59 protein-coding genes (1 of these 59 only partly in view) are annotated in these 56,700 nt (G+C 56.3%); 28 read left to right on the top strand and 31 right to left on the bottom strand.

Going from position 1 to position 56,700, the window contains the following annotated elements; translation table 11 throughout:
- On the top strand, nt 1–223 hold a 223-nt coding region (locus SLH47_RS22695), incomplete at its 5' end, for a hypothetical protein (RefSeq protein ID WP_320242940.1).
- 5 nt (nt 224–228) lie between these two features.
- On the top strand, nt 229–864 hold the full coding sequence (locus SLH47_RS22700) for a hypothetical protein (protein ID WP_320242942.1): 636 nt from the start codon (nt 229–231) through the stop codon (nt 862–864).
- Between the two features lie 1,430 nt (nt 865–2,294).
- Here the strand turns inward: SLH47_RS22700 and SLH47_RS22705 are convergent.
- The 6 genes from SLH47_RS22705 to SLH47_RS22730 all read right to left on the bottom strand — a co-directional run bounded on the left by SLH47_RS22705 (nt 2,295) and on the right by SLH47_RS22730 (nt 8,194).
- Nucleotides 2,295–3,545 (bottom strand): hypothetical protein, encoded by a 1,251-nt coding sequence (locus SLH47_RS22705; RefSeq protein WP_320242943.1) that lies wholly within the window; start codon nt 3,543–3,545, stop codon nt 2,295–2,297.
- A gap of 831 nt (nt 3,546–4,376) precedes the next feature.
- Nucleotides 4,377–4,844, bottom strand: a complete 468-nt coding sequence (locus SLH47_RS22710; protein ID WP_320242945.1) for a hypothetical protein — start codon at nt 4,842–4,844, stop codon at nt 4,377–4,379.
- Nucleotides 4,845–5,021: 177 nt separating this feature from the next.
- Nucleotides 5,022–6,077, bottom strand: coding sequence for a helix-turn-helix domain-containing protein (locus tag SLH47_RS22715; protein WP_320242947.1), 1,056 nt, complete (start codon nt 6,075–6,077; stop codon nt 5,022–5,024).
- Between the two features lie 469 nt (nt 6,078–6,546).
- Nucleotides 6,547–6,798 carry a hypothetical protein gene (locus tag SLH47_RS22720; RefSeq protein WP_320242951.1) on the bottom strand — a complete coding sequence of 84 codons (252 nt, stop codon included), beginning with the start codon at nt 6,796–6,798 and terminating at the stop codon, nt 6,547–6,549.
- Entirely contained in the window at nt 6,786–7,391 is a 606-nt protein-coding gene (locus tag SLH47_RS22725) for a hypothetical protein (RefSeq protein ID WP_320242953.1), read from the bottom strand. The genes SLH47_RS22720 and SLH47_RS22725 overlap by 13 nt, the downstream gene beginning before the upstream one ends.
- On the bottom strand, nt 7,388–8,194 hold the full coding sequence (locus SLH47_RS22730; protein WP_320242955.1) for a site-specific DNA-methyltransferase: 807 nt from the start codon (nt 8,192–8,194) through the stop codon (nt 7,388–7,390). Before SLH47_RS22730 ends, SLH47_RS22725 begins: the two co-directional genes overlap by 4 nt.
- A 266-nt stretch (nt 8,195–8,460) precedes the next feature.
- Between SLH47_RS22730 and SLH47_RS22735 the strand changes: the two genes are divergently transcribed.
- Entirely contained in the window at nt 8,461–8,880 is a 420-nt protein-coding gene (locus tag SLH47_RS22735; protein WP_320242957.1) for a hypothetical protein, read from the top strand.
- A 297-nt stretch (nt 8,881–9,177) separates the two neighbouring features.
- Nucleotides 9,178–9,426 carry a hypothetical protein gene (locus SLH47_RS22740; protein ID WP_320242959.1) on the top strand — a complete coding sequence of 83 codons (249 nt, stop codon included), beginning with the start codon at nt 9,178–9,180 and terminating at the stop codon, nt 9,424–9,426.
- A gap of 569 nt (nt 9,427–9,995) precedes the next feature.
- Here SLH47_RS22740 and SLH47_RS22745 read toward each other — a convergent pair.
- The 6 genes from SLH47_RS22745 to SLH47_RS22770 all read right to left on the bottom strand — a co-directional run bounded on the left by SLH47_RS22745 (nt 9,996) and on the right by SLH47_RS22770 (nt 16,017).
- Entirely contained in the window at nt 9,996–11,534 is a 1,539-nt protein-coding gene (locus tag SLH47_RS22745; RefSeq protein ID WP_320242961.1) for a methyl-accepting chemotaxis protein, read from the bottom strand.
- A 377-nt stretch (nt 11,535–11,911) separates the two neighbouring features.
- Entirely contained in the window at nt 11,912–12,079 is a 168-nt protein-coding gene (locus tag SLH47_RS22750; protein ID WP_320242963.1) for a hypothetical protein, read from the bottom strand.
- A 739-nt stretch (nt 12,080–12,818) separates the two neighbouring features.
- Complete coding sequence (locus SLH47_RS22755) at nt 12,819–13,709, bottom strand: AraC family transcriptional regulator (protein WP_320242965.1); 891 nt, start codon at nt 13,707–13,709, stop codon at nt 12,819–12,821.
- 13 nt (nt 13,710–13,722) lie between these two features.
- The gene (locus tag SLH47_RS22760) at nt 13,723–14,613 is read right to left on the bottom strand and encodes an AraC family transcriptional regulator (RefSeq protein WP_320242967.1); all 891 of its coding nucleotides are present in this window, start codon (nt 14,611–14,613) and stop codon (nt 13,723–13,725) included.
- Between the two features lie 14 nt (nt 14,614–14,627).
- Nucleotides 14,628–14,978 carry a hypothetical protein gene (locus tag SLH47_RS22765; RefSeq protein WP_320242969.1) on the bottom strand — a complete coding sequence of 117 codons (351 nt, stop codon included), beginning with the start codon at nt 14,976–14,978 and terminating at the stop codon, nt 14,628–14,630.
- 118 nt (nt 14,979–15,096) lie between these two features.
- Complete coding sequence (locus tag SLH47_RS22770; protein WP_320242971.1) at nt 15,097–16,017, bottom strand: LysR substrate-binding domain-containing protein; 921 nt, start codon at nt 16,015–16,017, stop codon at nt 15,097–15,099.
- 124 nt (nt 16,018–16,141) lie between these two features.
- Here SLH47_RS22770 and SLH47_RS22775 point away from each other — a divergent pair, with 124 nt between their 5' ends.
- From SLH47_RS22775 to SLH47_RS22805, 7 genes are all read left to right on the top strand, one after another.
- Entirely contained in the window at nt 16,142–16,519 is a 378-nt protein-coding gene (locus SLH47_RS22775; RefSeq protein WP_320242973.1) for a DUF2852 domain-containing protein, read from the top strand.
- A 154-nt stretch (nt 16,520–16,673) separates the two neighbouring features.
- Nucleotides 16,674–17,357: an isochorismatase family protein gene (locus SLH47_RS22780; RefSeq protein WP_320242975.1), complete on the top strand. Its 684-nt coding sequence runs from the start codon at nt 16,674–16,676 to the stop codon at nt 17,355–17,357.
- 61 nt (nt 17,358–17,418) lie between these two features.
- On the top strand, nt 17,419–17,922 hold the full coding sequence (gene dps / locus SLH47_RS22785; RefSeq protein WP_320242977.1) for a DNA starvation/stationary phase protection protein Dps: 504 nt from the start codon (nt 17,419–17,421) through the stop codon (nt 17,920–17,922).
- Nucleotides 17,919–18,452 (top strand): hypothetical protein, encoded by a 534-nt coding sequence (locus SLH47_RS22790; protein ID WP_320242979.1) that lies wholly within the window; start codon nt 17,919–17,921, stop codon nt 18,450–18,452. Before dps ends, SLH47_RS22790 begins: the two co-directional genes overlap by 4 nt.
- A 91-nt stretch (nt 18,453–18,543) precedes the next feature.
- Nucleotides 18,544–19,206, top strand: a complete 663-nt coding sequence (locus tag SLH47_RS22795; RefSeq protein ID WP_320242981.1) for an NAD(P)-binding oxidoreductase — start codon at nt 18,544–18,546, stop codon at nt 19,204–19,206.
- An 83-nt stretch (nt 19,207–19,289) separates the two neighbouring features.
- On the top strand, nt 19,290–19,592 hold the full coding sequence (locus SLH47_RS22800) for a glutathione S-transferase N-terminal domain-containing protein (RefSeq protein WP_320242983.1): 303 nt from the start codon (nt 19,290–19,292) through the stop codon (nt 19,590–19,592).
- A gap of 81 nt (nt 19,593–19,673) precedes the next feature.
- On the top strand, nt 19,674–19,922 hold the full coding sequence (locus SLH47_RS22805; RefSeq protein WP_320242985.1) for a hypothetical protein: 249 nt from the start codon (nt 19,674–19,676) through the stop codon (nt 19,920–19,922).
- Between the two features lie 262 nt (nt 19,923–20,184).
- On the opposite strand, the gene SLH47_RS22810 is transcribed toward SLH47_RS22805, so the two are convergent.
- The 6 genes from SLH47_RS22810 to SLH47_RS22835 form a co-directional block, all read right to left on the bottom strand.
- A complete protein-coding gene (locus tag SLH47_RS22810; RefSeq protein ID WP_320242986.1) occupies nt 20,185–20,859 on the bottom strand; it encodes a class II aldolase/adducin family protein in 675 nt (224 codons plus the stop codon).
- On the bottom strand, nt 20,852–21,982 hold the full coding sequence (locus SLH47_RS22815; protein WP_320242987.1) for a Tm-1-like ATP-binding domain-containing protein: 1,131 nt from the start codon (nt 21,980–21,982) through the stop codon (nt 20,852–20,854). The genes SLH47_RS22810 and SLH47_RS22815 overlap by 8 nt, the downstream gene beginning before the upstream one ends.
- Nucleotides 21,983–21,985: 3 nt before the next feature.
- Nucleotides 21,986–22,921, bottom strand: a complete 936-nt coding sequence (locus tag SLH47_RS22820) for a carbohydrate ABC transporter permease (protein ID WP_320242988.1) — start codon at nt 22,919–22,921, stop codon at nt 21,986–21,988.
- Nucleotides 22,922–22,925: 4 nt separating this feature from the next.
- Entirely contained in the window at nt 22,926–23,837 is a 912-nt protein-coding gene (locus tag SLH47_RS22825) for a sugar ABC transporter permease (protein WP_320242990.1), read from the bottom strand.
- Nucleotides 23,838–23,950: 113 nt separating this feature from the next.
- Nucleotides 23,951–25,288, bottom strand: coding sequence for an extracellular solute-binding protein (locus SLH47_RS22830; RefSeq protein WP_320242991.1), 1,338 nt, complete (start codon nt 25,286–25,288; stop codon nt 23,951–23,953).
- 27 nt (nt 25,289–25,315) lie between these two features.
- Nucleotides 25,316–26,404 (bottom strand): sn-glycerol-3-phosphate ABC transporter ATP-binding protein UgpC, encoded by a 1,089-nt coding sequence (locus SLH47_RS22835; protein WP_320242993.1) that lies wholly within the window; start codon nt 26,402–26,404, stop codon nt 25,316–25,318.
- A 128-nt stretch (nt 26,405–26,532) separates the two neighbouring features.
- Between SLH47_RS22835 and SLH47_RS22840 the strand changes: the two genes are divergently transcribed.
- From SLH47_RS22840 to SLH47_RS22870, 7 genes are all read left to right on the top strand, one after another.
- Nucleotides 26,533–27,189: a GntR family transcriptional regulator gene (locus tag SLH47_RS22840; RefSeq protein ID WP_320242995.1), complete on the top strand. Its 657-nt coding sequence runs from the start codon at nt 26,533–26,535 to the stop codon at nt 27,187–27,189.
- Between the two features lie 83 nt (nt 27,190–27,272).
- A complete protein-coding gene (locus tag SLH47_RS22845) occupies nt 27,273–28,208 on the top strand; it encodes an N-acyl homoserine lactonase family protein (protein WP_320242996.1) in 936 nt (311 codons plus the stop codon).
- Nucleotides 28,209–28,211: 3 nt separating this feature from the next.
- Entirely contained in the window at nt 28,212–29,048 is an 837-nt protein-coding gene (locus SLH47_RS22850) for a TIGR01459 family HAD-type hydrolase (RefSeq protein ID WP_320242997.1), read from the top strand.
- Complete coding sequence (locus tag SLH47_RS22855; RefSeq protein ID WP_320242999.1) at nt 29,045–30,019, top strand: class II aldolase/adducin family protein; 975 nt, start codon at nt 29,045–29,047, stop codon at nt 30,017–30,019. Before SLH47_RS22850 ends, SLH47_RS22855 begins: the two co-directional genes overlap by 4 nt.
- Nucleotides 30,016–31,287 carry an FGGY-family carbohydrate kinase gene (locus SLH47_RS22860; protein ID WP_320243001.1) on the top strand — a complete coding sequence of 424 codons (1,272 nt, stop codon included), beginning with the start codon at nt 30,016–30,018 and terminating at the stop codon, nt 31,285–31,287. The genes SLH47_RS22855 and SLH47_RS22860 overlap by 4 nt, the downstream gene beginning before the upstream one ends.
- Before the next feature lie 212 nt (nt 31,288–31,499).
- Nucleotides 31,500–32,006: a type IV toxin-antitoxin system AbiEi family antitoxin domain-containing protein gene (locus tag SLH47_RS22865; RefSeq protein WP_320243003.1), complete on the top strand. Its 507-nt coding sequence runs from the start codon at nt 31,500–31,502 to the stop codon at nt 32,004–32,006.
- A 99-nt stretch (nt 32,007–32,105) separates the two neighbouring features.
- A complete protein-coding gene (locus tag SLH47_RS22870) occupies nt 32,106–32,288 on the top strand; it encodes a hypothetical protein (RefSeq protein ID WP_320243006.1) in 183 nt (60 codons plus the stop codon).
- A gap of 132 nt (nt 32,289–32,420) precedes the next feature.
- On the opposite strand, the gene SLH47_RS22875 is transcribed toward SLH47_RS22870, so the two are convergent.
- The 7 genes from SLH47_RS22875 to SLH47_RS22905 all read right to left on the bottom strand — a co-directional run bounded on the left by SLH47_RS22875 (nt 32,421) and on the right by SLH47_RS22905 (nt 38,356).
- Nucleotides 32,421–33,218 (bottom strand): alpha/beta hydrolase, encoded by a 798-nt coding sequence (locus SLH47_RS22875; protein WP_320243008.1) that lies wholly within the window; start codon nt 33,216–33,218, stop codon nt 32,421–32,423.
- Nucleotides 33,219–33,812: 594 nt separating this feature from the next.
- Nucleotides 33,813–34,307 (bottom strand): (4Fe-4S)-binding protein, encoded by a 495-nt coding sequence (locus SLH47_RS22880; protein WP_320243057.1) that lies wholly within the window; start codon nt 34,305–34,307, stop codon nt 33,813–33,815.
- On the bottom strand, nt 34,303–34,866 hold the full coding sequence (locus SLH47_RS22885; RefSeq protein ID WP_320243010.1) for an NAD(P)H-dependent oxidoreductase: 564 nt from the start codon (nt 34,864–34,866) through the stop codon (nt 34,303–34,305). Before SLH47_RS22885 ends, SLH47_RS22880 begins: the two co-directional genes overlap by 5 nt.
- A 30-nt stretch (nt 34,867–34,896) precedes the next feature.
- Complete coding sequence (locus SLH47_RS22890) at nt 34,897–35,742, bottom strand: hypothetical protein (RefSeq protein WP_320243011.1); 846 nt, start codon at nt 35,740–35,742, stop codon at nt 34,897–34,899.
- Nucleotides 35,739–36,272: a cytochrome b gene (locus SLH47_RS22895; RefSeq protein WP_320243012.1), complete on the bottom strand. Its 534-nt coding sequence runs from the start codon at nt 36,270–36,272 to the stop codon at nt 35,739–35,741. The genes SLH47_RS22890 and SLH47_RS22895 overlap by 4 nt, the downstream gene beginning before the upstream one ends.
- A gap of 45 nt (nt 36,273–36,317) precedes the next feature.
- Complete coding sequence (locus tag SLH47_RS22900) at nt 36,318–37,121, bottom strand: hypothetical protein (RefSeq protein WP_320243014.1); 804 nt, start codon at nt 37,119–37,121, stop codon at nt 36,318–36,320.
- Nucleotides 37,121–38,356, bottom strand: coding sequence for a hypothetical protein (locus SLH47_RS22905; protein WP_320243015.1), 1,236 nt, complete (start codon nt 38,354–38,356; stop codon nt 37,121–37,123). The genes SLH47_RS22900 and SLH47_RS22905 overlap by 1 nt, the downstream gene beginning before the upstream one ends.
- A 259-nt stretch (nt 38,357–38,615) precedes the next feature.
- Here SLH47_RS22905 and SLH47_RS26425 point away from each other — a divergent pair, with 259 nt between their 5' ends.
- On the top strand, nt 38,616–38,912 hold the full coding sequence (locus SLH47_RS26425) for a MarR family winged helix-turn-helix transcriptional regulator (RefSeq protein WP_413785668.1): 297 nt from the start codon (nt 38,616–38,618) through the stop codon (nt 38,910–38,912).
- 100 nt (nt 38,913–39,012) lie between these two features.
- Here the strand turns inward: SLH47_RS26425 and SLH47_RS22910 are convergent, their stop codons facing one another.
- Both SLH47_RS22910 and SLH47_RS22915 read right to left on the bottom strand, forming a co-directional pair.
- The gene (locus SLH47_RS22910; RefSeq protein WP_320243016.1) at nt 39,013–39,615 is read right to left on the bottom strand and encodes a 2-hydroxychromene-2-carboxylate isomerase; all 603 of its coding nucleotides are present in this window, start codon (nt 39,613–39,615) and stop codon (nt 39,013–39,015) included.
- Nucleotides 39,612–40,502 (bottom strand): LysR family transcriptional regulator, encoded by an 891-nt coding sequence (locus SLH47_RS22915; RefSeq protein WP_320243017.1) that lies wholly within the window; start codon nt 40,500–40,502, stop codon nt 39,612–39,614. The genes SLH47_RS22910 and SLH47_RS22915 overlap by 4 nt, the downstream gene beginning before the upstream one ends.
- Nucleotides 40,503–40,587: 85 nt before the next feature.
- On the opposite strand from SLH47_RS22915, the gene SLH47_RS22920 reads away from it, so the two are divergent.
- The 4 genes from SLH47_RS22920 to SLH47_RS22935 all read left to right on the top strand — a co-directional run bounded on the left by SLH47_RS22920 (nt 40,588) and on the right by SLH47_RS22935 (nt 45,320).
- Nucleotides 40,588–40,938 (top strand): antibiotic biosynthesis monooxygenase, encoded by a 351-nt coding sequence (locus tag SLH47_RS22920; protein ID WP_320243018.1) that lies wholly within the window; start codon nt 40,588–40,590, stop codon nt 40,936–40,938.
- An 818-nt stretch (nt 40,939–41,756) separates the two neighbouring features.
- Nucleotides 41,757–42,533, top strand: coding sequence for a nucleotide exchange factor GrpE (gene grpE / locus SLH47_RS22925; RefSeq protein WP_320243019.1), 777 nt, complete (start codon nt 41,757–41,759; stop codon nt 42,531–42,533).
- Between the two features lie 23 nt (nt 42,534–42,556).
- Nucleotides 42,557–44,137, top strand: a complete 1,581-nt coding sequence (locus SLH47_RS22930) for an Hsp70 family protein (RefSeq protein WP_320243020.1) — start codon at nt 42,557–42,559, stop codon at nt 44,135–44,137.
- Between the two features lie 4 nt (nt 44,138–44,141).
- Nucleotides 44,142–45,320 carry a hypothetical protein gene (locus tag SLH47_RS22935; protein ID WP_320243021.1) on the top strand — a complete coding sequence of 393 codons (1,179 nt, stop codon included), beginning with the start codon at nt 44,142–44,144 and terminating at the stop codon, nt 45,318–45,320.
- Nucleotides 45,321–45,329: 9 nt separating this feature from the next.
- Here the strand turns inward: SLH47_RS22935 and SLH47_RS22940 are convergent, their stop codons facing one another.
- Nucleotides 45,330–46,916, bottom strand: a complete 1,587-nt coding sequence (locus tag SLH47_RS22940; RefSeq protein ID WP_320243023.1) for an Hsp70 family protein — start codon at nt 46,914–46,916, stop codon at nt 45,330–45,332.
- Between the two features lie 136 nt (nt 46,917–47,052).
- Here SLH47_RS22940 and SLH47_RS22945 point away from each other — a divergent pair, with 136 nt between their 5' ends.
- From SLH47_RS22945 to SLH47_RS22965, 5 genes are all read left to right on the top strand, one after another.
- Nucleotides 47,053–49,431 (top strand): AHH domain-containing protein, encoded by a 2,379-nt coding sequence (locus SLH47_RS22945; RefSeq protein ID WP_320243024.1) that lies wholly within the window; start codon nt 47,053–47,055, stop codon nt 49,429–49,431.
- Nucleotides 49,432–49,467: 36 nt separating this feature from the next.
- Nucleotides 49,468–50,259 (top strand): hypothetical protein, encoded by a 792-nt coding sequence (locus SLH47_RS22950; RefSeq protein WP_320243026.1) that lies wholly within the window; start codon nt 49,468–49,470, stop codon nt 50,257–50,259.
- The gene (locus SLH47_RS22955; RefSeq protein WP_320243028.1) at nt 50,244–50,621 is read left to right on the top strand and encodes a hypothetical protein; all 378 of its coding nucleotides are present in this window, start codon (nt 50,244–50,246) and stop codon (nt 50,619–50,621) included. Before SLH47_RS22950 ends, SLH47_RS22955 begins: the two co-directional genes overlap by 16 nt.
- Complete coding sequence (locus tag SLH47_RS22960; RefSeq protein WP_320243029.1) at nt 50,618–52,213, top strand: type IV secretory system conjugative DNA transfer family protein; 1,596 nt, start codon at nt 50,618–50,620, stop codon at nt 52,211–52,213. The genes SLH47_RS22955 and SLH47_RS22960 overlap by 4 nt, the downstream gene beginning before the upstream one ends.
- A 241-nt stretch (nt 52,214–52,454) precedes the next feature.
- Nucleotides 52,455–52,595, top strand: a complete 141-nt coding sequence (locus SLH47_RS22965; protein WP_320243031.1) for a hypothetical protein — start codon at nt 52,455–52,457, stop codon at nt 52,593–52,595.
- A 56-nt stretch (nt 52,596–52,651) separates the two neighbouring features.
- Here SLH47_RS22965 and SLH47_RS22970 read toward each other — a convergent pair whose 3' ends face one another.
- The 3 genes from SLH47_RS22970 to SLH47_RS22980 all read right to left on the bottom strand — a co-directional run.
- Nucleotides 52,652–54,079 carry a hypothetical protein gene (locus tag SLH47_RS22970; protein WP_320243032.1) on the bottom strand — a complete coding sequence of 476 codons (1,428 nt, stop codon included), beginning with the start codon at nt 54,077–54,079 and terminating at the stop codon, nt 52,652–52,654.
- A gap of 174 nt (nt 54,080–54,253) precedes the next feature.
- Nucleotides 54,254–55,522: a mechanosensitive ion channel family protein gene (locus SLH47_RS22975; protein ID WP_320243033.1), complete on the bottom strand. Its 1,269-nt coding sequence runs from the start codon at nt 55,520–55,522 to the stop codon at nt 54,254–54,256.
- 80 nt (nt 55,523–55,602) lie between these two features.
- On the bottom strand, nt 55,603–56,700 hold the 3' portion of the coding sequence (locus SLH47_RS22980; protein ID WP_320243034.1) for a serine hydrolase. 246 nt of this gene lie beyond the right edge of the window; the window shows 1,098 of its 1,344 coding nt (coding positions 247–1,344); the start codon falls outside the window, past its right edge; its stop codon occupies nt 55,603–55,605.

The following is a 56,700-nucleotide window of genomic DNA, read 5'->3' on the forward strand; positions in this document are numbered from 1 at the left end:
AACATGCGCCCGCCAGTTCCAGAAACCTGGCTCAAAGGTGGCCCATAGAAATGGGGCTGGACAGCGGCATGGTGCGGATGGCTCTGGTCAATTCCATAACGAACTGCGTGATATTATTGATAAAAGTACATCACTTGATCAGTTCAATGCGCGGGTTGTAACCTTGCGCGACAGGTGGCAAATCGATCCAAGTTTGCTGCCAGAATTACCAAGTTTGAGGTAGTCACTATGTCTTTACTTGATGACTGGGTGGAATTTTGTGAAGGAAAGCGAGACTTTGATAAGTCTCACTTTCTGCCTCTTTTTCATGGTTCGCTCAACGACGACGACCTGAGGGAAATCTATCAATTTTTCCCGCAAGCGGATTTGTTAAGCGAGCGCATGAAGCGTTTCCAAGCGGCAAAGAAAGCACGAAAGGAAAGATCAATCGTTCCTGTGTCAAGTTCGCAGATTATGGATTTAGCGGCGGCTGATATGAGCGCCAAATCTTCGATACTCGCAGAGCTGGGCGAAGAGGAGTTGGCGCGGTTCGCTGGTGAAAACAAACCATCGTTGACAACTGACCGTAATGCGTTTGACTACGTTGCCTGTAGTGATTGGCCGAATGGCGAGAAGCATGTTGTTGTTGGTGATTACGTGGATGAACAAATGCTCTTGCCGAACAAGCAGGGATTTGCGCTTTTTGAGGCCCTGTACGGCGCAGCTAATTCATATGATATACAGTATTTTTTGGCTGCTCCTCTGATTAAGTCAGATGTAGATTTTGTCCCATACTTTGAGCTTTGGTCTGCAGGCTCGGATGTGGCTCTAGCAGAGGACAGTATCTTAGTGTTCACAGACGAAACGCTGTTTTCGCAAAGCTGATCACCGTTCCAACTTCTTTGCCACGTTCATCAGCTCCAGCTCAATCGTCACACGTTCCGCCAAATCTTGCAGCTCTTCGCGGGCATGGTTGAGGTTGAAGGCCAGCGCAAGCAGGTTTGGATCGGTGTACTCTGTGTATCTGTACCTTAATGCGAGGACTAGATGCTGATGGCGTTCAAGTGAACAATACCCCGAGTGGATCAGCCCTGTTGACTTTCGGCACGCCACTTCAGCCCCCCGCCCAATCGGTCGTGCACACCATCCGCTGTCGGATCATGTCCTGCAGCGCCCGCATTTGCTCTTCAGCGCAACACTACACAAAAGTTTTCAACGATGCAGGGATATCAGACTTTGAATTCGTTGTGACGCCAACGCAGTAAGGTATTGTTATGAAAAGACCACAGACACATATGGAGAAAGTGCTCGGAAGCGATATAGCCCAACCTAATGAACTTGAAATTCCAGGTTCAAGGGAATCAGATAGCGATCGTGTGCTATATTTTTCGGTTAACAAGGGAAAAATGTTCGAACCCTGTTCAAAAAGATACTGAACTTCTCTGATCCCCCAAATGCACAATCAGGTGGGGCGCATGAGGGCGGTTGTCTTATAACAACGACGACATCTGAGATATTTTGCGCGGTTCAGTTTAGGGGTGATCTAGCTGGCTGGCGAAAGGATATTGAACTGGGCGCAGCTGCGGCAGGTAGCGAACTTGCAAGGATTGAGAACGGTAGTTTAGTAACCTTCGATGGGCGGTCCTATAGTCTCGCAGACTGCACGATTGAATTTGCCTGATCACCGCTCCAACTCTTTAGCGAAGTTCATCAGTTCAAGTTCGATTGTGTTGCGTTCACCCAAGTCTTGGAGTTGTTCATGTGCATGACTGAGATTGACGGCATATGATTTGCGGAAGTGTGGGTTGCCGATGAAGCTTGCGAGGATGGTTGTTGTGACTTACAGCAGCGTCTCCAACTCTGTTGTTGATGGCATTCTAGCCCGTTTGATCATGCAGGAATAATGGCTAGGTGGTTTGCCCAATATGCAGCGGGAAAAGCTGCGTTGCGAGATTATCAGGTTTTGCATCGGTAGCAGTTGATGGCCAGCTCAAACAGATTTGGATCGGCAAAGTCTGTTTGTCTATAGCTTAACAGCATTGCAGGTTCGGGGCCATTGTCTACACGAATAGCCAACGGCTTCCCGCGCCATGCAATGATCCGGTTCAACGCCCGAACACCGCTTTCTGCCTGCTTCAGGATGCCTATTTCTGCGCGTCGCTGTACTTTGCTTTTTTCATCGGAAGCTCCTCCGTCCTCTTCGAGAGAATTCTGCTTTCAGACGCTCCTATATTTCGAGGATTACCGAGACACATTGCGCAGGACGGTGTGTTTGCAGGATTGGTCGCAAGGTTGATCGGGATGTACCGGCTTCACTACCTACGACGTATCTCGATCGCTGTCTCGCAAAGAGAAATGCCGGACGCATGCGCAATGATACGGCAAAGTCCTTCAGTCTCGAAGTAAGCGCCAATCGGAAAGCAGAAGCTGGTAGACAAAAACCCATCTTCACGCTCGAGTGCTCTTACCGCGATCCGCGCTTTCTCCTCTCCATCAAAAAACAAGCTGACAAAATAGCCTGTTCTCTCATCGGGTTGTTTGGTCACCGCAGTAAGCACGTTGAAAACAATCTCCACTGGCAGTTCGCGCACATCGTATCCGCTTAACGCAAATCGTCTTATTGCGTGAGCACCGTTCTCGATAGTGGCGCCTTCTACGACTGTGAGGCAGCAGACCCGCACACCTCTCTCTATCGCTTTGGCGTCAATCTCAGGCACGTCGTCCGGCAGGTGGCTGTAGCCCGAAAGTCCCCCATAGGCGATTGGCGTAATCCGCTCTGTACTGCCGTCAGCATTGATACCTTCTATATACGACGAGCCACCGATCTCACCGGGAAGCCGTGCCCCTCGACCTACTTTGACACGATACTGGTCATGCGTAACTTGAGCTGTACAGACGAAATAGTCACCCCCGTTACCGCCTCTGCCGCCAACGCTGTTATCACCAATGCCGGGTGAGCCGCCGCCTCCGGAGCCGGGAAGTCGCTCATCCGAACCTTCTCGAACGAACACAGTCCAAGACTTCATCGCCGATGCATCAATTAGCCTACCATCATTGATGCAACGTCCACCGTCTCCGCCGTCTCCCCCTCGTGCATTAGAACCTAGTCCAGCCCCTCCACCCCCACCGGCGCCAGGAGCAGAGCCTCCCTCGCCGCCCAGGTTCACCGTATCGGCCGCGATGATCACGTTTGTTTGCTCGATCGCCTCTAGATCTTCCGCCGCAAGCGCGTCCCCTTCCTGCATCTCTTGCTCAGCCTTCCACGCCTTCAGCAAGTCAGGCGTGTAGTATTTCTCGTTGCGACGATCATCCACCACAGCATGGTGTTTGCGGCACAGAAGCATTAGATTACCGTCACTTCTGTTATCTTCGGAGCTTTGAGACGCGTCCCACCTCGGGCCGTTCTCGCGCCGTGCATGAATATGGCTTACCTCGGCATTGCAGATTTTTACACCGGTATTCTCATCGACCTCGATGTGGGGCTCCCTACAATCGGGGAACGCGCAATGCCGACTACTGCCGTAGAGCTTGTAGACCGTCGAGGCCGTTGGTTTGGGATGCTCCATTATTGTTCTCGTCTTCACTTCGGTAGTTTGTCTTCGATTACTTCGAGACCTTGATCCAATTGGCGCCTTGCTGGTTACTGTAGTGGTCAACCTTCAGCGCAGAGTGGATCGACCTAATCTGTCCTTTGTACAGTGACTGAATTCTTGGAGCAGGTAACTCGAATTATCCCATGTTCTTGTAGAATGAAATGAGGCTTTCTCGTCCACCGGTTGCATCCATTGCAGATATTCCAAGGAAGATCAGCGATTCAGACAAAGAGCGGACCTGCACACCAAAACTGTTGCTGTAGGCAATCATAGCAGCTTCTTTTTTGTGATCATCGACACCAAGATGACATCGAAGTTGTCTGCATCCCCTCGCACGATTTTGCCAATGGTATTGACATGGCGAAAGCCTCCAAACATTTCTTCTAGATCGGTTTGTTCGCTTGTGTAATGAAACTGCACTGAATTTATCGCTTTTCGACAGCGCCAGGCGTCTGACAAGGGGTCATCTGAGTTTGGGCTTCCACTCCACACCAAACGCCAGCATGTGTCGGACGGACTTGAATCGGAGCATCCTTGCAGTTTTGCAAAGTCCGGTCCCGGCGCATCGCTACCGCAAGTGACTGCGTAACATACTCCATCATGGCCAAAGATCTATGCTTCAACGAAAAGCTCCTCTGATTTCTGCGCACCAAGTGGATCGGCACTGTTGATGTATGGCATGACGCGCATTTGACTTCACAGCTCAATCCGCTGTACCCGCCATCCGCTAGTGGATCATTTCCAGCAGCTGTTTCGGCTCAGCGTCTAAATATCACCTTGTCGAACAGTTTGCGCTGCTAGAGGCTAATGAAGGCTCTCAATAACTTGCCAGAATTCTGCCCACGCTTCCATTTGTTCGGAGGGCACACTGATTTCGTCTTCATTAACCAAATGCTGCGGGGTTACCCAATCAATGTTCAGTGGCAGTGCCGCCTCGCATAATTGCTCCATTTGTTGTCCATCCAACTCCGCGCCGAGAATTTGCGACAGACCTTCCAGCCCAGATGCCATTTCGGACAGCGTAGCTACCGTGAGTCCTAATCCTGCTTGTTCTGCATCCTTTGGAAAGGCAACAGTAAGTGTGTTGATTTGAGACAAATCTTGATCTCTTTGACCTCCACATGCCCATTTGACGGCCAATGGGTGCAGTACGAGATCGAACCCGAAGAACACGTTGGTTGAATGCTGGTTTTGCGCAAACGCAGGAGAACTAGCGAGGGAGACGCTGAAAACCAGCGGCCCAATCAACAAGAATCCAAGTTGGGAGAGCATGGTTTCTCCGTTCTCCAGTTTCTAAGACTAGATTAATCAGCGCTGACTGCCGAAATGAAATACATATTGGCGATGGTTTGATAGGAGTATTGTATTCTTCTTTGTCTGGTGGGGAGTGTTGCGTGAGCATCCAGTCTAGGCGATGACGTCAGTAGCCGGTTGCCAACATGTTGGGGTTCAACGTGCATCATCAAATGCCGAGCTGCCTGAAGAACTTGTAGACTTGCACAAGTGCTCAAGTAGCGTTGGAGAGCTGCTATTCGGGGCGACACGGTTGGCCGCAGCGTGGTCATGCGCCTCCTTAGGGCTGAAGCCATATAGTTCCTTAAACTGCCGACTGAACAGCGACATGTTGGTGAACCCGTATTGGTATGCAATTGTGCTGACAAATCTAAGATCTGCATGGTCGGACAACGCCTTGTAGCAAGCTTGAAGCCGGGCAGTTTTGATGTACTTGGCAACGCCGCCGTGCTCATCAAACGTATTGTAGAGCGTGCGGCGGGACACACCGAGCGACTTGCAAATGAAATCTACGCTGAGTTCCGGTTGTCCCAAGTTCTTACGGATGAATTCCCGGGCAATCGTGAACCTGGTGGCATTCAAAGCCGGTGTGGCATTGTAAAGATTATCTGCTGTTGGTTCCAGCGACGCTGCGAGGAGATTGGAAAAAGACCTTGAGAGAGTTTGTTTCTGATCTTCGGAGATCTTGTGTGCTTCACTTACAAGAGTAGAGATAAACGTTCTAAGTAACCCTGTCAGGGGACCATTGAGCACCGAGCGATTGGCCTCATCCAGAGATGGCGCCATCCAAGAAAACTTGTCACGATTAAGCCCCACAGATACAAGGCTCCGCCCTTCCCACTGTGATTTCCATGGTTGCGCATACGACACCAGCATTAAGTCCCCAGTCTTGGTCTTGACCGAGCATTCATTGAATTCATCGTAACGGCGTCCGTCTCGGACGAACCAGATTGCCCAATAGTCGAGATCGGACTTTCTGATCAGTTCACGCGTTCTTTCGCTATAGCTTGGATCAGATTCCCAATCAATGATATCTATCCCGTCGAGATCGAACGCTGAATACCTAGCATGAAACCCATTACCTACCGAATAAGGTTTCTTGAGGTCGCAAAATGGGGCTACCACTTGTGAGATCGCATCAAATTGATGCTGAGACTCAACATCAAGGGTTGAGTACTTCAGGAGTCCTATTGAGTTGGATTCTTTTTTCATCGGAGCTAGGGAGGATTGGCAATCATGTATTCCGCGGTTTCAGTACTGCGAAGTCATCTGCTACCTGTTCGGAACTTTGGATCTGGGTGCAGCTGCAAACACTTTGGGGTTTAGCTTCACAAAAGATGGCACAACCATCCCAGCGAGCGCATCGGCTGTTCTACTATGGGCGGATGGAGTGTGCGATTTACCAAACCTGGTCCGTCCGAAAAGCTCTTGACTTACGCTACAAGTGTTACAGCCGACGAGAACAAGACATGAACTGATCTTTGACATTAGTTAGCCAGAACAGCTGCTGACAATTAAGTTGGATTGTGGAGCGCACCGGCTCAAAAGTGTCGCCATGTGTCTCAAATGAAATCCACGCCACGTCGACAACATGCCAGACCGTCACCGCCAAAGCTCCCGCATCCCCCCTGATCGTTCAGGCCGAAGCTCTTCGCACCTCAGGTTACGCCGGCCTCCCCCCTCATTCCGTCATGCCTACCATCCGCTGTCGGATTATGTCCTGTAGCGCCTGCACTTGCGCGTCGTCGTCGAGATCATCCATGTCGCAGATGCGTTTTGCATCCGGAATCATGCGCAATATGCGCAGGATGTAAGAGGATGATCGCAGTGTCGCACCGCGCTTGATCACATAGCCTGCATCAAGCCAGGCCTGACGGGCCTTCGTGAGCAATTGCCGTTGCGACAGGGCCTCTCGCCGCATCATCCTGAACACGATATCACCCCACGCAGCTTTTCCCGGCGCGGCAAGGCCTGGTTATGAGGCTCGGCCAGTAGCAGGCCCCCGCTTGGTGGGTCGTCCTCTCGATGCAAGCCATTGATCCGCCGCTCTAGTGCATCCTGCCAGAGACACGCATCGATGATACGCTTGGTATTCAGCATGGTAATGTATTCGTCGTTATCAATAGGACCACGGATCTGAACGCCAATGCGGTCATCGATCCAGATATCGTCGGGATGAGGGAAGTCCAACGGCTCACATCCGTGCTTCTCGATGTGGTCGGTGAATCTCTCGCGTTGCGCCAGTCGAATCGCACGCCACTGCGTGACGGTGCTGTTGATATCACGTTGCTTGTTCTCGGCAGCCCTGCGCTGGAGTTCGTTGTATTGCCGAATGCTTTGTACGCTGCCGTTCAGTGCCGATGCCGCCAGCTTTTGCAGAACAGCCGCCTCTATTGAGGCCTCGGTAGGCTGACCATCCTTCACGATCGTGACCCTGGTTTTGCCCAGTGCGTCCACCAACTCCCAGAACGCGTTCATCGCTGGTGTATCGTCGTCCGGGGTGTTGTCTCCGTTGTGCTTGCTCATTGGTTCAGATCCTCACGCTGCGCCGCGAGAGCATGATCGTCAAAACGCTCCCCATCCGCATGGCGGACATCAAGATCACCGGTCAGCGCGATATATCGCCGGATGATCGTATCGCAGTAATGCGGGTCGATCTCGAGAAGCCTGGATTTGCGGCCACAGCTTTCCGCAGCGATCAGGGTACTGCCAGCGCCGCCAAAGCCATCCAGCACGATGCTGCCGCGCCGGCTGCAATCCTTCAGGGCATCAACGATCAGTTCGACGGGTTTGACGGTCGGATGCATCCCAAGTGCTTCGTCACGCGCAGCCCCCAACACATTGGCCCCGGCATAGTCCCAGACATTCGTGCGGTAACGGCCACTCTCGCCCAGACCAAAACTGTTGATATGCGCGGCCGTGCCAATCTTGAAGACGAAGACCAGTTCATGTTTGGACCGGTAGAACGTGCCCATGCCAGCATTTGTCTTGTTCCAGACGCAGAGGTTCTTCAGCTCTGTTAAGGCTGTCTCTCCCGCAACAAGCAGTTCCTGCATGTGACGCCAATCCATGCAGACATAGGCAATTGCCCCATCAGCGGCGACGGACGCCATGTTTGACAATGTGCTGGTCAGGAATGCGGTAAATGCCTCCCGGCTCATCTCGCCCGAGGCCACTGCAAACTCCCGATGCTTCTGCCGTCCAAGACCGGTGACGTTGCCATCAATCTTCACGTTGTAAGGCGGGTCGGTGAAGATGAGTGCAGCCCTGTCCTCCCCCATGAGCCGCGCCATGTCGCTGGCGGCAGACGCATCTCCGCAAGGGGGCATTCGTCGGTGTTATGTGAACGTGCGCAATGCGCAGAAAGCGGACAGAGCAAATCTGCAAAGTCCTAGCGGCCCATTCGGTCAGTCGGCTCTAAAGCTGCCTTTCATTTGTCGATTTAAGCTGCGGTGCATCTTCCAAAGCGGACGATGGCTTGTTGGTGGCAAGGTCTGGCGACAACGCGCAAGAAAAGAGCTTTCAATGCTAGTTCTTCAGAACGAAGAGCAAAACCAATTTCATCTTTAGCATGGAGTTAGCGAGACAACTCCAGATGAGTGTGATTTCCCAATGTATTCAATTGCATGCGGAAATACTTCCCTCAGAAGACCTATTCAGTGCGATGCCTACAAACGGCCATAGTCGCGCCCATGTAAGTGCACTTTTGTCCACTTGTTGTTGGCTTGATCAGTTGGCTAGGGAGAACCCAGCAATGCCTGACGGCTGCAATGCTATGATGAGTGATGAGCAGACGCTCTTTGTTGACGATGACGCAATTGCACTGGCTCGCTTACCAGAACTGGTTGAGTGGCTTGAACGCACAGCATATGCATTGGTTCGCGATGGCGATGCCAAGACGGGTAACGCACTTTTCGTCGCGGTAGCGGCTGCCGAGAAGGCTGTTGAAGCAAGATCTAGAGGCGAAAACACTGACCTCTCCTCGCCGACCGAACGCATTACTCCTGGATCGTAGCATAACGAATGACGCATCGGAGCATCCGCAAGCGTCGACCGGTCAACGTCGATTTGACCGACAGCGTCTCGCGATGATAACCTTCAGCTACGGTGTGTACAGGGTGTCAGAAGTAAAAATGACTTGTCATCAGTGCGTTAAACCAAAATCGCAGGTAGCAGAGCGGCTGTTTTTTCAGCCTATCCCCCACAAACGGCCAAAGCAGCGGCTTGATACTGTTATGTTTAATGCCGTTGCTGAGAAGCTGAAGATAGAACTGGCGCGAACCCAGCGGTGTCAGACGGTAGTGATGTAGCAATGCCAGACAATCGCGAAATCATCGTTGAAGATGACGTGATGACATTGGCCCGGTTACCTGAGCTGGTGCAGTGGATTGAAAAAACGGCGTATGCTCTAATCCGTGATGGCGACACCAAAACTGGTAATGCGCTCTTTGTCGCGGTTGCAGCCGCGCAAAACGCTGTTGAAGCCAAGAAGGCTCTCCAGCAATCTAACTCGGATGCATCGCGTGCTCCTATAGTCCCAGCTCCCGCAGCTAAAGAGTAGCGTCGGGTTTTCGCGACAAACTCACACCGTCGGTCCAAGGTTTTTGGGGCAACAGATGCTCAACTCTTTGCTGATATGCTTAAGGAGAAGTTCAAATCTGATAGGTTCTTATACAATGCCTCAAAAGCCAATTACTCCTGCCAAGGCTGCACGTCGCGCCTTGATTGCCGATTTCCGAAAGAAGCGAAAGACCGACAGAGTCTTTCAGAGGGTGCAGAGAGCGGACGCAATCTCGTCCGTCGCGCGAGACGTCTCCTTCATTCGCAACGAAACGCATGACGACCTGCGGACAGCGAACAAAGCGCTCAATGCAGCACGCAGGCGGCGTGCGGCAGACCGAGACACTCTCAAAAGGAACCTATCGAAAGATGCCGCGCGGAGGAAAAAACACATAGCCGAAGACCTCAGAAAGGCAGGCAAGGCAAGACGCTCGAGAGCCAATGAAGACAGGATGGCCCGGCTTGTCGATTTCAGAAAACTTGTTGAAGAGGTTCCGAACCCTTAGGCAGACGCGACGCGAGCGCCGGGTATCCAGCGAGAGGAACCGCGCGGTAGCAACTGCTTCGATCTCAAGATGCTAGAGCCATCTCCCGCGGCCCCTGGTGTCCATCAATTCGCAGGATGGAGGCGCTTTGTTTCAGCCCCGCAGCGTCAGAATTGAGTTCGACTGAGGCTGCAGTCGTCTCTTCGACCATCGCAGCGTTATGCTGGGTGAGATTGTCCAGGTCCTTCATTGCCGCGTCGATCTCACTGACACCAACGGCTTGGGTTTTCGTTGCATCATTGATTGCGGCAACAGCTTCGCTGACTTTCGAGACTTGGTCCGAGATACTCGCCAATGCACCATTCGCCTTTTCTGCGAGTTCGACACCTGACCGGACCTTTTCATCGCTTTTTCGGATCAGCATCGCGATCTCCTTAGAGGCTTCGCCGGCACGCTGGGCAAGTGCGCGGACCTCTGCCGCAACCACTGCAAAACCTTGACCGGCTGAACCGGCCCGTGCAGCTTCGACGCCAGCGTTCAACGCTAGCAAGTTTGTCTGGAATGCGATGTCATCAATTGTCGAAATGATCTGAGATATCTCATTCGAAACCTTGTCGATCTGATCCATCGCCGAGACAGTTTCAGAAACAACCTCTTTCCCATCATCAGCAAGTTCCCGTGCGGCTAACATCAGCGTATTCGCATTGTCGGCATTTTCCGCCGTTTCGTCGACAGATCCCTTAATCCGAGCGATTGTAGCCGCGGTTTCACCAAGAGAAGCAGCCTGCTGCTCGGTTCGTTCTGCCAACCGATTTGCCGCGCTTGCCAGGTTATTCGAGCCGCTTGAGATATCGTCAGCGGTCGAAACCACTCCCTTCAGGATCGATTGCAGCTGATCAAGTGATGTGTTGAAGTTCCTTTGAAGCGTCGCGAATTCACCGTCGATATCCGCTCCCAGACGGATCGTCAGATCGCCCTTGGCTAAGGCTTCCAAACCGCTCGACAATGTTGAAACAGCCACTCGCTGTCTTGCATGCGCTGCCTCTCGTTCTGCTGTCGCGGCGCGCTCTGCCTCGACAGCTTGCGCGGTATCCGCCATCTGGGCTTCCACCTTTGCTACCAAGTGGTTCTGCCGATGAACGGCGATGCATAGAAAGCCCGCCTCAACGAGGATGATGACAGCATGATACAATGTTCTCATCAGATTGGCTGCGACGTCTGCGCTAGGATAAACAAGCGTGGGAAGCATGATCGATAAGCTGAGGTGGTGGAGTGCAATCGCGGCAGTAGCGACGAGGATTGTTGGAATATCCCGAAGAACAACCAGGACGGCCAAAACGGCAAAAAATGCCATATGACTATCTATCTGCCAGGGATGTCCAGAAAACGCTGCGGTGAGCGCCACACATTGACCCACCAACGCAACCCCCAAAAGCGGCTTAAGTGCTTTCGCCCCGTAGGCCGCAGCGGCAAGGGCAAACCCTGCAATGCTCCCCGTGACCGCTAATTCCAAAGCTACCTTTGCGCCAACAATGAACGTAATTAGACCCACCAACGGCACCATGCCAATTATCATAGCCAGAACGGCGCGTTCGTCGCTTGATATCCGGTTTTTTGAAGTCACACTTCCACTCCACATATTTGAGCGGCCCAACGCCCATCTGTAACAATCCAAGCCCTCGATTGGCTTAGCCGGTCAACGAAATCAGCGCCGCCAGTTGCAAGTACCGCAAGCGGCGCCGTTACGGGTCCGATGATGCGACCTCCCGATGCGGCGACGATGTCAGCCGGATTTGAGGAAATTACCAGGATCGGATAGTCAGGTACGGGCGGTGGCGCCTTTGCGAAAACGAAAAAGGGGCCCGCCAGTACTGAAAGAAAGAGCGAAAACACAATGGGCACAAATCGCATCACACACCCCAGACACATAGCTGGTATGCTTATGTCACCCAGAGTTTAAAGAAACGCTTACTTACCATCGCGCGACTGCCTGACCCAGCGTCAGAGCTCAGCGCGCACATCTGCCAACATCATATAGTCCTCAATGCCGCTGGCTTTTTGCCGGAGTTTGGCAATTGTTTCTCTGACCTCTTCAACTGCATCCCTATCCAGCATTGGGTCATTTCCTTCCCAAACTATAAATCCAGTAAGAAAAACTGCGCTGTCCATGCATATGCGGACGACAAGGTCACGGCTCTCACCCAACTCAATCGCTACGTCGGTTGCGCTCAAAGTTTTCCTCAACATGCAGTTCTGCGTCCTTTATCTCAATTGTGAGACAACTTTTCATAGAACTCTTTCCAAGCGGTTTATCAGCTTCCAGAACTGCGATTGCGCAAGGAATGCGTCCCAGTTCGCATAGGAGTCGACCTGGAATAGTTGGGCTTAAACAATTGCTTTTATTCAAAAAATCTCTATCTGGGAGGTAAAACCCGAACTGCGCGTCCGACGTCCCAGTTCCGGGAACAAATTTTGGGTGTTTTGCGCGGTCGATGCAGCTCTTAAGGCGCGTTCAAACCCTTCTTTTAAAGAGGCCTGCAGGCTTTTCGCGTCTGCATCGTCAGATTTGCGGACATTCGGCCTAGTGGGTTGGATGTAGGTTTTGTCCCGCCGACCGGCCAACGTCGCCTGCAGATCAAATGTCTCTTTCGGGCTGCGAGCTGCAGAATGCAAGTGCGGCTGACCTTTAACTATTCGCGGCCGATCTGGGCTCGGTGCTGACACCTGATAGATCTGGTCGGATGACCGAGGGCCAGCCTGTAGCCAACATTCAAAACTCAGGATCGAGCGGACAAGTCGCGGACTTTGTTGCCGCTCGTGTTTGGTTTTCCAATGGCTGCTCTTCGCTTGCTGCAAAACACGGCGGTCAGACCGCTACTTTACCGAAGCTATCCCGCTTCAAGCAACCTCAATTCCGCATCGCCGCTGGCGTCACACCGAAAACGCGACGAATGACGACGGTCATGTGGGCCTGACTTGAGAATCCGGCGTCGAAAGCGATCTGGGCGAGTGGCTCGCGTGTTCCGATGATCAGATCGCGGGCGTATTCGCCGCGGCGGCGGAGGATAAAGGCATACGGTGTCTCGCCGATGACGGATTTGAATACCGAGGAAAAGTGTGACGATGACAGGCAGGCGGTGCTAGCAAGTTCCTGAATTGAGAGCTCGGAGTCGCACAGCCGCGCTTCAATCAAGTCGATGGCGCGGCCGATGGCTGACTTGTGATCGTGCCGCAGCCACCGGTGCATTTCGGCATCGGTGTCGCCGTCAAGAGCACCGAGTTGCGCCATGCCGCGCGCAGCGATCCCAAGCGCCAAGGCTTCGACGGTGAGTTTCTCGACGGGAGTGCTGGAGCGCGCAGCGCGCATCAAGTGTTGGATTGTGGCCCGTGCAAGCTCAGCCGCGACAACATCGCGCTTCCAGAATAGTGCTTCTAACGTGTTCGTGTAGGAGATCTCACCAGCTTCCAGCCAGTCGCCGAACGTACCTTCGTCCACCTCAAGCAGACAATCAGGCAACGCGTTCGTCGCGCGGATGCGGAGATCCGTACCTACGGGTTGAAAGGAGATTGATTGCGCGGGGTGGGTTGTCTGCATCATACGATCAGAATTGACTGCCAAGTCAATCGGACCACCGCCAAGCGAGGCATCGAACGTATGTGCGCCCATTGCTTGCTTGAGGTCGACCCCACCTGGCGGCAGGTGGATCAGTCTTATGTTCCCAAAATCGACCACATTCTCCATGGTTGGCAAGCGGGTGTCGGGAAGGGCGTTCCGCGCATTGTTGATGACGAGCGTCATGACGTGTCTCCGATCAGTTCCGCATTGCTGCTGGCGTCACTCCAAAGACTTTTCGGACAACGACTGTCATGTGCGCCTGGCTTGAGAAACCGGCGTCGTAAGAGATCTGCGCCAGCGGTTCGCGTGTGCCGATGATCAGGTCGCGGGCGTATTCGGCGCGGCGGCGCAGGATGAAGGCATACGGAGTTTCGCCAATGACGGATTTGAATACCGAGGAAAAGTGAGACGATGATAGACACGCAGTGCTGGCGAGTTCTTGAATAGAGAGCTCGGAATCGCACAACCGCGTCTCGATCAGGTCGATGGCGCGGTTCATTGCTGAACTGTGAGTGCCACGCACCCAGCGATCGATTTCCGCATCGACGTCACCGTCCAGCGCGCCCAACTGAGCCATGCCGCGGGCCGCAATACCGAGAGCCAGCGCTTCCACTGTGAGCCTGTCCGTCGGAACGTTTGATCGCGCCGCGCGCATGAGGTGGCGGATGGCGGATCGGCCCAACTCTGCCGCTACGCCGTCAGGGCGGTATCTCAAGCACTTTTCGGGGTAAAGAACAGACAGTTCTCCAGCTTCCATCCAGTCGTGCAGGGTTGGATCATCGACTTCAAGCACACAGCCCGGTAGGGGATTTTCAACCTCCAGACTGAAATCCGTGCCGGTCGGAATCACTGCAAGCGATTCACCCCGAATATGGACGTCTTCGGGTGTATCGGAGTTCCAGGCCATGTTGTGTTGAACGGAGGCCAGATTCACGTCGAAGATGTTAAATGCAAGCTTGTGTCGGATATTCACACGGCCTGGTGGCAGCAGGATCAACCGCACGCCACCCAGATCGGTCTCATGCGGCATTTTCTGAAACCGCGTAAGGGGCTGCCGCAAACCACTGTTATCGATTATAGTGTCCATGGGCCTAACTTAACTTACCTAACGTCATTGGCAATTTGTGTGTCGAGTTGATGGACGCGCCGTTGCAAGACTTCACCGAGCACAGGTTGGCCATCTTTCACGGCGATCTCCGCCAGGTCGCCCAGGCTATGGCGCAGATCGGAGATACCTGAGAGGATCTGGCCGATCCGGGCATCGATTGTCCCGTTGGCGTCCGACAACCCTGCCAAGTCGCGCGTCATATCGTGCAGCAGGCCGTCCCACCCCAGAAGTCTGCGACTCCGCTTGGCGCCGTCCATGGCTATCAGTCGAAAATAAAGCGATGATGACAGCACGAAAGCGCAGTTCAACTGCTCCTCAAAATCTGTCGCGTGTGTATGTGTCATCGACGGCCCTCCTCGTTTGCAGATAAAGAAGTACCCCTTACCAGTGGAACGGTCTTTCACGATTCCACGATTTTCGTGTCCTGGTTCAGTAAAGTCGGACTAGACCGGCAACCACCCTTCATGTCGGGGGAAACTCGAATCGTTGAAGCAGTCTGGGAAGTTCGGCCGCAAGATGGTCGATAAAGGTGCGGACCGCCGGGCGCATCAAACGCTTCGACGTGAACACCACCGAGACATCGGAGGTCTGTGCCGCATAGTCCGGCAACTCGCAACGAAGCCGCCCTGCAACAACATGCGGGTAGGCCACCATCCTTGGCAGGACGACGATCAGGTCGTTGGCCAGCGCGGCCGCGCGCAGAACGAGCGGATCAAGCGTGATCAACCGTGGCGCGACCTCGATATCTTGCGCCTTGCCAGCGGCATTGGTCAAATGCAGGACGTGGCGCTTGCGCTCCGGCGTGCGCAGCAGACCAACGGACTGACCTGCCAGATCATCCAGTGATGCAAGCGGCGATGCTTTGCTGCGCGTTCCGCGATAGAGCGCAGCGCCAGCGGTGCCCAGCTTGCGCACCACGAGATCGCTGTCACCAACCGGGCCGACGCGCACGGCCAGATCGTAGCCACCCGATATCAGATCGGTCCGGTCGTTCGACAGATCGAGGAACACATCGCAATCAGTGTTTTCCGCCAGGAACGATCCAATGACCTCACCAAAAAGAGCCTGGCCCAGGATCACCGGGGCGGTCACGCTTATCCAACCGCGCGGCGTATCGCGGAAAGTCTCGATGGACATCGCGGCATTCTCGACCTCATCAAGTAAGCGGCGAGCATGACCGATCATGGTCTCGCCGGGTTCGGTCGGTCGAACACTGCGTGTTGAGCGCTCGAAGAGTTTCAAGCCGGCGACCGCCTCCATCGCAGCGATCCGGCGCGTGACCGTGGCAGGCGGCATATCCAGACGGCGACCAGCTTCTGCGAAGCTCGCACTCTGGCTGACGGCAACAAGGAGCCGCGCATCGGTTAGGCTTTCAAAAATCATTCCATTTCCGACAATAAGCTATTCCAAAATTACATAATGCGAAATGCCGCCCAAACACCACATCACTAATCAAACGGAACAGAGACCGGGGTCAGACCGGCTCGCAGAAGAAAGGAACAGTACTATGCACGATTTTACTCATATGGCGGCGTCTCCGGGTGTCCTGATGTTCGCGTTCTTTGCTTTCGCGATGTTCATGCCGATCATGGCGTTCATTGCCTTTGCGATGTTTCGCTGGGGCTGGCACGCGGATGGCGCCATGCCCTGGCCGTGGATGCATTCCGGCGGCGTGTTCCAGTCTATGGGCTGGACGCAACAGGGTGAAAACGGGTCCCAGGAGAGCGGCAACACGGCCTTCGACACCTATCGCGCAGAGACGCTGGCACGTCTCGAAGAAGAAGCCGAAGCCTTTGCCGCCTTTCGTGACCGCTTTCGTGCCGCCAAGGATCGCGAAAAATTCGAGCGGTTCATGGACGAGATGAAAAGCGCACCCCGTCAATAGTCGGATTGCCCGGCATCACATGACCCCGATGCCGGGCACAAGTATCCATCGTAGTAATCTGTAAAGCCGTCCCAGTTCGTTGAAATACCTGAGAGACTGCAGGTGGCAGACTGATCTCACGACAACACTCCCACCAACCAATCAGGAGACTGCCATGACCCTTCCCAGCTCAGAACTCACACCGGACAACTGCGTCTTTCTCATGATCGACCATCAGGTCGGCCTGATGCAATTCCTGTCCTCCGTAGATCCGATGTTGATGAAGAACAACATCCTCGGCCACGCCAAGACGGCCAAAGCCTTCGACATCCCCGTCATCATGGGCACCAGCTGGCCGAACGGCCCGAACGGCCCGACCATGCCGGAGCTCAAGGCGATTTTTCCCGAGGTGGAGGTGATCGACCGGCCATTCGTGAACTTCTGGAACGATGAGGCGTCGCGAAAAGCGGTCGAGGCGACAGGTCGCAAGAAGCTCGTGATTTCCGGTCTCGCCACAGAGGTCTGCGCGGCTTTTCCGGCCATATCGGCGCTGCGCGATGGCTATGAGGTCTATGTCGTGATCGACGCGTCGGCCGACTTCAACCCGATGATCACACAGGTGACCGCAACGCGGCTGGCGGCGGCGGGCGCGATTGTCACAACCTGGGTTGCGGTGCTGGCAGAGCTGGCGGGCAACACGCAGATCAACGGCCAGCACATCGGCAAGCTCCTCAGCGAACATATGGGCCAATACCAGGCCGCGATGAACAACTTCCTCGCCACTGCAGAGAACGCCGAAGAGGTGCGCCACGCCGTGGGCCTGAACGGCCAGCCACCCATCCCGATGGCCGCTGAATAGCGCGTTGAAGCGTCAGGCGCCTTGCCCGAAGGCGGGCGCCGCATCGACAGGAACAAGAAAGATGACCCCTACCTTTAACAAGCTGCCGTCGAACGTTCGTGCCGGATCGATAGACGTTTTGCAGAACGCGCTTGCGACGGCGATCGATCTTGCCCTTCTGGTCAAACAGGGTCACTGGAACATCAAGGGTCCCAGCTTCATCGCGATCCATCAACTCCTCGACGGCCTGAATGCAGAGATGCATGACGCCGCGGATACCATGGCCGAGCGGCTTGTTGCTCTCGGCGGTGTCGCCGCTGGCAGCACCGCATCTGTCGCCGAAGCACGACCAGGCACCTCGACAGACATCATTAGCGGCCAAGAACCGCTTCTTGGAACACTGATCGAAGGCTATGCGGCCTTTGGCGCTGATCTTGTCGCATGGATCGACGAGACCGCCCAATCCGGTGATCCATCAACATCCGACGTGCTGACCGAGGTGTCCCGCATGGTCGACAAATCCCTGTGGTTTCTGGAGGCGCATACGTCCCAAGCCACGACATCCCCTCAAGGAGCATCCTCATGACCGCGGGCACCACAGATATTCCAAACCCGATCCCCAAAGACCGGCTGGTCTTCTATTGGACAATCATCGGCGCAGTTCTTCTGGTCGCATCGGTGGCGCAGCCGATCGTGTCATCACAGCTGGTCAGCATCCCGCCTGAGGAGCTTCTGGCACCCATGCAAGAGTATATGGGCGATCAGCCGATGCCCACAGAGGTCACCGCGCTTTTCGCAGGCGTCTTTGCAAATATCCAGTTCTCGCTTTTGTTCGCTGCCGTCAAACTGGTCGCAGGGGGCACGATACTTTATGCCGCGCGATCACTGGCCGGCGGGGCGGACTGGGCACCGCGCGTGCTTCAGGGTGCCGCGCTTATTGGAATCGCCGCCTTTATCGGCATCGGCCTCTACTTCGCCTATTCCTCTATCATCATCGGTGGCGCCATGGATGTTCCGTTGATCATGTCGCTGATGATGATCGTCTTTGGTGGTGTCGTTGCCTTCTTCCCGGCACGCTGGCTCTGGCGGAACAGCCGTAGCCTTGGAGCGCTGTGATCCCGAAGACTCGAGGCGGCGCGCGTGCGTACGACCGCCCAAATATGGGATTTGACCAATCCTTTGCGAACATCAGAACGGGTATTTGAGAATGAAGACTGACATCACGCAAAAAGTTCTGGTGATCGGGGCGACCGGCAAGATCGGTCGCCTGGCACTGACTGCACTGGCCGCGGAAGGGCACAAAGTGACTGCCTTCGGGCGATCAGCCGATCGCATTGCACCGTTCGATGGCCTACGCGTGAAAAAAGGTGACGTCACCAGTGCGTCCGATCTAGACGCCGCGATGCGTGGCCACGACACCGTCATTTTGACCTTTGGCGCGCCGCTTAATCGGCAGACGATCCTGCACGGCACAGATGTGTGCGAGGTCGGCACGCGCAATGTTGTGGCGGCAATGAAAAACGCATGTGTACCGCGCTTGATTGCCATGACCTCCATCGGGGCTGGCAGTTCAGCCGGTCAGGGACGCTGGCCGTTTCGCAACTTCATTGCCCCTGTAATCCTACGCAACATCCTGCGGGACCGCACGGCACAGGAAGAGGTTGTCATTGGCTCAGACCTGCCCGAGTGGGCGATCGTTCGTCCGGCAGAACTGACCGATGGAGTGGCGCAAGAGTCACTGCGCGAGTTCACAGTCTTCGATGACGGGCCGGGACCGACCGTTGTGTCGCGTGCCAGTGTCGCCGGCTACCTTGCAAAGTTGGTAACTGACAAACGTTACGATGGTTCGGCGGTATTGATCTCTGAGTAGAAGGCGGCAGATCCGGGGGCTCATGGCCGGTTCTGGCTCCAATTCCGTTGGGGCCCAACCGACAGATGACTGGTAGGCAGCAAATGACCACAAATTCCATACGCCTCTTCCCCATGCCGGACACCTGCGCGCTCGCGCCCAACATCGCGGCCATTTGGGCCGGTGTTGCAGTGGTCGTCGTGAACCTTGTGCGCGGCGACAACCGCAAGCCTGCGCATGTCTGGATCAACCCAAGAGGCCAAGTACCGGCGCTCGAGATCGCGCCTGGAGAGGTTCTGACTGAAGCGGCGGCGATCTTGCGATACATCGCCGACCTCACGCCCAAAAGCACGCTCTATCAAGCCGAGCCGCCGCAGCGCGCACGCGAGGCGGAGGCGCTCTCCTAAATGACTTAGGAGGTTCACGCCGACTTCCTTGGCAACTTCACCACGCATCGCGTTATCGAAGATGAAGGGCTTCACGATCAGGTGCAACATCAAGCCTATGACAAGCTCGATCGGCACTTCCGGCGACTGAATGGTATTCTCGAGGCAAGCGCCAAAGGATGGTATCTTGTGGAGCGAGGCATTCCCAATCCCTTTCTTTATGTGCTGGTGCGATGGATCGCCACGACACCGCTGTCTCTAAAGCACTATCCAGCACTGGAAGCGTTCGAGACACCGATGAGCACAGACCCCGGTGTAAGGGTCGCGTTGAAGCAACAAGGCATGAGCTAGACAAAGCCGTCACTGGTTCCGCCTCCAGCACTGGTCAAATTGGACTCAATGCCGACCTCAGAGGTGGCGCAGCATCAGCGCGGTTTTGGGCGCGGCAAGCGACGAGGACGGCCCAAACCTGCCGTTGCTGCATGTCGTCATTGCCGCAATGCGGCTTACCGAAAGCAGACGTTCGACTTCCCAGTAGTCTCAATCGGAGAGCGGATTGAAACAGGCTCCCTGCGTCGACGCATTGGCGCAGACCAAGAACTGCCATTGCTATTTACACAATGCCCCGAGTTGCCTCGGCCGCAGTGCCATAGCGGGGTAAATCGGCGATGGTTTTTCCATGTGCAGCCATCAGCGTGTCACGCACATAGGCGATCTGGGCTGTTTCTTCGATAAGCTCTGCGAGGTACTGCGCAGCCATCAAGGTCTTCCCGGCGCCAATCGTGCCATGATTGGCCAAAACGGCCGCACGGATGTTCGGATCCGCAAAAACCGGGCTGATCTCCACCTCCGTCTGTGGTCCCCCGTTTTGCGATAAAGGGATCAATGGCATGCGCCCGATCTTTTCTATAGTTTGAACGGTCAAGCAGGGGATTTCGATCCCCGCGCTGGCATAGCCCGTGGCCCAAGGGCTGTGGCAATGCACGATGGCGTTGATGTCCTCTCTGATCCGATAAAGATCGCGGTGAAAGTCGAGGTCCTTCGACGGTTTCAAATCACCTTTCGACAGGATCGTACCGTCTAAGTTCACTACCTGCAGATTTTCCCGCGTGCATTCCGCAAAACCGACCCCGGACGGCTTGATGACAATGGCGTCGCGGGCATCCAAACGCACCGAAAGATTGCCCCCGGCGTTGGTTTGCAGTCCCAGATCAAAACAGCGCCTCGCGCTGGCGATCAGCGCATCCATCTTTTGGTGCAGGTCAGGAAATTGGGCGAGTTCAGCCATGGGGCATCCTTTCGATCAAGGCGGTAACTGCAGCTTCTGCGCAGTCGGCGGTGTTGATATGTGCGGTGATCCGCTCGGTCGTGTAGTGGCGCGCATCCGCTTCAAGAGTATCGGCAGCAATGTCGCGTAACTCGGGATCTTCAATGGCGCCGCCGGGCCGGTCTTCATGGCTGAAGCCACCCATCGGCAGGACGACGTGGCAGGGCGCTTTCGCCGCATTCAGTGCTACAGCAAGCGCCTGCGCCTGATCAGCCATCTCATCAGCCGTCAATTTGACATGGGTGAACTGCGCGGTGTGGCGGTAATACGGACGGGCCTTGTGAGCGTCGCTGACCGTGTCGATCGCGCCAAGGCCTATGAAGTTGAGCGCGCCGGGCAAAACGACCCTTGGCAGATCATTTGCGGCGCTAAAGCGGGTCGGCATAGGAACATGCGCGCCTGCCAGCCGCAGACGCCCCAACTCATGCACGTTGAGGTCGACGACAGCCTTCGCGCGGCCTTCCTCGACGAACCGGGTGAATGCGGCCCCGCCATAGCCATTGGCGTGAAAAACCGTTGGTTCCAGCCCGGCCTTGGTCAGCGCGCGGGCGACCTCGGCCCCGGCGATGCCGGTGGCCCCAAGGGTCGTGATTGCCACGCAAGGCTGATCGGCCGGGGGAACCCGGGTTGCCTTGGCCACCCCTGCCACGCCAGCAGCCGCGTTTTCAAAAACCTGTTTGAGGTAGGTGTTCAGCCCTTCGATGTCGCAGAGGGTCGGGATTATCGTGACAGAGGTGTCTGCCAAGGCAGGCCGCGGATCGAAAGCGAGGGTTGTAATCAGGATCTTGGGATAGACCGACGGCAAACCTTGCATCGCGGCGAGGACGATCTCACCCCCTGTGCCGCCACCCACGCCAACAGCAACATCACAGTCCGCACATTGCGAGGCAATCTCCCCCGCTGCGGCCTTGGCTTTGGCCGCCATCTGCGCCAGTTTTTCGGCACCGGACCAGATAGCCCCGTCGCTGGACAGCGAGACATCGAGCGGCAGCACCTCCAGCCCTTGCCTTTCCAGAGCGTCCGAAAGATACCCGAGTTCCGCCGCTTTCGTTTCAAACGTGCCGATCAGAAGCACCCGCGCCATTGCCTATCCCTTTACAGCACCCGCGGTCATGCCGGTGATGATTTGCCGTGATGCAAACAGGGTGAAGAGGATGGGCGGAATTGCCAAAAGCATACCCGTGGCAAAGATGGTGCCCAGCCCATCGAACTCTGACGCGTTATTCACGATCAGGATCGGTACTGTCATCGTGTCGCGATCGGCTAATGCGGATGCGAGCAGATACTCGTTCCATGCGATCCGGAAGGTGAAGATTGAAGCCGCCGCCAGGCCGGGCTTGATCAAGGGCAAGACAACCAGAAAGAATGTCTGGAATGGGCCTGCGCCATCAACGCGCGCGGCCTCTTCCAGGCTGGGTGGGACTTGCACGATAAAGCTCTGCAATATCCAGATCACAAACGGGAGGTTCATCGCGACATAGATCAGGATTATGCCTGAATGCGTCCCCGCAAGGCAGACATCGCCGCGCCCGCCAAAGGTCTCTCGGATCCACATCCCCAACCCATAATCGTTGTCGAGGCAGAAGGCGTTGTTCCACAGGCCAAAGACCGGAACCAACAGCACAGCAGGAGGGATCATCCGCACCGCGAGTGTGGACAAAGACAGACTATCGCGCCCCATGAACCGAAAGCGCACCAGCGCATAGGCGGCCATGCAACCAAAGATCAGGGTGAGCGCGGTCGAGACCAGAGCAATGATGATCGAGTTGATGAAGGCCCCGCCAAAGCGGATCTGACAGAACCGCAGGTGCTCCGGCTCATACCACAAGATGTCACAAAGCGCGGTTTCGTAGTTGCGGATTGTCGGCATGAAGAACAGCCCGCCAACCCCGCTGGTAATGTCCACATCAAGCTTCAGCGAGTTGATGAACAAGAGGGCCACCGGCCCGACACTCATGAAAATGAGAAGCGCAATCAACGCGTAGAACGCCGGGTTCTGTTTGTCGTAGTTGGACGTCGACATGACCCTACCCCTCTTCTTCGGCGGCGAACTTCAAGCGTCGGGCGCGGGCCTCTTGCCAGCGGGTGAAAGCGAACATGCCCAAGGTCAGCACCATCAAAAGCATCAGCAGGTAGTTCGACATCGCGGCGGCCTCTCCCAATTCACGGAACTCGCGTGCGGTGCGCGCAATGCGCAGGGCAAGGATCTCGGTGCTCAGTCCAGGGCCGCCGCCCGTCAGAACCAGGATCACTTCCAGCACCTTGAAGGCGTCGATCAGGCGCAAAAGCATGGTCACGACCAACACAGGCATCATCAACGGGAGCTTGATGTGAATGACCTGCTGCCAACCGGTCGCGCCATCAATGCGCGCAGCTTCCAGTGCCGAACGGGGCAAAGACTGCAAGGCAGCGAGCGACAGGATGAAGATAAAAGGTGTCCACTGCCAGATATCGGCAATGATCACGGATAAGAGCGGGTTTTGCCCTAGCCAGTCGACGGTGGGCAGACCAACCGCCTCCAGAAAACGATTAAACGTGCCGTAGGTCTGGTGAAACATGTAGCGCCACACAAGGCCCACGACGACGGGTGCAATCATCATGGGCAGGATGAAAAGTGTGCGCAGAACGCTCATCCCGCGGATATTGCGATCCAGCAAAAGAGCGAGGCCAACGCCAATCACCATCTCAACGGCAACGACGGTAAAGGCAAAAACCAGCGTGACCCAGAATGATGTATGGAAGGCCGGATCGACAAGCAGCTTGGCGTAATTCGCAAGGCCAACGAACTCCGTCTCGCTCAGGCTCTGGCTTGGATCCCAGTCGCGGAAACTGCCCCAGATCATGTAGGCGATGGGATAAAACAGCGCGAGCAGCATAACCACCGCGGCGGGTGCCACGAACATATAGGGTGTCAGACGGTTGAGGCGTTGTTTGGGCAAGATGCACCCTATTCAAGTGGTGTCGCAGAGCGCCTTGGCAGAACGCTTTCAAGGATCGCCAAGGCATCAGGGAGAAAGGGGGCCTTGACACGGCACCCCCCTGCCGTTCTGGCCTATTGCCAGATGTAGTAACCTTCTTCTTCCATCAGCGCGCGGGTCCGCTCGGCGATACCGTCCAGCGCTGTCTGAATATCAAGGTCATTTGTCAGCACTTCACTCATAGTCGTACCGATATCAGCATTGATCCGGCCCCATGCAGGGATGATCGGGCGCCAATCAGGGTCTGCAAAGGCAAGTGCCTCACCGAAGGTCGCAGACCAGGGGTAGGTCGCATTCAACTCCGCATTTGCATAGGTCGAGAAGCGCGATGGGTTACCACCAGCCAATGCAACCGCCAGATCGCCTTCTTTCGACGTCAGCCATTGCATCAGAAGAAAAGCCGCTTCCTTGTTTTCGGCATTGGCCGGGATACCCAGACCGAACCCGCCAGTTTGCGATGCGGCCCGCACACCTGCCGGGTGTGCGGCCCATCCAACATTGCCGACCACGGTCGAACGGCTTTCATCTTCAAACGTTGGCGCAAAGGCAATGGAATCGAGGAACATGGCGGCTTGACCTTGGGCGAAAGCATTGGCTGCTTCTGCTGGGCCAAAAGCGGACGACCCTTCAGGCCCGCAATCGACTATCTGTTTCAGTGCATCGGCTGCAGCAACGCCAGCCTCATCATTGATGGTCGGGTTCCAGGCGGCGTCAAAGACGCGGCCACCCAAAGGTGCCAGATGCAACAGGAAGGCATGCGATGCCTGGTGGCCCGAGGCAGCACGGGATGCCACACCGCCCATGCCATCTTCGAGGGTCGGAATTTGGCACGCCAGTTCAAGGAAGGCATCGTAATCGGTCGGCACTTCAAGCCCATGCTTTTCAAAGATGTCCGCGCGGTAGTAGAGCACCGAGGTTTCCGACCCGAATGGCAAGCCGTAGAGCGAGCCCGTTGGCCCGGGCAGATAGCCCTTTTCCCCGCCCGCGACGCCGATGTTCTGGACATAACCGTCGATTAGGTCGCCCGCGTCATAGTTCGGATCAGCCAGCATTGGGTTCATGAAATATTTGGCGAGGTTTTCCAGCTGATCGGCATAGACATAATCCGCTTTGGAAAACACCACGTATGAGATCAGGTCATACGCCCCTTCATCGAGGGCCAGTTCCAGTGTTTGCCTCTCACGCATATCCAGGTAGGGCAGCATGTCCACCTCAACCTGGATCCCTGTCTGTGCTGTGAACTCCGGCAAAACCTCCATCACGGCGTTGTAATGTGGGTGTGCGGGAAAATTCACGATCAGTGTTGTGCCTTCATAGGCTGCATATGGCCCCTCGGCATGTGCGTCTGCGAACGCCAAGTTGCCAGCTGCAAGGCCCGCAAGAAAGGTCGTTGTCTTCAGTAGTTTCAGCATCTTTTCCTCCCAGTTGCTGATGGGCGCCTAGATGGCATCCTCTGTTTTCGGGTCGAACAGGTGCAGCCCCTCCGGGCGCACCGAAAAGCGCAGCGTTTCCCCTAGCGCGATGGGTGTTTCGGATTTGATTTCGACGGTGACGCGGGCTCTGCCACACTCGCAGATCAGGACGGATTGCGCGCCGACGTATTCGGATACAACCACGTTCAGATCAACCGATGTGTCATCTGCGCCCGCTGCGTCAAACTCCAGATCGGAGGGACGGATGCCGAGTGTCACCGCGGCAACGCTGCGCTTGCGCGCACGATCGGCCAACGCATCAGGCACAGCAAGTTTGAAGCCTTCACCAACAGCGAAAAGCCTGTCACCGCCATCAACCAGCTCGGCACCGAGAAAATTCATTGGCGGTGAGCCAAGAAAGCCAGCAACAAACTTGTTGGACGGGTTCTTGAATAGCTCTGACGGCGTGCCCTGCTGCTGGATATGCCCGCCATGCATGACGACGATCCGATCAGCGAGTGTCATCGCCTCGATCTGGTCATGGGTGACATAGATCATGTTCTTTTGCACCTGCTGGCGCATGACGGCCAGTTCCGCACGCATCTGACCGCGCAGCTTGGCATCGAGGTTAGAGAGGGGCTCATCAAACAGAAATGTCGCAGCATCTCGACAGAGCGCGCGGCCCATCGCCACGCGCTGCCGCTGCCCGCCGGACAGCTCCCCGGGCTTGCGCGCGAGGTACGCCGAAAGCCCCAGCATCTCGGCCGTTTCCTTTACCTTCTTGTCGATGGTCGCTTGCGGTGTCCTTTGAAGACGCAGCGAAAACGACATGTTCTTCGCGACGTTCATATGCGGGTAAAGCGCGTAGTCTTGAAAGACCATCGCGATATCGCGGTCCTTCGGGTCAAGGTCCTTCACCGATGCATCGTTCATCAGAATGTCACCGTCCGAGACATCCTCCAGCCCGGCGACCATGCGCAGTGTCGTGGATTTGCCGCAACCTGATGGACCAACAAGAACTGTGAACTCATTCTCGGCCATTTCCAGATCAATGCCGTGCAACACCTGAACCGCGCCGTACCGCTTGACCAGCTGCTGCAGTCGTATTTCGGGCATCGAATCCCTCCTCCCCGTGCTTTGCCAGCATTGTGTATACAAATATGAAAGTAAATATCCAAAATTGCATCTTTGCGGAACCTGTGTATTTATATTGGCAGGTAACAGCAAGAAAGCGCGCGCCTGATATGACAGAAGGCAAAGACAGGAACAGCCGTGGATCGACAGTTGATCGTATCGAGTCTGCGCTGGTGGACGATATCGCAACGGGCGCATTGCGGCCGGGAGAAAGGCTGGATGAAGTCAAACTGACGGAGCGGTTTGGGGTTTCACGTACTCCTATACGTGAGGCGCTGACACGGCTGACTGCACAGGCCATCCTGGTACCAGGTGAAAAACGCGGCGTGAGAGTGGCCGAGTATTCACGCGAGCAATTGGCGCAAATCTTTGAAGCAATGCATGAAATCGAGGCGACATGCGCAAGAATGGCGTCGCAAAGGCTTTCACTCCTCTCCAGAGCAGAGATCGAAGCGGCGCAAAAGAAATGTGTCGAAGCCGCAGAGGCCGGTGATGTACGTGCCTACCTGCGCGCGAATGAAGCGTTTCATCAGACGATCTACCGTGCCACTGGCAATCCATATATCGCCGAGATGGCATCAGATTTCCGGCGCCGCACTGGCCCGTTCCGCGCCAAGCGCTTTGCATCCCACGCAGATCTAATCGCATCCGCAAAGTCACATGAAAGCCTGATTGCCGGCATCTTCTCTGAGGATTCGAAAACCGCATCAGACGGGATGCGAGCGCATATGACACAAAGTTTTCTACAAACACTCGCCGTCAATTAGCGCCGCGAAACTGTTTTCGCTTGCAACTGCATGCGTGATGATATTTTTGTATACAGAAATGAATCACCGTGTGGGAGGGACAGATGGGCGTGCAGCAGACAAAGATTTATCCGATCAATACCGGCTGGCTTGAGGCGGACCTTGGCACCTACACGTTCTGGAAAGGGCCGGCGGGCAAGAAGTTCTGGAACCCTGTCTACTGCCACTATGTCGATACCGGTGAACACAAGATCCTGATCGACACCGGTCTTTGCGACGAAGAGCGGGCGACGAAGTACCACCACAAGTGCCAAAAGCGTGGTTGCCTGCAGGTGCATGAACATCTGGAGCAAAAGCTTGGCGTTCATCCGGACGAGATTGATGCGATCGTGTTCACACATCTGCACTGGGATCATGTGCAAAACATGAAGCTGTTCAAGAACGCGCGCTATATCGCACCCAAGGCCGAGATCGAAATGGCCTATAATCCCTTGCCTCTTTACTACCGCACTTATGAAAGCGGCTATCTGGGCATTGAACCCGCCTATACCGGCTGCGTGTTTGAGGCGGTCGCGGACGAATGCGAGGTGCTTCCGGGCATCACGATGTTCCACACACCCGGTCACTCAGTTGGCCATATGGCTGTGACAGTCGCAACAATGGCGGGTGATATCGTCGTTGCAGGTGATGCGATCTTCCAGGAACGCAACCTTGAGCCTTGCGAGGCAGAAGGATGGCGGTACTGGGTCCCTGCGCGCTTTGTAAATTCCTATGAAGGTTGGAAATCCGTAGAAGAGCTGGATAAGCGGGCCGATTACATCCTGCCCTGCCATGACGAAGCCGCAAATGCACGCTCGGATGTCTTTCCGTATGAGGGCATGCCGCTGCGCAAACGTCGGCAGGTCATCCCAGGGTTTCAGTTCTACTTTGGCGATATGCCGGATGGTTCAGTCGCAAACGCAGCCCCGGCTATGAAAAAAGAAGACGTGCCAGCATATCTTGCCAGTCTGCGTGATCCAAAGGACATGGCTGAAGGCTAAGTTATGACCCGCAGCCTAGACAGTCTGACAGAGGTTGCGGATGATTTTGATGCGATCGTACTCGACCAATGGGGTGTGTTGCATGATGGGACGACACCCTATCGAGGCGCAGTTTCAGCGGTTGAGCGGCTGAAAGCCTCCGGCGTCAAAATCGCCGTGCTGTCCAATTCTGGCAAGCGGGCGGAACCGAACCGCAAACGCATCGCGGGCATGGGGTTTGCCTCCGCGCTGTTTGACACCGTGATGACGTCAGGGGAAGCATTGTGGTTAGACCTCCGGGCGCAAGCAAAGTCGATGCGCATCTACCCGATCACCGGGACTGAAGGTGACGCGGCGAGATGGGCGGCCGGGTTGGATATTCAATTCACCGACAATCCTAGGTATGCAGATGCGATCCTGTTGATGGGTCTGGCCGAGGACGCTGACATTGCGAGATACCAATCCACACTGCGGGCCGTAGGCGAGCGGCCTGTCTACTGCACAAATCCCGATCGCGCCTCCCCCCGAGCTGGCGGTCTTACCATCATCTCGCCCGGCGCGCTCGCACACGCCCATGTGGCGGCTGGTGGCAATGTCGTCTTCTATGGCAAACCATTTGGGGCCGTTTTCCAGGCAATGGCACGCGCCCTAGATGTGGCGCCCGCCCGCATTCTGATGGTGGGTGACAGTCTGGAACATGACATCGCTGGTGGGCATGCGGCAGGCTGGGCCACGGCATTTGTCGAAGGTGGGTTGCATGCAGGCGCCTTCACCGCCGCGGATCGCACCGCCGCATTGCGGCAGTTGGCGGAACAGGAAAATGCCCCACTGCCCGACTTCACATTAAGGAGCCTCGCATGACGATATCGCCGCCGAAGGATTTTGATGCGTTCCGTACCCTGTCCGCACAACTTGGCCAGAACCCGCTGCGCGTACAGGGGCCGGGCGGAAATACGTCGATCAAGGACGGTGATGTGATGTGGATCAAAGCATCCGGCACAGAACTGGCCGCGGCTGTGACACAGGACATTTTTGCGCCCGTTGACCGCGCCGCTGCCTTGGCAGAGGCCCTTAGCGAAGCTGGTGATGGCTCCTGCAAGACAGCAGTGCTCGATCCAACCAATACATTGCGCCCTTCGATCGAAACGACTTTCCACGCAGCTCTCGACTGGCTGGTGGTTGCCCACACCCATTCGATTGCAACGCTGGTGCACGCGGTCAGCGATATAGGTCTTGCGGCGCTGAGAGAGAAGCTTGCCGGTCTGCCCTTTGCCGTCGTGCCGTATGCAAAGCCCGGCTTGCCGCTGACCCGGGAAATCTTGGCCGGCACCACAGCAGAGACGCAAGTTGTCGTTTTGGGAAATCATGGTTTGATTATCTGTGGTCGCGATGTGGCAGCTGTGGCCACACTGACTGAAGAGGTTGAGGCACGGCTAGAGATGCCCATCCTGACGGAACCTTCCGCCATGCCCGATGCCGACGCCCCCGAAGGATTCATTTGGGCCGCTGAAAGCTGGATTGCTACCAACGAACGCGCCTGCACGCTGGCTGCGGCGGGATCCTATTACCCTGATCATGTCGTGTTCCTTGGTCCTGCGCTTCCCACCGGGGCAGCGGGCAGCGACCGGCCCGCGCTGCTCGTGCCCGGCGTCGGTGTTGCCTTGCGCGATACGGCGACGGCCTCGCAGAAGGCCATGCTGCGGTGCCTTTCGGACCTGTTGGCCCGGCTGCCCTCAGATTGGCAACCCTCTCCCATCGGCCCAGCCGCTGAAGCCACATTGCTCGACTGGGATGCTGAAAAGTACCGGCAGGCTTTGGCGGTACGGCTATGAGCATGCTTGCTGTCGGCGTTGACCTTGGCACATCCGGTGTCAGATCTGCGGTCATTGACGGCGATGGTGCTGTGGTTTCCATGGCCACGGCGGATTATGGCACCACGCCTGAAAGCCGCAGCGACCCGGATTGTTGGTGGCAGGCTGTGTGCCGCTGCCTGACGTCCCAAATTGCAACTCTCCGCGATGCGGGTCATACCCCCGATGCGATCAAGGGGATCGCGGTCGACGGGACGTCGGGGAGCCTGCTGCTTACCGATGCCGGCCTGCGCCCAGTCACACGCGCGCTCATGTATCACGACGGCGGTTTCGACGATGAGGCTGCGCGCATTGCGTTGCATGCGCCCGATCCGCATATCACACGTGGCAGTAACTCTGCGCTAGCACGGGCCTTGCGTCTTATTGCTGAAGACAATGACGGCCAGGCAGCGCATCTGCTCCATCAGGCCGATTTTATCGTCGCCCGTCTGCGGGGCGGCGGGGCGGTCTCTGACGTCAACAATGCGCTTAAGACTGGCTGCGATCCAGTCAATGGGACATGGCCAGATTGGATGACAGAACTGATCCCGCAGGCGATCTTGCCCAAGCTTGTATTGCCCGGCGAAGAAACCGGAAGCATCTCGTTCGCGGTCGCCAGTGATCTGGGGCTGCCCGCGCACACAGTGTTGCATGCTGGTACGACCGACAGTATTGCAGCATTTCTTGCCGCAACCTCACTAACCCCGGGCGCCGCCGTCACATCGATCGGCACTACACTGGCCATCAAACTCTATTCGCAGAAGCGCATTGATGCCCCTGAAATGGGGCTCTACGCACACCGTTTGGGGGGCGGATGGCTGGTTGGCGGTGCCTCCAACACCGGCGGCGGAGTGCTGAAAGCGTTCTTTAATGATGACGAGCTCGTTGCACTGTCGAAAAGGATTGAACCGAACCAGAAATCCGGATTTGACTATTATCCACTACTGGAGGCCGGCGAGCGCTTTCCAATTAACGATCCGGCGCTGCAGCCACGACTGACACCACGTCCCAAAGACGATGTAGCCTTTCTTCATGGCATTTTTGAAGGGATTGCGAGGATTGAAGCAAAGGGCTACGGCCTACTGGCGGAGCGAGGCTGTCCGTTCCCAAAGGTCATATTCACGTCTGGTGGCGGATCAAAAAATACCGTGCTTACCCAGATCCGGTCACTGCATATCGGTGTCGAAATCAAACCAGCGCTACAAACCGAAGCCTGTATTGGGACGGCACGCCTCGCAATGAATGGCTGAAATGCGCGCCCTATCTGTATGCTCTCAACGGTGATCAAAGTCTGCTTTAGCACACAAGGTCTCATGCATTCGCGTCTGGAGCGAATGACTTCTTTCCGCCGTCCCCGCAGAAAGATGACTGTTTGGCGGAACCTCTGCAGTCTTGGCAGTGGCAACGCATATGCGTTAGAAAACCTCGGACGGAATTCGAAGTTGTCTGAGGTCATCCATCAGTGCCACGCGACCCGACACAGAGACAGCGCCTCCTTGAATATCTGGAGTCCCATGCGCCAACACGCGCAAGGGATCTTGAGGGTGTGGGCGTGTCAGCGGCAACAATCTCTCGCTCGATGCAGTCCGGAGAAATCCTCCGGCTTGGTCGAGGACTCTATAGCTTGCCCGACAGCACTCCCTATACGCATGAAACTCTCATCGAAGTCGCGAAGCGCGCGCCCAAGGCCGTCATCTGCCTCACATCGGCACTGGCGTTCCACGGCCTGACCGATCAACTTCCGCGTCGTGTTTGGATCGCCATTGGCGCCAAGGACTGGGAACCGAAGATCACCTATCCGAAGATCCGAACCGTCCGGTTCCGCGAACCCTATTTCTCCGGCGGTGTCGAGGAGCACCAGATGGGCAGGGCGACGATCAGGATGTATTCGATACCCAAGACACTGGCCGACACGTTCCGGAACCGGCGCCTGATCGATCGGTCGCCATCGAGGCCCTCAAGGCCGTGATCGAGCAGCGCAAGGCGACGCCGTCAGCCATTGCCGAGGCAGCCCGGACCTACGGTGCCTGGAACCAGATGCGTCCCTACCTTGAGGTCGTGACGTCGAATGGCTGACAAGCCCAGGAACCTCGCCGCGTCGGTGCGTCAGAGACTGCTGAACCTCGCACGCGCGGAGGGACAAGCCTTCGACGTGGTTTTGGTCGCGTTCGGACTGGAACGGCTCATCTACCGACTGTCGGTGTCGGCGCACCGTGATCGCTTCATCTTGAAGGGCGGCAGGCCAGTCTGACGAAGGCACTAGATGGTCTCACACGACATATTCGCCGCGTCGCGGGCGAACGACTGCTTACAACAACGTACGACCCCACTGCCTACCGCCGCAGACCCCCTCAGCGGCACCGACTTTCATGATCGGACCGCGTCAGCGTCCGAGAAAGCCCAACAGCTCCGCCATGGCCTCTTGCGGTTTTTCCCAATGCAGACCATGGCCGACGTCCTTGTAGTCCGACCTCTTCGATCTCTCGATCTTCGCCGTTAATTTGGTTTGCTCGTGTTCGAGAAAGATCTCGTCCTTATCGCCCCACATGATCAGCGTTGGACAGGTGATGGCAGAGAGGTCCGGGTCGGCATCCGCCGCACGATAGTCAATCAGCCCCATGAGTGCTTTGTGCCAGACACGTGCAGGTAGAAGCATGCTTTCATCGACGATCCGTTCCAGCGTCATACCGGGCCCCAGCGGGTTGGCGCAGGTGCCGGCCTGAAACTCGTGTACGAACTCGCGGGGCACCGGGTCTGTCAGCACTTCGGTTTCCGGGATTAGACTGCGCAAGACCGCGTTGTCGCCCGTAGTTGCAGAGCCGATCAGGCAAAGATGGCTGACCTTAGCGGGGTCCCGCATGGCAATCTCCTGCGCGATGAAGGTCCCCATGGAATGGCCAACAATCGGCACGCCCGAAATGCCAAGCGCATCCATAACATCGAAGGCATCCTGCGCGTAGGCGCCGATGGAATAGTCGTCGTCCGGCCTATGGCTGTTGCCATGGCCGCGCTGCGTCAACGAGACCACCGAAACGCCATCGGGTGCGGCCTCTATCATGCCGTTGAAGGAGTACCAACTGTCGCCATAGCCATGCAGCATGACGATGGGGTCGGTGCCATCGCCGATCAGTGCATATTCGAAACTCCGACCATCAGACAGGTCCAGCTGTTTAAGCTTCATAAGGCATCTCCAGTAAATCTTGGTTATTGTGCAGACATTTTCGGCGGCTTTCTTGACCTCAGTATGATGCTTTAGTCTTCTCCGATGCCGCAAACTCGCGATCTAGCAAATCCACCGGATCATCTTTCGCTTGTGACAAAGTCTTGGGTCCCAGCATAGATACCCACAAAATAGGGGTTTGCTTGCATTGGTGTTTTACCGGTCTCACGCCTGACGGCATTGTAGAAGGATGAGCGAAAATCAAACTAAACATCGTAGGCAATAACCAAAATGGGTTCACCTAAGGCATCGCCCAAGACGGACAGTCGAACACGGCGCAGCATTTGTCAAAACGGGCTCACAGCCGACCTGAGAGAATACGCAGCATCATGGCATTGCCATGCCTCACTGTCGTAGTGTGGCCCAATCCAGACATTGAGCTCCGACCAAGGATTCTGTGTTTGCAGCCCGCATTGCGGACATTCATTTTGATCCTTTTGGCAACTTCAGGGATCGCGTTCTGGTCTGTTCTTCGCGAGATCGAACCGGTGGCTATCCATGAACCCAATGCAGAAACTGCAGCCAACTGCGCTTACAAAAGCATCACGTGCTCGCTCAATGAAGCAATAGCTTTAGCGAGGTTACCCGCAAGGCACCAGACGGGCATGCGGCGATCACATCGAGAATGCCTTCAAGCGTGCCATTTTCGGGCTGAATCCAAGGCTTTTTGCTGGGGTTGAACACTGAGACTGCACGCGCTTGGCACTGAGCGGCATGTGTGCAAAGAACCGGGGTATAGCTGACTGTCGCAGACACGTCATTGACAGCGCCGGAGTAGTCCATTGGTGTATTGCGCAGGCGACTGTGGTCAGGTGCACTGGAAAAACCGATCTTTGCATGCGCGCCATCGCAAAACGGTTTGTTTGCCGAGGCGCCGCACCTGCAAAGCGCAACTCTGGGTTTGTCTGACAGATCGGCTTCGACAGAACCGGACCGGTTGGGAGGTGTTTCAAAAATCAGCGGCCCATGCTCGGCCAGTGAGATTTTTGGATTCTGTGTCGTTGCTAGCTCCTGCTTGAGTTGGCTCTTTCCTGGTTTTCGCGCGTTAATCCTGGTGCTCGATGTCTTTTCGAAGGGGGGTCGCCAGTACTTCGTCCAATGCGGCTAGGTCATCCGCTTGAACGAGGCCTTCGGTTTCTGGGTCCCAGGCTTCGGGCCACTTTCCGACTCCAAGAGTACCGCGCAGGTCCGCTCCAAAATGGGGTGCAAGCATCTTTTGACTTTCCAGCACATTCGCACCTGCGCGGCGACCGGGAGTTGCCGCGAGCATAACCACCGGCTTGCCTTGCCACAGCTTCATCTCAATCCGGCTCATCCAGTCAAAGATGTTTTTCCACGCCGAAGTAACAAACCAATTATGTTCGGCGAAGGAGACTAGGATTGCGTCCGCCTCGCCTATTTTCGTGAAGAACGTCTGCGCCGACTCTGGGATGCCACCGTCACGTTCGCGATCGATGGAGTAGATCGGCATCTCAAAATCGTTGAGGTCCAACACCTCGAATTCGGCATTTTCTGGAATTCCCTCCTGCAGACGAGCGATGGCAAAGTCAATGAGCGCTCGATTAATGGAGTTTCGGCTGTTCGAAGCTGCGAAGGCGAGAATTTTCATGGTGCATGTTCGTCCACTTTGAGCGCTCGATTACAGGAATGAAGGTTTGTCAAACGCTTGGAATGCGTATGCGTCGTCTGCGGCAGCGAACTCCTTGACACGGGTCTCGAAGAGCGCCCGGTCATGGCCTTTCTGTAGACCTTGCGGGGCGGGGTTCTGATCCCGGCTGTAGGTGAGGTTTGAGAGATTGTCCTTTTGCGCAAACAGCACAGGCAGAAAGTTCTCGAACGTGCCAACCTCAATCACGTTGTGTCGCTGCCATGCTTCAAAGAACTCCGGCCCGAATTCAGAGGACAATCGCTTGTTCAGAAAACGCGCAGCTGGGTTCTTTGCGCTTGTGCCGATCACAATCTCATAGTGGTAGTGCGCGCCCAGATGTACATCACCATCATAGGCGTCACAAAAGTGGATCCTCAGCATCATGACGGGTCCAAAGACGGGCAATGTTTTACCCATGGCCCAGCCATCCGCACCGACATAGTGAACCTGTAGCGCTGCATCGACGGGGTATTTCCAGCCATGTTTGTCGTATTGCATCGCCTCGCGAATGCGGATTTTGGTGCCGCGTTGGGGCGAGCCGTCACGCGCTGTTTTCCCTTGTAATGTCGCGCTGAGATGATCCTGCGGATGCCACAAAAGATAGCCGGGCACCTGCCGGTCTTCGTAACCGGGCGTGTCGGGAAGAAGCACCCAAAGGTGCGTGAAATTCAAAAACCACCAATGGATCATCTCGGCTCGAACCCCGCGCAGCAAGGAGTGGTTCAGGACGACGCTGAACTGACCGTTGGAGCGTTTGTGGATATCGAAATACGCGCTTTCGTTGGGCTTCAGCTCCCAGCCGAAATCGCGTGGCGCGGGCATTGTCAGCTGTGTCATGAGCTGCGCTTACCGAACCACATGCGCTTCAGCAGCCCGTCTTTGAGGATGAATTGGTGGTACAAGGCTGCGGCGACATGAAGCGCGATCAACGCCGCTAGGAGTTTCGAGATGATTCCATGGGCCACGCGGGGTCCGAATGCCAAGAGTTCCGCCGGCAGGGTGTCGGCCGCTCCGCCGTAGACGATCGGAAACAAGCCAAGCGAGAGCGCCGTCGTCAAACCCGTCAACACCATGCCTGCGATCAACAGGTAGAACCCCCAATGTGTCCAGCGCCCCAACCGATCGAGCAGATCGTTACCCGTCTCAGCGTGGGGCGGATGGGTGCTGCGGAGACGCGTGATCAGCCGTAAGATCAGAAGCACACCAATCGCCATGCCAACGGCCATATGACCCGCGAGGCCTTGAACTTTGTCGGGGCTATCAGGCGGCATATTGGCCAGCAGAAGGCCACCGGCGGCCAGTGCCATTAGAATCATGAGCGCCATAAGCCAGTGAAGAGCAACGAGAAGCGGATGGTATTTTTGCATAAGAGAGAGTCCGTTGGTGTGATGTCAGAGGAAAGTCTTCGGGCGCTAAGGCGGCGCGGGCGACCACTCGAGCACTCTCGGCCACGGGGTCTCCGGCGTGCCAATGGGTTGATCAAACAAAACGCCCGGTCGATTCCCAGCAAGGTCCTCCAGCATGGGGTCGATTGCTAACCTATAGGCCGTGTCACGCCATGGCGCGCGTGGTGTGAACAGCCAGCCGGTCTCGCCTTGGTCCAGCTCGATGCGACCAGGCACCGGCGCACCGTCGGGGCCAATCACGCGAAGGCGATAGGCCAACGATAGATGATCGACGGATCCATCGAGCGCGACGGTCAGCGGCGCGCGCGTCCCAACATTCGGTGGGATCAACTCCCAGTCGGCAGGTGACGGGGGTGAGAGGTCTGCCTTTGTGGCTTCAAAGGTCACACGGTGAGACGCGGCCAGCTCGCACCCGCGCGCATCTCGCGCGGTCTCTGAGACCTGCAAGTGATATGTTTCGCCTGGCACCAAGGCGCGTCCCAAGGCCAGGTTCGCGTGCAATCCCGCCTTCACACGACCTGGATCAAGCAAGAGCGTAAGCCGCGTCCGGTCCGTGGACCAAAGATCGAAGCGGGCCGGTAGAAACACGGCTTCGATTACGTGGCCCTCATCATCGACCAGATCAATAGATGGTAGGATGTCACCTGGGCCCATTGGAGCCGAAAAATAGATATAGAACCGAAGCAAGTTCTCGGGCAGTTCCGTCCCGCTTGGATAGACGTCTGAAACGGTCGTCAGATCTCCCTCGCAGGCGCGCATTGGACCCGCCACCAAAACGGCGGCGAGCCCGGCTATGAGGAACAGCCGCATTATTGCTCAATCAGCTCCGGAAAACCCTCTTCGGCCTTCAGAAGGTTGTGAAAGCCTTTAATGCCTTGGCCCATTTGGTTGTCGGCGTAGACATAGTCGGGGAAGTCATATTCCGAGATAAAGTCGCTCAACCGTAGGTAGACACCTTTGCGGATCGATACCAAATCCATCGCGCCAGTATCCAGATTGCGCTTGAGCGCCAACAGAAATTGCGGGTCTTGATCCGCCGCCTGATAGACTCCGCTCATCGGTGTTTGGATCGTCTCAACACCCGCTTCCATTCCCATGCTCACAGGCTCTGTAAGTCCGGGTGCATTTGCGGCTGCCGCCACGGCTTCAAGCGGGATCAGATTGGCTTGAAGCTCGCGATTGACGACCATCACGAATGGCGAGGCGTTTCCTTCCCGATCATAGACATCGAACAACAGGACCTCGAGCGGTGTATTCCCGTATCCAAGCTCAGCGATGGTATTGCCCGTGATATGTGCGCCGTCGGTCAGGCTCGCAGTCGGCAGGGTCACTAGCGGTGTGCAGGTGTAGGCAGCAATAACCGTTTGCACGCCATCCAGGTCGACAATCTCCATCGCGCGGATTGGCGCGCGGGTTTCCATTTGGTCGTGGACAGCGTGATAGATTTCGACGCTGGTTGACTGCGCTGCCTCACCGAACGGATATGGAATTTGGTTCAGGGTCGAAGCAAATTCGCCGGTTGACAGACCCGAGACGAACAGCGTGCCGTCAGTATAGTCCAAATCCGTGACGGTCAGCGATGCGGATGGAATGTCGCGCCAAAACGTGACGCCATCGTCCGGTCCCGTCGCGAGTTCAGTGCTGGTCGATGGTATGGCCGATAGATCGAGCGGTGTGATCGTTCCGTCGGGCGTGACCATGACCAAAGCAGGTGTTCCCGCCGCAGTGAGCGACACGAAGGCAGCCTGCGTTGCGGGATTCACGGCAAGATCGTTGAATGCGATCTCGGTCTCGGCAATGCCCAAGGTTTCTGCCAGCACTCTGCTGAAGCCTTCGAATGTGTAGGCGGCCGAGGCGGTCGCCGGTGCTGCCTCCGGCAGCGTGTAGGCGTGAATCTTTGCACCTGCGCTATCGGCCACGAAGAGTGTTGTCGGATCGGCAAACTCCAGAACGGTTGCCGATAACGGCGCCTCGGCAAATGCAGTCTGGGCCGCGGCAAGAGCCGTCGCGCCACTGAGAAATGCGATGAGTTTCGACTTTGGCATTGCGCCTTCCTCCACGTTACGAGGCGCCCTCCCGGAAGATCACTGTAGGTTTTGATTGCCCGGAGAGAGACGCTTCATTATGTTGATATTATCAACAAATGACAGAACGTAGACTATGTCAACTAAAAGAAGAGCGACGCCAGATATCGAGGTTGGGCAGCTGGTCGATCGCTTTATGAGGCACATTCACGCCGACCTAGGTCGTAAAGCGCCAACCTTTGACCCAGAAAAAGTCGGCCCCGCTGGTGGTATGGTGCTTATGGCGCTTGCTGATCATGAACCTGTAGCAATCCATGAGTTGGTACGGACTATTGCCCGAGACAAGGCGCAGGTAACCCGGCTTTTACAGTCGCTCGGCACCAAGGGATTGATCGAAAAGTCTCAATCACCCGTCGATGGCCGAGTATGCGTATTGCGATTGACAGCAAAAGGGTGGGAGACGGTCACACGGTTGAGGTACGCGGTTGCCGAGGCCATAGATTGCCTTCTAGAGCCGTTGAGCACACAGGAGCGAGACAACCTTAAGGTTCTTCTGAGGAAAGCGTTTGGGACTTAGCCTGTGGATTCCGGCCCTTTCCTGCCGTTGATCCAGTGTTCGAACGCTGCGATACAGCTTCCGCAAAGCGGAAGTCCAACTCGTTCTCGGATCTAGTGTGTCATTGGCTGTACAAATTGGACTTCAACCAATCCACCGCATCTCCGAGCCTGTCATCGCCCCAGAACAGCTCATTGCCTACTCTGAAACTGGGCGCTCCGAAGATCCCGATTTCTGCCGCCTGGTCAGTGTTGGCGCGTAGTTCGGATTTGACCCCGTCGCTTTGTGCAAGTTCTATCCATTGCCCGGGATTGCTAGTGTATGCCATCAGAATTCGGTGCAAGACGACCTCTTGCGAGATATCCTCACCGCTTGCAAATTGGGCACGGAATACGTCTCGTGCAAATCCACTGCGCCAAGGCTCGCCGAGGGCGGCTGTCATGACCCGGGCTGCCAGCAAGGAATGCGCAGGAAACACCGGCGGGCGGGAGAACGGTATGCCTAACCGCTCTGCGCGGCGTTCCATGTCACGCCACATGTAGTCGCCCTTGACCGGATCAAGCACGAAGGGCGAGGTCTCCCAGCCTTTAGCCTGAAAGATCGGGCCCAGGAGAAACGGCTTCCATTCCATTTCAACACCGGCCCTTTGCGTGACCTCTTCGACCCTTGATACCGTGAGGTAGGAATAGGTACTCGCGAACTCGAACCAGACTTCGATCTTCATGACCGTCCGCCAACACCCGAGCCTTCGACGCAAGCCAAAGTCTCCTGCCGCAAAAGATCGCACATCTCATCAGAAAGCGCGCCACCACCGGCGGACCTGAGCAGCCTCAATTCGATGGAGGGCAAGTCCGGCAATCCAGGCCAACCACTGACGTCCTGAATGTCATCAGGCACGGCATGGCCTACCCGAACACCGATCCCAAAATGGGACCGCAGGGCAGCCCAAACCGCAGCAAGGCTCGGCGTAGTTAACGCCGCGCGCCAGCGTCTTTTCGCCTGATCAAGTCGTGTCACGGCTGTTTGCCGGAACAGGCAACGATTGTTGAAAAGAACCAGTCGCACCTCGTCGCCCGCATCAACCTGTGGCAGGTCCTCATGCGCAACCCAGAGGAGGGGAAGGTCGCACAGCAATTCGCCTTTCGACGTCGAACCCTTGGGAAAGAACGCAATCGCCCCGTCAAGCCGACCGTTAAGCACGTCGTCGTAGATGGTGTGATTGTTGCCAGCCCGAACAGCGACATGGGCGTCAGGATGGCCATCGGCAAAGCCGCGCACAGTGGCGGGCATGATATCGTCATAGAAGTCTTGTGGAAGGCCAAGCCTCACAGTCTCTGGTGCGACGGCGGACCCGAGAGCCCGTGCCGCTTCATCATTTAAGGCGATGATCCGGCGTGCATATTGCAAAAGTGACTCACCCGCCTCGGTCGGAACAAGACCCCTGCCTTTGCGTTCGAACAACTGCTGACCCGATTGTTGTTCCAACTTCTTAAGCTGCATGCTGACCGAGGATTGCGATCGCCCCAACTCGACGGCGGCGCGTGCGAAGCTACCAAGGTCCACGCCGACGACAGCAACACGCAAGGCATCAATATCAAAGCTTGCATTCATACCACAATTCCTGAACTGAGGGTTTCGATAAATTCGTTATTCAAAACTATCCCATGCCGCTATCTTTTGTTCAACCAGCAGAAAGATGATCCACGACCACGGCCCCCGAAACACCAAACTGATCATGAGGCTTTTCCACGTCCGCGCCAAACGAGGTTGCGCAGCCGAATTGATCGAGAAATTCGCATCAACATCCGCAGATGTTGTCCAACACGAGCCGGGCAATAGGGGCTATTATTTCGGCACAGGGATCGAGGCAGATGAGGATGTTGTCGTTTTCGCGTCGTTTTGGGAGGACCTTGACGCGATCAAGACGCGTTTCGGAGAAGACTGGCAGGTGTCCTACCTTCCATATGGGCATGGGAACCTGATCGAAGAGTACTGGGTCCAGCACATTGATGTGGGCGCCGGCTGGCACGTCCAGGCCGCATCCTGATCACCCGGTCTTTTTCTCCACCCTTGCGCAGTACCATGCGCGCTGATCAGACTGGGCAGCGCGATAGGTCCTGCGTCCGCCGAGACCGAGCGTGCGCTGCTGGCGGATGCCAGCGGTCAAAGCCAGATGAGGAAAGATCGAAGACGATGCGCGATCAAATCTGCGACCGATCGAACTAAGCGACTCGCCGCGTTGCCACCGATCCCACATCTCCGATTTTTGCCTGTCCGTGTAAAACGTCCTTTTCCGATATTTCATGTCTCAACAAACCCTCGTTCAAAAAGACTAAAGTGTTGCAACCACCCATTGAATCCGCACTTTCATTGCTATGTTTCGGACCTTTGACGAGATTGAGTCGACCTTGTTTCCAAGATCGGCTCATTAGCGGTCTAGCAAATGATGTCAGTACGTGCAGAAGGCGTTGCATCCAAGGGCCAGAGCCAGAGACACGCCGGAGGTTGACGCTCCTGCCTCCCCGGCAAGGAACAGAGTAACGCCGGCAATACCTACCTGTGCCAGTACCGCGCGGTCTCCGACGGGTAGCATCGGGTTCAAAGCTGCATCCTGTTCCACACGTAGTGAGGCCCATCGACGCAATTTGTCCTTCAGACCGGTAAATTGGCGTATCGACCGGGCCGGGCGCAATTGCGTTGACGGTGATGTTGTCCGGACCCAGTTCGCTTGCGGCTTATCGGTCATCGTCCTGACATTGGCATCTTCTACGCCTCGACTATGTGCATATCAATAATTCGGCGATCCACGTCCGCAGAGTTGTTTGACTTTGTCGGCGGTCATGCAATTATGTCTTTGCATAGTTGATGACTTTTGGGGGCCGTGCATTGGGTTCCTTATGGGAACGTATTATTGGGCCGGTGCGGCCGTCGGGCCTACCTGGGCCGGAGTGGTCGGCCAAGACGGCCAACGAATGGTGGCGGCTGCGGCTGACTACCGATATTGATACTGCAGTATTGCGGTTTCCGAACGAAGGGCCGGGAGATCTGCAGGCACGGCGATCCTTACATGCCAGCAAGGCGACGAAGGCACTTGTTGATCTTATCGGTGAGAATTCGGCCGAACAAACTGATGACGACCGGCTCTCGCCCCAAACCAACCAAACCCTTGTCGCCATTGCTGCCCTCGACAAAAAGCTGTCTAGGGCACTGCAGGATGGAGAACGTGTCGGTGACTACGTTGACAAGCTCAAGGCCGACAATCGGGCCCTGAGAAACCGTGCAGATGAGCGACGCGATGGGGCAATTCTTCTTTCGATCGTCGCACTATATGATGACTTGCGTATCATGCGCGAGCAGGCAGAGGTGAATAGTGAACAAGCTGGGATGCTTTCGGCATTAGAGCGGCAAACGCTGGGCATCCTCAGGCGTCACGGTGCGGAGCCGTTTGAGCCCCTGCCAGGCGAGACTTTTGATGGTAAGGATGTCGAAGCCATTGACCGCAGCACGACAGACCAATCCGCTGCGCATATGACTGTCGCGCGGGTTCACAAGGCGGGCTTCTCCCATGCTGGCCGTACGCTGCGTCAGGCTGCGGTCACGGTATATCATTGCGAGAATTCAGCTGAATCTGGGCCGGTTTGAGCCTTCCAAGAAGGAACGAATTCATGAACCATAACGAAGAAATTCCGGCATTTGGCATCGATCTGGGAACCACCAATAGTTGTATCGCTATGCTTTCGCCAGGACGTGGCGAGCCGCAAGTGATAGACATTGGTTCGGAAAAGATCCTGCCCTCGGTCGTGTATTTCAAGGCACCTGACACCGTCGTCATTGGCAGGATCGCCAAGAACCACGCTGTAGCGGAACCTGACCTTGTCTGTTCCCACATCAAGCGGAAGATGGCGCTTGAATCGGCGTCGGCGCGGGTGTCGACCTATCATGGCACGGACTACACGCCAGAGGATATCTCGGCCCTGATCTTGCGAAAACTCGTCGATACCGCGCTCGAAGAGGATGGGCACGAACCGGGGCAGCCCGCCCGCGTGGTCATTACGGTTCCGGCCTATTTCGGGATGATCGGCAAGAATGCGACAAAGCAGGCCGGTGTTCTTGCGAACCTTGACGTGATTTATGTAGCACCAGAACCCGTCGCAGCCGCGCTGGCTTACATTGATGGCCGCATGACGGAAGGAGCGTCAACTTTCCTTGTCTACGACCTTGGTGGCGGCACCTTTGATGTGGCAGTGGTGACAGTTGATGGCGAGCGCGCAGAGGTTAAGAAAGCCGATGGTGAGCGGGTTCTGGGTGGCATCAATTGGGATGAGGCAATTGTCGGCTGGCTCCGTCGGGAAATTGCGGCGGCGGGCCATGATTTGCCAGAGGATGATCCACGCCTGAACCAGGACCTGGCGCTCAAGGCCGAGGCCGCAAAGATCGATTTGTCGACCGAAGGAATGGATTCGGTGATGATTACGCTGGACCATGCAGGGCAAACCCATCAGGTCGAGCTGACGCGGGACAAATTCGAAGAAACAACCCAACACCTGCTCAGGACCACGATTGAAAAGACGCAATCAGTCATTGAAGGGGCTAAGGCGGCGGGCGTCGACAAGATCGATAGGGTTGTATGTGTTGGCGGTTCGACACGCATGCTGGCCGTCAAAGAGGCGCTCATGAAAGCGACGGGCCTTCAGGTTGTGATCTTCCAACCCGATCAGGCAATTGCAAAGGGTGCAGCCATCCTTGCCAATCTGATCGAGACGCAGAAATTCAAGGTAGATATGACCGGTGACACGGATGTGGGCGATAGTGAGGGCCGTCTTGTCACCATGCTGACGCCAAAGGGGCTTGGCATTCTTGCCTATAACCCCGCCAAGGACAGGGATGTTGTCGAGTATCTGGTACCCAAGGAAACGGAGCTGCCCGCCTCTGTCACCAAGATTTACGGCACGGATGAAGAGAACCAGACCACGATCCACGTCAAGGTCTATGAGGAACGTGGCGAACCCTCGCAGGAGGCGTCGGAAAACACGCTGTTGCACGAAACGGCCATCAATCTGCCTGGTGGTTTGCGCAAAGGTGCGCCGATCCATGTCACCTATTCGGTCGATGATGCCGGGATCCTGCACGTTTTCCTGATAGAACCCGATAGTGGGCAAAGCTGGGAGGTTTCGCTCGACAAGCTTGACCAAGCCACCGATGATGATGTCTTGCGGCTGAAACCTGCGCGCGAAGCAGTGATCTGATCCTGTGTCTGCACCTTTTGAGCCAACCGAAACTGCCAGAAACGTCATCGCGGCGCTGGTGGTCGTGGCTGAAAAGGCTGGCCGGACAGACGATATGCGCCATGTCTGCGACTTTCTGGGGTGCTCTGCTGATGCGCCCTACGATCAATGGGTCGAAAAGTTCAACAAGCGGCGCACGAATGTTCGGGTCGCGGAAGAAGGCACCGCGGACGAGGAAGAGAAGCTCGTGCAGTTGTTGGGGCCGTTCTTCAAACCCAACAAAGCGCGCTGGCGCGGCCTTTTGAACAAGATGGCGCATCTTGATCTTGAAGGCGACGTCAAATCCTTTGCCCGCCGTGCCCCAAAGCCTCAGCAGATTGCCCGTCGTGCGGCAGATGACGCCGCATTCGTGGCAGAGACAATTGGCTCGCCGGATTCGGAGGCTGTGATCCGCGCGCTCTATAGAGAATGCGGTCTTATCGTGCCGGAGAAGCAGGAAACGGTCAAACCGCCGCCCGAAAAATTGTCCGACGAGGCGCAATCGATTGTCGAGTTGTACCAACAAAGCTTGCGCGAAAAGACCCGACAGGAAACACCGCCGAAGCAGGACCCTGGTGAGCGTGCGCGCGAAGAGGCCGCAGAAGAGCGGCGGCGCTTTCGCGAAATGCTGGAGGCGCAGTTGCACGAGCGTGAGATAGGGAACCGGGATCAGCAGCGCGAGCGCTATGATCCGCTGCGTGACGCCAATCAGCGCGAAAGATTTGAAACGCCAAGACAGCAGATCCCCGACGCGCCGCCGCGAGAGCGCTTTTTGCAAGAGCAGAGCAAAACGCATACGCCTGAACCGGCACAGCCGGAAGAAGAGGGCCTGATCCCGAAACTGATCGACAAGATCGGGGGATGGCTCGACCAGAAAGTGGATGACACAATCAACCCGGTTGATGTGTCGGGGCAGTGGCACGCACCCAATGGCGGCATCTTTGAATTTCAGCAGTTTGGCCCTGTCGTTTCAGCGCACGGTTTTGGTGGACACCTACGATATCAGGCGCGCGGGCGCATCTCTGGATCCAACTTGACCATGCAGGGTCAGGTGAATGGCGTACCCGTTCAGGTCGAGATTATGGTCAGCCCGGATGGGCGCCGGATGACCGGTCAGGTCCGCAGCTCTTATGGTGATGTTGAAGGAGTCGACTTGCGCCGCTGATCTTGCGGCTCAGGTCACGTTTTCCATCACAGGGCGCAACCGCATCATCTGATCATCAGTGACATCGCGGTAGCGGTCGATTTTCATCTCCCAAGTCTCACCGCTTTTCAGATCCGTCACAAACACATGGACAATGCCCGCCCCGTCAAGCGACAGCCGGTACTTCAGTGGCGCCATATCGGGAAGCGGTGCAGGCAGACGGAACACGCCGCCATTCAGCATGAGGTTTTCTTCGACGACGGCGGAAGGTTCCTGCCGTTCCTCTACCACTTCGACCAAGACCGAAGACTGATTGTCCTTGATCGTATAGAACGTCTTTTCAACTTCTGTGGGCAGTTCCGAGTTACGCGCAATGAGGTATTCGACATGCTTTTCGTTGGTGTCCCGATCCTCAAGCACCACGCCTATCGCCTTCGCGTTGACTTGCGTGACCAGCCGCCCGCTGCCGGAAAGCGCCGCACCGGGGGCGGCCGCGTCGACCGCCTGCACGCCAGAGGCGATCATCTGCGCATAGAGTGCGGCACCCTTGGCGATGGCAAAGTCGGGCTCGTGACGTTTGAACTGGCAACCTGCAAGCGTGGGCATTGCCTTTAGGCGCCGCATGATCGCAGGCATGTAGGTTGACCCGCCCACAAGCACGACTGTCTGCGGCGCATGCACACCTTTACCGGCCGCTGCTTTCAGGACCTCTTCCGTCCGAGAGATGGTTTCTTCCAAGAGATGTTCGGTCAGCAACTCGAAGGTTTCGCGGGTCAGATCGGGGGAAATGCTGTGACCCTCGTGGTGGAACGCGACAGTTGTGTCATCAAGTTCTGTGAGTGCAATCTTGGCGGTTTCTGCGGCCTCGAGCAGGCGGTACTTTTGTGACTGGTCCTCGAGGTCAGGCACCGTGTCGGGATGCGCATCTTCGAATTGCTGGACAATCCAGCCAGCGATTGCGAGATCCCAATCATGCCCGCCCAAAAGCCTGTCACCATTTGTAGCGATGGTGCGAAAAGTACCCTCACCGATTTCAACGACCGTTGCATCAAAGGTGCCGCCACCCAGATCATAGACAAGCACCGTTTGCGGTGCCTGCACGCGCGCCTCGCCATATGCGATGGCCGCCGCAACAGGTTCATGCACCAGATCAAGCACGTCGACACCTGCCAGCTTTGCCGCGTTGCCCGTGTTCTTCTTGCCTATCGAGGTGAAATAGGCGGGCACAGTGATAACGACCTTGACCGGCGTTGACGGCGAAAGCCCTTCGCGTTCCAGTGCATCGTTCACCAGTTTGCGGATGACCAAGGCCGAGATTTCCTCGGGCAGATAGCTTTCGCTACCAATCGCCATCCGGGCGGCCTGATCCGTGCTTTCCATGCCAATGCGCCGCTTGACGTGCTGGGCGACCGCATCAGGCATTGCGACGGCCAGATTGCGCGCAGCAACACCAACAACCGGTTTGTCACCTTGCCGGAACGCAACAACTGATGGCGTTGTAGATCCGTTTTCCCGATTGGGAATGATCCGCGCACCCGCATTATCCACAATTGCGATGGCGCTATTCGTCGTTCCGAGGTCTATACCAAAGACCGCCGTATCCGTCATTTTCTGCATGATCGCCCCCGGCCGTAATTGCTGAAAAGCTGAACAAAGGATGGCACATCTCGGCGGATTTCACCACATTCACTTGCTGGAATTCCCCAAAGCGGCAATAAATGCAGTATATGGCTGCACCCCGAGGGCTATTACGATGGCATGTGATGTCGATGGAGGCGGTGGCGACCTGGGGTTCGACGGGGCAGATATTTCTGTCGTCGGACCGGATGAGGGTCCGGGCCTCAACCTTGTCCAAGACCCCGTGAATGATCTGAACGGATTGTTCGAATTGCTACTGGCCCTTGCGATGTTGGATGATGATAGCCTCAAACCGCGCAAGACCGAGGATGAATTCACCAAGACATCACAGGTGGCCGTCGATCTGTCAGAATTCCAGATCGCCGAAATGCGCCAGGAGGCTATTGACGTTATCCGTGAAAACGAGGTGCTGAGCGCTGAGGCGGCGCGCACTGCCGAGGCTCTGGTTTCGATCTTTCCCAACGGTCTGTTCGAGCGACCAATCACCAAACAGATCGTCGACATGGCGATGGGATTGGCACAAGCAGCCGAGAACCCCGCCACGGCCCCCTTTGTGCTGGATGCGACCGAGAGCCTGGCAAAAGGTCAGGGGTTGAACATCGCTGCGATGACGCAGGAAATTGAGACGTTGATGCATCATGCCGATCTGATCGGGGGGCTGACAGCCGGTGCGCAGATCGACATTCACGGTGCGGATTTGTTGGAACGCGAAGCTGGGCTTGATGCCGCTGATGGCCTGTCGGCGCGGGTTGATGCGTTGCTCGAAAGGGTTGGTGTTGAGGAGGAAGGCCTGCGCGCATCGCAGGTCCTCGAAGGAACGCTGCAGCAGGTCGCGCCGCAATACCTCTCACTGCAAGAGCTGACCGAGGCGATCGAAGAGGCACCCAACTGGGAAAAGGCAGAGCTTCAGGCGGAGCGCGCAATTGTGATGGTGGCGGCGCGTGATCAGCTTATTGATGATGCCTTTGGTCGGCTGGATGACGCGGCAGATGCGATCATGGCTGCGGGCCCAGATGCCCTCGTCGAGGCAATGGCCTTGCGGCAAGAAGCAATTGATGCAGCACTTGGCGTCACATTGGGCCAGGAGGCGACCAAGATCATTGGCGCCGAAGTACGTGCGCTTGCACTCAATCCCGATGCCAGTCCGGAGGAAATGCGTGCCGCCATGCTGCGCGAGGCCGGCATCGCACCCGAAATGGCCGAGAACCTGTCACCCGCACAGGTCGCGGCCCAATATGCCAAACATGTGGTCGATGGGCTGGCGAAATTCGATCAATATGCAGGGCAGTATCTTGAACTGGGCGCTGATGCCCTGGTGCTTGCCTTGGGCGGCCCCTTGAAGCTCGCGCTCGCCAAGGCGGTGGATTACGTCGTGGGCGAGATCGCAGAAGCCGGTTTGCAAGGTGCAGCCGTGGGCCTGATGGGGCTGTTCGATGAGTTGGAGGCGCAGGATGCGTTCTACCTGGCCACCGCAGGGTTGCTGATCGGCATGGCCGTGATCGGCGGGCGCGGTATGCTCGATGATTTCCGTTCCATCATGAAGCAGATGGGCGATATCATCGACAATATCAGCGATGCGGCCAAAGGGCTTCGCCCCGTGACCGCTGGTGCTAGCGGCTTCCACGTCGATGTGCGCGACAACCGCCCGCTCGCCAGCGTCAGCCACGACAATACGAGCGGGGTCAAACCAGAGGATCTTTCGCCGCCGAAGGTTCACCCGGACTCGCAACAATCCGTTGCGCCGCGGCCACGGACAAAACCACTGACACCGACAGAGAAACGGCTGGCCTCTGAGCTGGCAGAGTCGCCACTGGTCAAGGAATTATCGGACAAGATGGGCGAGTTGGGCGTGCGGCTTGAGGACCTTGAAATCAACCGCAAGGAACTGACCGATATCCTAAAAGAGGGTGGCCCTGATGCTGAGGCCAAAGCCATCGCCTATCTCGATTCGAAAATTGACGAGGTCCCGCTGCAATGGGTCAACCGTGCGCCGGTTGACCGCCCGCTTGATGACCTGACTAAGACGATCAGCGATGCCGAACTGGATATGGACCGCAAGTCGATGGAAGCGGTACAGCGGACAGGCCCTGACTCACCAAAAGTGGAGGCATCTCGGCGCACCTTGCGTTACAATCTGGAAAAGGCACTGGGTGAGGAGTTGGGTCCAGATCAAGAAGCACACCATCTGATCCCGCACAGCCTGCGCGACCACGAAATCCTCAACAAGCTGCGCAGCCTTGAGGGTGGCTGGGACCACAACAATCCAAGGAACGGCATCGCACTCGACAAAGACCACCATGGCCGTTTTCCGGGCCACACGAACTATAATTGGTATGTGGAATCGCGGCTGGAGATCATGGAGATCGAGTTTCGCAATGGCCGCCTTGCCGAAGCAGATCTTCAAAGCAAGATGGACGAATTACTCGCTGAACTGCGTGACAAGGTCACGCCAGATCAGCCGACCCCCGACGGACGCCCGCCCGGCCTCCGCTAAGCCCAAGCCACCATATTCAGGCAAAGGAGTGTTTTGATGAAAGCCTATTGCGAAACCTGTCTTTACTACCGCGCGGCGCGCAATCTCAGCGATGCGGTCGATATGCCCTACAGCAGGGAATTGGCGCGCGAGATCGAGAGGTCCTACGACAACCAAGCGCAGCGTGAGGTGCGTGATGCGCGTGACCGGAACCGCCAGATGCAGGCGGGCAAGCAAACATGGTCACGCAGACCCCTGGCCAGCGAATATTGCGGTCTGCGCGAAGCGCAGGACATTTACTATATGTGTGACGCGAAGAATGCGGGCAACAGATGCAATGATCATCAGGAGGCGGGACATGGCGCACGAGGTGGCCCCTGCCAGACCTGCGCGCATAACGTGCCACCCACCGGACAGGATTATGACAATCAGGCACTGCTGGACGCCATTGATCCATCGCAAAACATGTACAATCGGGTGTGGGATAACGGCGCACAGCCAAGTCAGGTCACCAGCAACATGGATGCCATCGTCAGCTCAAACCAGCAACGTCGCGGGTTAGAGATGTCGCTGGCCAATCGCACTGGCGGCATCCTGCCCGATACGCCGCGCTACTATGCGTATTGTCGACATTATTCCCGTCCGGGCGCTTTTGTTCTTGGCGAGATGCGCAACCCTGACGGCAATTGTCCGGCCTATAGCGGCGGCGGCTTTCACGACGATCCCTATCAACAAGTCTTACCACCTGATGAGGTGGGTAATGCCCCTTTACCGCAACCCCGCCAACCCAAATCAGATACCTTTCGCAAACTTGGTCGCGAGCTTTACAAGGAGTGGCTGAAGAAATGAGTGGCCAGGATCGACCGAAGATTTTCTGCGCCGATTGTCGCCATCGGCGCCCGCCCGCCTTTCAATATGTTGGAGGTCAAACCGAGAATTTCGAGATTATTGACGAGGATGACAAGTTTGCGGATTGGCAGGCCAAAAAACTGTTTCCTGCCGAACAGTCCCGCGAGCAAACAGGGGAACCCTTTCCTGCAATCCCGCAATACTATGAATGGTGCGAGGCATGGAGCGCCAAGACGACTGCAAATGCGCATCCGGATTACAATGGCCGACGTCATCCGGTTTTCGAAATTTGCGCCGTTCGTAACAGAGAACACGATTGTTCCTTTTATGAGCCCTTGCCGGGGCGGGAGTATCTGTCATGACACTTGATCGCGAATTCGAGATCAGTGTGAAGGGTGAGGTGCATCTTGGCACGGAGTTGCATCTTGACGACCGCCCGCCCGAAATCAGGCAGCGGTATCGCAACAGCGCTGCAATCAACCCTCCCGAGACGCCTTCGGCAACTGCCGGACATGGGATGTTGCCCGGTGAAATCAGCGAAGAACATGACTGGATCTACGCGCTTGAAAAGACGGACAAGAAGGTCTCGATCGTTGATAATGGTCTTAAGCTGCAATATGCGCTTTTTGGGGGGCCGGGATCAGGCAAGACCAATACGCTTGTCTACCTTTTGCGCCAGATCCTTCGTCATGAAACGCGTCATGGACCTGGTGGTAAGGATCGGCCTGACCATCGCTTCGGCGGTGTGATCCTCGACCCCAAGGGCGATCTGGCCAAGATTGCGCCGCGTGTTTTCGCCGAAGTTGATCGTGAGGATGACCTTATCATTATCAACCGCGACTCGCTTCAGGCGGTGGGCGGTGTCAACCTGCTGCATTGCGGGTTATCACCTACCGAGATCGGGAAGATAATGGTGCTCAGCGCCCTGAGTGCCGGGTTGGGAGCGCGCGAGCCTTACTGGTTTCAGCAGATGTCGCTGACATTCGGGGCAATCCTTGATCTGATGCAACAACTCGACGATGAGCCGCCAACACTGGCGCGGATGATTGATCTGGCCGTCGGGACAGAGATCAAAGGTGGGCAGAGTGTCCCCAAACTCGAAAAGATTCTCAAACACGCGCAAGCCAACAGCAATCAAAAAACGGCGCAAACAGCGCAGGACTTACTTTTGCGAATCGACCAACTGCGCAGCCACAGTGCTGGTGACCCGAAAAATCGGGCTACGTTGGAGCAGTTTATGCGTCAGGCTTATGACGTCTTTCGAGAATCCGGCAATGCCTGTTACAGCGCCAAGACACGTCCAGGCGCCACGCCAATCTATGATCGCATTATCGACGAGGGAAAGTTCATCCTTGTCAGCCCCGGCTCGGATGAACTGACTTTGACGCGTATCCTGCCGGCGCTTGTGAAGCTGATCGTCCAGAGGACGGTGCTGAGCCGGGAAAGTCGTTTCAATTCCTATGAACTGATGAACGACAAAAGGCCTGTGCTCTTCATGGCCGATGAGTATCACATGATCGCGACGCAGTTGAAAGATGAGCCGGTTGGCGATGCCGAATATTTCTCAATGGCGCGGCATTTTGGGGGGCTGTGCATTGTTGCCACGCAATCCATTCAGCAACTCAAATCATCGGGTCTTGGCGAGACATGGGAATCCGTTCTTGCGGTTCTTGCCGCGATGATCTCCATGAAAACGATTGATAAGGCCACACCCGAGGAGTTGCAGGCCCGCGCCGGGACAAAGAGCGTCTTGCGCGAAGTTCAGAACATCGGTGGCGGTCAAGGCATGAATCTTAGCGCCGCGCGTCAGCGGGTGGATGTGCCTCGTTTGCCCAAGGATGCATTCGCGTTGCTGACGAAAGGTGACGCCGTGCTAGTAGGTACGACCACAGGCCACGAGGAACCAACGCAATTGAAATTTGTCAAAGTGCCTTACGCTTGGGAGTCCATTTAGGTGTTTTGTCTAATGTGACCGTCGTGAGAACTTTGAGGCGAAACGACCCATAGGCTACGAAAGTAGGTGTTGTTAATGTCCAAGATGCCAATGGGTCATGCGTTCCGATTCCAGGCTGCAAACACGCTGGAGCAGCCTTGACCTATGATGACCTGACCGACGCCTAGTAGACAATCATCGAATTTCCTGCCTCGGCAAGCAAGCTAGGTGCGGTGCCGAATAGACGTGCCATGGTTCTAACTTGGGACAGAATGATGGCAATGACGCGGCCTGGTCCACATCGGAGAACGCTCATCACCAGCGCTACCTGACAAATTGGGCAGCTGACTGGTGTCATCCCGATCCGCATATCGAAGCAACGGTCCTGCTCGCCGATCAGTGAACGCGGCAGACTTTTACTGTGCGTACGGCAAGGCCTGCCCTCGCGCTGTCACGACATCACTCGAGTGTTGCCAGATAGGCCAAAATCGCCGCGCGGTCGCGTGCAGAGCCCAGCCCATCGAACCCCATCGTCGTACCCGGGACAGCCGAACGGGGCGAGCTTAGGAATCTGTCCAGAGTGGTAGTGCTCCAGTTGCCCTCTGTCTCCGCAAACAGGATCATCGCCGGCGAATAGTGTTGGAAATCGTCATCGGAAGCGATTGGGCGTCCGACGATGCGGGCGAGGCTTGGTGCGACAGCGTTGTCTCTGGAAGGGGCGTGACAAAGGGCGCATTGCGCGAACAACTGCCGCCCACGGTCCATAGCGTCTTGCGTCGCGCTCTCAGAAGTGGAGACGGTGTATGTCGCCCGCAACTCTAGAAGCTCTGTCAACTGTTCTTCTGACAGCGCGTCACGCACGTTCAACATCGCCATTGCTTGCGCCCAAGTCATTTTGGCCTCGATCTCACCAATTGCCGCACCGAGACGTTGAACTTCGTCGGCATCAATCACCTGTCCGTCCAGGGCGACTTCCAGCTTCCGCATCAGTTCTCCACGCAAGCTGAGAAACGCGTCAAAAACGTCAACGTTCTGCTGCACGGAAACATTCAGCATCCGCGATTGGTCCAGAGTCAGGATGTCCAGTACCTGTTGGGCCACAACCCCGCGTCGCACCGCATGGCCGGAGGCAAGCCGAAGGCTGACAAATCCGAAGTGCTGACTTGGCTTGCCCACCACTTCGAAGTCGTTGAATTCCGGTGATCCCGTTGTCCAGCTGAGAAAGCGCGCGGCAAGATTGACAAGTTCCTGCCGATCTACATCAGACAGCCTCATGCCATTGCCCGAATGTGGTATCGTAATTGGCTGGCCGGCTGCATGACCCTCGCGTATCAGCCGCAGTGTTGATTGCTGTTCCTTTGACAGCGTCATGGCAATTTCACCAAAGCTCTGCGCAATGACCCGGCCGAGTTCAGCCTCCGCAGCACCATATGTGCGACCTAGCGCCAGGAACTCGGCCTCATCCACATGATCGCCAACAAGAAGCCATTCGAGTGCCCGGTTCATTTGAATACGTGCTCCTTGCGTCGCTTGGTGGGGCGAAATCTGTGCATCTAACAGTGCGACAAGCAATTCGATCTGGGATGGCTTAAGAACGGCGAGCGTATCGCGTGCAACATGCGCACGAGTCAGACTTTGCCCGCTCGACACGCGTAGTGCGACAAAGCCAAAGAAATTGGCCATTCTGCCGACCGAGATGTAGTCGTTGTTGGCAGACACTCCTGTCAACCATGTCAGCGTTCTTGACGCGACAGCACTGCGCAATTGCGCCTCGTCGACATCATGATCCGAAAGGTCGCGCAGTGCGGTAACACCATTTTGAGCAACAACTGGTAGAGCCAAAGCGGAGGAAATGAAGAACGAAAGAAGGATTGTCGGGGTTCGCATACGAGACGTCAATTCGCTTCCTTTCGCGAGCTGTAGTCTCTTAAACGACCATACACGCGTTTTCCGTCGAAAAACCATGCGCAGCAACGCGCCGTGAAAGCCATCGCAGCGGATCGGATCAGTCTCCCGAATCACTCCTCGCCAAGAATAGCTGACAGTCGGCGTACACCTCTATTACGACTGAGCATTTACGTCCCGGATATGAACGTCCTGTTGGGGGTAGGGAATGGAGAGACCGGCCGTTTCAAGGGCGTCCTTCATCTGATGCGTCAAATCCCAATAGACCGTCCAGTAATCGCTTGTTCGGGCCCAGGGCCTGCAGATGAAGTTGACCGAACTCGCACCCAGTTCATTCACACGGATGGTCGGTTCGGGGTCTTTGAGAACGAGTGGATGCGCTTTCACGACATCATTGATCACCCGCTCGGCGTCTTCGATCGAGTCGTCGTAAGAAATACCGAAGACCAGATCGACTCGTCGGGTGTCGCTCGCCGTGACATTGGTAATGACGTTGCCCCAGACATTCTTGTTCGGGATCACGATGACCTGATTGTCTCCGGTCGTCACGGTCGTCGCCACAATACTAACCGACCGAACCGTACCGCCGACACCTCCAACCAGAACGTAATCGCCTTCATCAAAGGGACGGTTGATCATGATCATAAGTCCACTGGCGAGGTTCCCAAGCGTGTCCTGAAAGGCGAATGCCAGAATGAAGGAGGCACCGCCGATCATCGCGAAAAGCGGCGTGATGTTGACGCCAAGTGCTGCCAGAACGAACAGCAGCCCCAGTGTGATGACCAGCCAGAACACTGCACCAACCAGGAACGCCTCCAAGAGCTTTGACATATTGGGGACACGGCCGATCCAACGTCGCGCGAGGCCACGCGCGAAACGCGAGACAAACAAGAGCGCGAGGAAGGCCAGAATGACCACACCGATGTCCAGCGCGACGGCCAACCCACCATCCGAACGCGTCAGCCATTCCAGAAAGGCCAGTGCAATGGCCCTCGGACTGGCAAGGATCGTTTCGTTAAAGAGAACCGAGTCGCGGTATGCGCGCAGTTCGGCGACAATCTCGGGATCGCCGCCCTTACTTTCAAATGCTGCCACAACCATCGAGAAGCGCTGAAACAGACCCGCGCGTTCTTCAACCATCAGCGCGATCTCCTGAAAGGTCGTGTCATCTGCCAATGACGGGTTGTTCAGCAAATCGACCTGGCGCGCGGCAATCTCTGCGGTCTTTGACTGGACGATCCCGAGCCAAGCGCCGGAAAGCGGATCGAGTTCGTCCTTCGTCAGTGGGATCAGGCGATAGGCCAATTCATCGGTTGAGATCGCAGGATTGACGAGTTCCGGCGCGCTGCTGGTGATTGCTAGATCAGCCGTGGTGTCTTGAGACAGGGCTGGCCTCGGTAGAAAGAGAAGTCCTGCCGTTAGCAAGACAAAAAAACTTAGTAAGAGAAGGCGCGTCATTTCAACAAATGCGCGCATCCTCTCCGAAGGCGTGATCAGGACACCCATCAATCCCGCGACATGAGGAACTCAGCGACCGCCTGATAGGCGGGCAGAGAGGTCGGGTCGATGAAGCCGTTTTGCGCAACAGGAAAAGAAGCAAGGCGAACGAGAACCATCTCGGCCGTCGGGTCGACATAGATTGTCTGCCCATGGACCCCGCGCGCGGCATAGGCACCGTGATCGTTGTGGAAGACCCACCACTGGCTGGTGTAACTACCCGCGCCCAAGGTCGGAAAGCCACTTCCAAACTTCGTACGGTCGCCGCCCGCGCTGATTCTCTCGACGACCTCGGCGGGGAATAGGCGTTCTCCGTTGATCTCACCGCCATTCAGCATCAACTGACCGATACGCCCCAAATCGCGCAGCCCGGCTGTCACCCCGCCGCCCGCGAAAGGAATGCCCTTGCCGTCGACGGTCTGGTAGGCATCCTGTTCTGCACCAATGCGGCTCCACAGCCGCTCCGATGCGAGGGCAGTCATGGACTGGCCTGTCACGCGGCTGATCATCCAGCCAAGCATGTCAGAATTGATGGTTTTGTAGTGGAACTCGGCCCCATGCTCGCCTTCTGGAGCGACCTGTTGAAGGTATTCAAAGTAACCATCCGGGCCAACGTAATCTGCCGGTTTTGGCAATGGGCTCGCGGCAGCGGAATAAAGCCAGACATCCGCATTGCGATCCGAATAATCCTCGGAATACTGCACACCTGTGGTCATATCCATGACCTCGCGCACAGTGGCAGTCGCAAAGGCGCTGTCGCCAATCTCGGGGATCACATCACGAACCAAGGCGGTGTCATCCAATACACCTTCGACCACCAGGATTTCGCCCAAGAGCCCGGTGATAGATTTCGTCATCGACATGATGGCGTGTTTGCCATCCTCTTCCAGGCAGCCAAAATAGCGTTCATAAACGACTTCGCCCTTGTGGATGATGAGCATGCCATCGGTGTAGTTCGCATAAAGTGACTCTTCCCACGTCATCGTCTCATCACTGTTCATTGGTGTGAAGGTGAGCGCGTTGATCTGCTGGTGCATCTCGGCAAATGCAGCAGGGGTAGGGTAGTCCAGCGGCACGGGCGCGCCAAGCCCCCTGCTGATTTGCTC

Origin of the sequence: Cognatiyoonia sp. IB215182 (genome assembly GCF_033963905.1) — a bacterium.
In the GTDB taxonomy this organism is placed as follows: Bacteria; Pseudomonadota; Alphaproteobacteria; order Rhodobacterales; family Rhodobacteraceae; genus Yoonia.

Excerpts from the sequence above, each read along its gene's own strand:
- SLH47_RS22700 (WP_320242942.1), top strand. The coding sequence starts at position 229 with ATGTCTTTACTTGATGACTGGGTGGAATTTTGTGAAGGAAAGCGAGAC.
- SLH47_RS22705 (WP_320242943.1), bottom strand. The coding sequence starts at position 3,545 with ATGGAGCATCCCAAACCAACGGCCTCGACGGTCTACAAGCTCTACGGC.
- SLH47_RS22710 (WP_320242945.1), bottom strand. The coding sequence starts at position 4,844 with ATGCTCTCCCAACTTGGATTCTTGTTGATTGGGCCGCTGGTTTTCAGC.
- SLH47_RS22715 (WP_320242947.1), bottom strand. The coding sequence starts at position 6,077 with ATGAAAAAAGAATCCAACTCAATAGGACTCCTGAAGTACTCAACCCTT.
- SLH47_RS22725 (WP_320242953.1), bottom strand. The coding sequence starts at position 7,391 with ATGAGCAAGCACAACGGAGACAACACCCCGGACGACGATACACCAGCG.
- SLH47_RS22730 (WP_320242955.1), bottom strand. The coding sequence starts at position 8,194 with ATGCCCCCTTGCGGAGATGCGTCTGCCGCCAGCGACATGGCGCGGCTC.
- SLH47_RS22735 (WP_320242957.1), top strand. The coding sequence starts at position 8,461 with ATGAGTGTGATTTCCCAATGTATTCAATTGCATGCGGAAATACTTCCC.
- SLH47_RS22740 (WP_320242959.1), top strand. The coding sequence starts at position 9,178 with ATGCCAGACAATCGCGAAATCATCGTTGAAGATGACGTGATGACATTG.
- SLH47_RS22750 (WP_320242963.1), bottom strand. The coding sequence starts at position 12,079 with ATGGACAGCGCAGTTTTTCTTACTGGATTTATAGTTTGGGAAGGAAAT.
- SLH47_RS22755 (WP_320242965.1), bottom strand. The coding sequence starts at position 13,709 with ATGACGCTCGTCATCAACAATGCGCGGAACGCCCTTCCCGACACCCGC.
- SLH47_RS22760 (WP_320242967.1), bottom strand. The coding sequence starts at position 14,613 with ATGGACACTATAATCGATAACAGTGGTTTGCGGCAGCCCCTTACGCGG.
- SLH47_RS22765 (WP_320242969.1), bottom strand. The coding sequence starts at position 14,978 with ATGACACATACACACGCGACAGATTTTGAGGAGCAGTTGAACTGCGCT.
- SLH47_RS22770 (WP_320242971.1), bottom strand. The coding sequence starts at position 16,017 with ATGATTTTTGAAAGCCTAACCGATGCGCGGCTCCTTGTTGCCGTCAGC.
- SLH47_RS22775 (WP_320242973.1), top strand. The coding sequence starts at position 16,142 with ATGCACGATTTTACTCATATGGCGGCGTCTCCGGGTGTCCTGATGTTC.
- SLH47_RS22780 (WP_320242975.1), top strand. The coding sequence starts at position 16,674 with ATGACCCTTCCCAGCTCAGAACTCACACCGGACAACTGCGTCTTTCTC.
- dps (WP_320242977.1), top strand. The coding sequence starts at position 17,419 with ATGACCCCTACCTTTAACAAGCTGCCGTCGAACGTTCGTGCCGGATCG.
- SLH47_RS22790 (WP_320242979.1), top strand. The coding sequence starts at position 17,919 with ATGACCGCGGGCACCACAGATATTCCAAACCCGATCCCCAAAGACCGG.
- SLH47_RS22795 (WP_320242981.1), top strand. The coding sequence starts at position 18,544 with ATGAAGACTGACATCACGCAAAAAGTTCTGGTGATCGGGGCGACCGGC.
- SLH47_RS22800 (WP_320242983.1), top strand. The coding sequence starts at position 19,290 with ATGACCACAAATTCCATACGCCTCTTCCCCATGCCGGACACCTGCGCG.
- SLH47_RS22810 (WP_320242986.1), bottom strand. The coding sequence starts at position 20,859 with ATGGCTGAACTCGCCCAATTTCCTGACCTGCACCAAAAGATGGATGCG.
- SLH47_RS22815 (WP_320242987.1), bottom strand. The coding sequence starts at position 21,982 with ATGGCGCGGGTGCTTCTGATCGGCACGTTTGAAACGAAAGCGGCGGAA.
- SLH47_RS22820 (WP_320242988.1), bottom strand. The coding sequence starts at position 22,921 with ATGTCGACGTCCAACTACGACAAACAGAACCCGGCGTTCTACGCGTTG.
- SLH47_RS22830 (WP_320242991.1), bottom strand. The coding sequence starts at position 25,288 with ATGCTGAAACTACTGAAGACAACGACCTTTCTTGCGGGCCTTGCAGCT.
- SLH47_RS22835 (WP_320242993.1), bottom strand. The coding sequence starts at position 26,404 with ATGCCCGAAATACGACTGCAGCAGCTGGTCAAGCGGTACGGCGCGGTT.
- SLH47_RS22840 (WP_320242995.1), top strand. The coding sequence starts at position 26,533 with ATGACAGAAGGCAAAGACAGGAACAGCCGTGGATCGACAGTTGATCGT.
- SLH47_RS22845 (WP_320242996.1), top strand. The coding sequence starts at position 27,273 with ATGGGCGTGCAGCAGACAAAGATTTATCCGATCAATACCGGCTGGCTT.
- SLH47_RS22850 (WP_320242997.1), top strand. The coding sequence starts at position 28,212 with ATGACCCGCAGCCTAGACAGTCTGACAGAGGTTGCGGATGATTTTGAT.
- SLH47_RS22855 (WP_320242999.1), top strand. The coding sequence starts at position 29,045 with ATGACGATATCGCCGCCGAAGGATTTTGATGCGTTCCGTACCCTGTCC.
- SLH47_RS22860 (WP_320243001.1), top strand. The coding sequence starts at position 30,016 with ATGAGCATGCTTGCTGTCGGCGTTGACCTTGGCACATCCGGTGTCAGA.
- SLH47_RS22870 (WP_320243006.1), top strand. The coding sequence starts at position 32,106 with ATGGCTGACAAGCCCAGGAACCTCGCCGCGTCGGTGCGTCAGAGACTG.
- SLH47_RS22875 (WP_320243008.1), bottom strand. The coding sequence starts at position 33,218 with ATGAAGCTTAAACAGCTGGACCTGTCTGATGGTCGGAGTTTCGAATAT.
- SLH47_RS22885 (WP_320243010.1), bottom strand. The coding sequence starts at position 34,866 with ATGAAAATTCTCGCCTTCGCAGCTTCGAACAGCCGAAACTCCATTAAT.
- SLH47_RS22890 (WP_320243011.1), bottom strand. The coding sequence starts at position 35,742 with ATGACACAGCTGACAATGCCCGCGCCACGCGATTTCGGCTGGGAGCTG.
- SLH47_RS22895 (WP_320243012.1), bottom strand. The coding sequence starts at position 36,272 with ATGCAAAAATACCATCCGCTTCTCGTTGCTCTTCACTGGCTTATGGCG.
- SLH47_RS22900 (WP_320243014.1), bottom strand. The coding sequence starts at position 37,121 with ATGCGGCTGTTCCTCATAGCCGGGCTCGCCGCCGTTTTGGTGGCGGGT.
- SLH47_RS22905 (WP_320243015.1), bottom strand. The coding sequence starts at position 38,356 with ATGCCAAAGTCGAAACTCATCGCATTTCTCAGTGGCGCGACGGCTCTT.
- SLH47_RS26425 (WP_413785668.1), top strand. The coding sequence starts at position 38,616 with ATGGCGCTTGCTGATCATGAACCTGTAGCAATCCATGAGTTGGTACGG.
- SLH47_RS22910 (WP_320243016.1), bottom strand. The coding sequence starts at position 39,615 with ATGAAGATCGAAGTCTGGTTCGAGTTCGCGAGTACCTATTCCTACCTC.
- SLH47_RS22915 (WP_320243017.1), bottom strand. The coding sequence starts at position 40,502 with ATGAATGCAAGCTTTGATATTGATGCCTTGCGTGTTGCTGTCGTCGGC.
- SLH47_RS22920 (WP_320243018.1), top strand. The coding sequence starts at position 40,588 with ATGATCCACGACCACGGCCCCCGAAACACCAAACTGATCATGAGGCTT.
- grpE (WP_320243019.1), top strand. The coding sequence starts at position 41,757 with ATGACTTTTGGGGGCCGTGCATTGGGTTCCTTATGGGAACGTATTATT.
- SLH47_RS22930 (WP_320243020.1), top strand. The coding sequence starts at position 42,557 with ATGAACCATAACGAAGAAATTCCGGCATTTGGCATCGATCTGGGAACC.
- SLH47_RS22940 (WP_320243023.1), bottom strand. The coding sequence starts at position 46,916 with ATGCAGAAAATGACGGATACGGCGGTCTTTGGTATAGACCTCGGAACG.
- SLH47_RS22945 (WP_320243024.1), top strand. The coding sequence starts at position 47,053 with ATGGCATGTGATGTCGATGGAGGCGGTGGCGACCTGGGGTTCGACGGG.
- SLH47_RS22950 (WP_320243026.1), top strand. The coding sequence starts at position 49,468 with ATGAAAGCCTATTGCGAAACCTGTCTTTACTACCGCGCGGCGCGCAAT.
- SLH47_RS22960 (WP_320243029.1), top strand. The coding sequence starts at position 50,618 with ATGACACTTGATCGCGAATTCGAGATCAGTGTGAAGGGTGAGGTGCAT.
- SLH47_RS22970 (WP_320243032.1), bottom strand. The coding sequence starts at position 54,079 with ATGCGAACCCCGACAATCCTTCTTTCGTTCTTCATTTCCTCCGCTTTG.